The sequence below is a fragment of the Microbacterium sp. 22179 genome (genome assembly GCF_052045715.1).
GTDB lineage: Bacteria > Actinomycetota > Actinomycetes > Actinomycetales > Microbacteriaceae > Microbacterium > Microbacterium galbinum.
Map to the genome: position 1 here is coordinate 504,703 of NZ_JBQEPJ010000001.1, position 55,131 is coordinate 559,833.

The following is a 55,131-nucleotide window of genomic DNA, read 5'->3' on the forward strand; positions in this document are numbered from 1 at the left end:
AGGAAAAATGACAGGTAGACCGAGACACTTTCCAGAGGGCAGTGTCGAAATCAAGACGGAAATCTCCGCCGATGTCTCCGCCGCGATTTCTGCGCTCGCGAAGGCATCCGGCGCGAGCAAGTACGCATTCGTGCGGAGCCTGATCTTCGCTGGACTCCAGCCGTTCGCGATCACCGATCCCGAGCTGGCCGCAAAGCTCCCCGCCACGACCTACACGCGAGGCGCGGCATGAGCACTCGACTGAGCAAGGAGGACATGGCTCGCGCCCACCTGACCCAAGCCGACCTGGACGAGTACGACGCCTACATGGCCGAGCACGAATCCGACCCCACGCAGGACCCAACAGAGAGGAAGACCAACATGGCCGCGAAGTACGCCATCGACGCCCGGTTCAAGCAGCTCGATGAGACGACCGGACTACCCGCCTACCCCAAGAGCACCGCCGCGACGGAGACGCGACTGCGCAGCGTGCAGAAGCAACTCAAGACCACACTGAGCCGGGTCGAAGGCGCCCTCGACCGCGCGCTCGCTCAGTTCGAGGTCGCCATCGAGAACGAAGACCGCAAGCGCTCGACGCAGGAGCGCCTGCGCATCATGACAAGCCGCAACCAGCGCATCAACTGAAGGAGAACGACGACATGACGATCGCAACCCGAGTCACTGGCCCCGAGTCCACCGCGCCCGAGGTCGAGCCGACAAGCCAGCTTCGCGACAACGGCGGCACGCTGATCAATCCCATCGGCCCCGGCACCCTGGACGGCCCGCGCATCGCTGCCCGAGAGGCGCGCTATGGCAACAGCCAGGAAGAGATCGAGGCGGTGATGGCTATCGACCAGGCCGCATTCGATCGCGTCCGTCCGCTGGAGCAGTACATGATCGGTCGCGCTGAGAACTTCATCGACGACGTCATGGGCACCATGCACCCGGTCAGCCACGAGCGCCGACTCGGTCTGATCGACAAGACCGAGGACATCGTCACCAATCTGAACGACCTGGTGACCGAGCTGGAGCGCGGGGCACCGGCGAGCGACCTCGCAGACCGATTCGTGGCGCTCCAGAACCAGGCGTTGCACTTGGCCCTGCCGAAGCTGGTTCGCGCGATGGGTGAGGCGGAGAGCCACCTGCCGAAGATGATCGACCCCTACACCGAGGTACAGCGCCTCATCGCCAAGATGCCCTACAGCAGCTTCCGACCACTTGCCGCATCTCCGCGACGTTAGACGACAGATGGCTCCGCAACACCGAAGCATCGCGGAGCCATCAGCCCAATTGAGAACCCGAAGGAGAACCGGAAGATGAATGCTCTGTCCTCACCCGAAACTCTACCTGAGCAGGCCTTTGCGCCGCAGAAGTCCCCGCTCGACCACTACAACGACATGTTCTGGGAACTCCAGAACGAGCCAGAGCTCGGCGTGACGCCGCACACGCTCATGCTGGAGCTGCCTGCTGTTGCCATCGCCACACTGGAGGTTCGCCAAGACCTCTCTAAGCCGTGTGTACCGACCACACGAGGGCTGGTCACCGAGGCCGCGATGCGCGTCGGAATCTGGCACGCACGTGCCCGGGAGCTGTCGGCGTGGGAGACGGCCCTGAACTTCCAGTATCTGTACTTCCGGGGCACGGGTGATCGCGGAGGCAAGGTGCCGCGTCTCGGCCTCGACCTACTGCGCTGCGTTGACGAGCTGTCGTGCGACACGTTGGAGCTGTGGGTCACCATGCCCCGCGACTGCGACCCGTACCAGTTCGAGGACGTGCGCCTGCGCGACGCCATCGCACGAGTTGCATGCTCAACCAGGGTGTGAGTATGGTCGACACCCCAAGGACTGAGACCTCGATAGGAGACACACCAGACAAGTAATTGCCATTTGGCTTTGCAGATCCGATCAGCTGCATTGCGACAGGGAAGGAACCCGAAACCGTGATCATCCAGAACCGGATGGTCCAGTCGGATTTCTTCTCAAAGTCTCCGGCTGGACCTTCCAAATTCCCGAAGGTCCAGCACAATGAACTCTTCAGTTCCCAGTCCTGAATTCCCGCAACGCTTCAGTAATGTCGTCGCCGCCGCCTATCTCGGAATTACCGAACGCCAGCTCAAGCGCCTTCGCGAAAAGCGCCTGATCTCCTGCGCCTACATCGGCGGACGCTCACCGTCCTACACTCGTGAAGACCTCGATGCCTATGTGGCGTCTGTGACGGTCGAGGCGGTGGTCGACCGTGGCAACTGAGACCCCACCGCTACTCCAGAAGTGGCTCGACCGCCTCGATGGCGTCAAGCACACCGGCGGACTGACCTACAAGGCTCGCTGCCCTGCGCACGACGACGAGAATGCATCGCTGGTCGTCTCGTGGGGCGATAAGGGCAAGGTCATCGCTCACTGCCACACCGAGGTCTGCACCTACAACGACATCGTTGCGAGGCTCGGTCTCACGAAGAACGACCTCGAACCGGCACGCGTGCTGAAGGAGGTCTACGACTACGAGGACGAGGACGGCGTCCTGAAGTATCAGGTGACGCGCTGGGAGCCGAAGGACTTCCGCCAACGACGGCCGGACCCCGACCACAAGGGCAAGTGGTTGTACGACATGAAGGGCGTCGAGCTGTTGCCGTTCAACCTTCCTGCCGTCGCTGAGCTGGTCGAGCACGGCACGGAGGAAGACGACCTCTGGATCGTGGAAGGCGAGAAGGATGTCCTCGCCCTGGAGCAGGCCTATGGAGCCGTCGCCACATGCAATAGCGGCGGTGCTAACAAGTGGACAGACGCTCACTCCGAGTACATCGCGGGATTCAAGGGCAACTACATCATCGTCATCGACAACGACGACAGCCCGAAGAAGCCAGGCCAGAAGCATGCCCTGAGCGTCTACGAATCGCTGCTGCGCGTGGCAGGGATCGAGGCCGAGTTGGTCTATCCCGTCGAGGGTAAAGATGCGGCCGATGTGGTCGGAAAGCACGACCCCGACGATGGTTTCGTTCTGGTCACACCCGAAATGCTCCGAGCCGAGATCGATGATGCCGCGAAGGACGAGCCTGACGCCGCCGCCGAGCGTGACGAGCGGATCGAGGAAGTACTCGAGAACATGCGTATCCAGCGCGAAGCTCGGGCGCGTCTGGCTGCCGAGTTCGCCAAGGCGTCGTTCAGCGGGTTCACGTCGGTGTCGCTCCGTGAAGCTCTCGCCAAGCCGCGCGAGGTCAAGCCGGCCATCGTCCGCGGCTTGCAGATGCAGGGGCACAAGGCCACCCTGACGGCACAGTTCAAGGCGGGCAAGACGACCCTGGCGGGCAACCTCGTCCGCTCCCTGGCTGACAGTGAGCCGTTCCTGGAGCGGTTCGAGGTTGCAGACCTCCCCGGCAACATCGGCATCTTCGACTACGAGCTGACCGAGGACGACGCCTTCGACATGTACGCCGCGCTCGGATTGCGAAATACCGACCGCGTCTTCCTGGAGTCGCTACGCGGCGAAGGCTTCTCCCTCGCCAACGAGTTCCACCGGGAGCAGGCCGTGCGCTGGCTCACGGAGCGCGACATCGTCTACTGGGTCATCGACCCCTTCGGACGTGCGCTGCGTGGCTTCGGCTCGGAGAACGCCAACGACGACGTGCGGGTGTTCCTGGACACCATTGACGAGGTCGTCGAGCGCACCGGCGTCATCGGCACCCTCATGCCCGTGCACACCGGTCGGATGCAGCACGAAGTGGGCGCGGAGCATGGCCGTGGCGCCACGGTGGTGGACGACGACGCGGATGCCCGTTGGCTCCTGACTCGCGACAACAACGGTAGGCGCTTCTTCCGCGCTGAGGGGCGCAACGGCGTCGGTGTGGAAGAGGTCTCGCTGGAGTTCGAAGCCGCCACGTCGCGCCTCAGCACCGGCACAGTCACCCGCGCTCAGAGTAAGGGCGAACGGCTCCTCCCGAGCATCGAGGACTACCTGGTGCTCAACCCCGGCGCGGGCACGAACGACATCCGCAAGGAGGTCGATGGCGGCAACACCCAGATCGATGCCGCGATCAAGTTGGGCATCTCTAAGGGCACCGTCCGCGTCGAGCAGAACGGTCAGAAGCGGGCGCACTTCTACGTCCCTGCTCCCAAGCTCACCATCACGAAAGAAGCGTCGGAATGAGCACTACGCCCACCGCGCCTGACCGCGCCCACACCGCGCCTGGGCTTGGTTACCGATCGACCGCGCCCACGCCTCTTAAGGGCGGGCGCGGTATCGGTTCGGCCGAAACCACTGAGGAAGAGACAGAAGAGAAGGGTTCCAACTCATGACCGATCAGAAGAAGCGCCGTGGTGGTCCGCCTCCGAAGGGACTGGAGGACCGCAAGCACAGCGGCACCCTATGCACAGCAACTCGCCGGGACGGAACGCCCTGCACGAACTTCGCCTTGACCGCGAGTTCGGTCTGTCGCATGCACGGAGGGAGTGCGCCGCAGGTGCGCAGAGCCGCCCAGGTTCGCATCCTCATGGCGAGCGATCTGGCAGCCAGGAAGATGGTCGAGCTGATGTCCAATCCGAAGGTAGATGACCGAGTGAAGCTCGCCGCCGCCAAGGATCTGCTTGACCGAGCCAACCTTGCAGGAACGCAGAACATCGAGGTTGGTGTGACCAAGCGCACGTTTGAGGACTTCATCGGTGACGCGATCATCGACGTGGAAGAAGACGAAGACGGCTACGAGCCATTGCCGGCCATCCCCGATGAGGTGATCGAGGACGCGAATGTGGTGGACGATGAGCCGCCCCTGAACCGCCACGACCGGGCGATGCTCGCAGAAGTCGAGCGCGCGCACTCCCGGCGAGCTCGCCCGGACAACAACATCAACGGCCAGCGGGCGCGGGCAGAAGCTGATCTGATGGTCGACCAGCGTCACGCCGAGCACCTGGAGCGCCAAGCGGAGGTCGACCGGGAGCGTGAAGCTGTCCTGCTCGCGAAGATGAACGGCACCTGGAACCCATCGAGCCGGGGCGAGGCAATGCGAGAAGCCGCCAAACAGGGCAACCGAAAGCGACGAGCGCGTGTCCGTGATGACGGAATGGGCGAGTCGTGACCGAGCTACGACGGGGGAATGCCAGCGGGCGTGGCTCCTGTGGCCGCTCCCGGGAGATATCCCGCTCTGAGGGGTAGCGGTGCGGGATGGGCGGTCCGATCACACCTGTGGCCGTCTACGGTCTGCGCAGATCGCTCATCCCGAGGCCGTTTCTGGGGGCCGTTTGCGAAAGGGTCCCCTTTCAGGTTTAACTTCCTCTCAATCGAACGGATGTTCGAATGGATCGCCAAGGAGAAACGCATGACCACGATGATCGGCTACTTGCGGGTGAGCACCGAGGAGCAGGCAGCATCCGGCCTCGGCTTGGAGGCTCAGCGCGATGCCATTCAGACCTACGCCGACCGCCACGGCTGGAACGTCGAGTGGTACATGGACGAGGGCAAGTCCGCGAAGAACATGGACCGGCCCGAGCTGCAAGCAGCGCTCGCCCGTCTGCACCCGAAGAAGCGCGACGTGGCGGGTTTGGTCGTCGCCAAGCTCGACCGGCTCAGCCGCTCCGTACCCGACTTCGCTGGAGTACTGGAACTGGCCCGCGCTCGCCGTTGGTCCCTCGTCGCCATCGACCTTGGTGTCGATACCTCCACCCCGACCGGCGAACTCATCGCCAACGTCATGATGTCGGTCGCTCAATGGGAGCGCCGGGTCATTGGTGAGCGCACATCTGCCGCTATGCAGGCGGCTGCTCGTCAGGGGAAGCACATGGGCCGCGTTGCCGCTCCTCTGCCCGATGCCACTGCCACCCGGTTGGTAGAGCTGCGGCGCTCAGGCCTGTCTGTAGCGAAGGTCGCCGACGCGCTCAATGCAGAAGGCGTCACAACTGCACTCGGCAGTAAGTGGCACTCCTCCACGGTCACGACCGCGCTGAGGCGCGTTGAGGCCGCTCAGAACCTCACCAAGGAAGCATCTGCGGCACACGCCGCCTGACGAAGGAGTAACACAATGTCCAAGTTCAATCCCAGCTCCGTAGTAACCGTCGGCGCTTTGGAGGTCGGCGACACGATCTTCCTCCGTGAGCGTCGCGTACAGGCGGGTCTGCCGATCCCCACCCACCCGGTCATCGTCACCGAGCTAGTTCCGTTCGCTGACGGCCGCGTGCAGGTCGCCGTACGCAACACCAACGCGGCCTCCAGCGTTCCTGCACGGTTCATTGGCTATTTGCCCGCGTCTCGGGAGTTCCGTCGCGCCGTTGAGGAGCTGGTCTGATGTCTGACACCCTTCGTCTGGAGAGCAACGGTCGGAGCATCGACCTGTACTCCTGGCTGAACAACAAGGTCAAGGGGCACGAGGCGCTCGCTGGCATCGTCGGCTTCGGCCTGCCCGGAGTGACCAACCAGTGGTTCTCCGGAGCCGGGAGCACCTCGACCCATCGAGGCTCGCGCATCAGCCGTCGCGTTATCAACCTGCCCCTGAAGGTCTACGCCAGCAACCGCCAGGAGCTGAACGAGCTGCTCAGCGACCTGTCGATCATCCTCGACCCCTTCGTGCCCCGACCGGACGGCTACCGGGGCGCGGCCCGGCTGTTCTTCGGCATGCCCGACGACTTCGAATGGTACGTGGATGTCGTGCGCTCCGGAGGCGGCGACTGGTCGCGCAAGACCGACAGCGACGATCGCACCTACTTCAAGACGACCCTCCAGCTCGAAGCGGGCGACGCCTTCTGGACGCGCAACGAGCCGGAGCACTTCGACGTCAAGGTCGCAGACCCGGGACCACCCACCGCGCTGCTCCCACGCATCGCCCGGCTGAGAGTGCGCAACACGGACAGCACCGCGCAGGGCATTCGCGAAATGGTCAATAGCGGTGATGCAGCGGCCTATCCGACCTTCACCCTCCACGGTCCCGCTACATTCGTCGGGTTCTATGGGCCGCGCACCTTCGTGCCGCATTCGTCGACCGTCGAAGCGTTCTCCTGGGTGGGCGAGCTTGCCGCTGGCGAGACGCTCACCATCGACATGCGCGAGCACACTGTCGAGGATCAAGCAGGCAACAACCGCTACGAAGGAGTGGAGGTTGCGCCGCACTTCTTCGCGGTGTCACCAGGGCGCAGCACGATGGCAGTGTTCGTGGAAGGCGCTACGCCCGCCACGCTGCTCACCGCGCAGTGGCGCCCAAAGCGATGGGCAGTGGTGTGATCACAACTCACCGTGCATTTCCCGATCGCAAGACGCTCGGTACGCGGTTCAATCTGAAACCCGCAACGGAGTCCGTCGAGGCGCGACGCCTCCAACCCGGCGATGTCGTCGTGCTGGAGGCGGAGAGCCCTGCCGTCGTCTCGAAGGTGGTTCGCCTCGGAAACGCGAGCGTAAAGCTCTGGCTCCGCTACATCTGGCAAGCCGACTTCGACCCGCACTGGCCGGCAGGCACCTTTCCCGCTGCCACGCGCATCGATCGCGCTCGCCGTGGCGAGTACCCCAGGCCGATCCGCTAATCCGCAGTCCCACCAAGGAGAAGAACAGATGGCACATGTCAGGGAAGTGCCCCGCGCAGGCGGCGTCGCGCATGAAGTTCGTTGGAAGGTAAACGGCAAGTTCAAACAGCGCACCTTCACCGCCAAGCGCGAGGCCGAGCGCTTCGCGCTGCGCATCGAGAATGAGCTTGCAGACGGCAGCAGTACCGAAGCGCTCGTTAGGAACGCCAAGACCTTTGCCGAACTCGCCGTGGCAACGCAGGCTGCATCCGCGACGCGCACGAAGACGAAGACCCAACTCGGGGACGATTCGAACTATCGCATCCACATCCTGCCCGTATTCGGTGCACGACGCATCAATACCATCACGAGCATCGAGATTGAGGTGTGGCTGACCGACATGCGCACGAAGATGTCCAAGCGGACGAAGAAGCCGCTCTCGGCCTCGTCCATCCACGGGGCATACATCTCGCTCTCGAAGGTGTTCGCCTATGCCGTGAAGCACCGTCTCATCGCCACGAATCCGTGCGCGGTCGTGGACAAGCCGCGCGTGGCGAAGGAGGAACGTGGGTTCCTCGATTCGTCGCAGGTCAACGCGCTCGCCACCAAGCTCGACGCCTATGCGCCGTATGGGTTGATCGTTCGGTTTGCGGCGTACACCGGCTTGCGCGAGGGCGAACTTGCAGCGCTTCGCATCCGCGACGTGAACCTGCTGCACCGCCGCGTCGAGGTGCGCCGCACTGTGCACCGGGTCAAGGGCGGATGGGAGGTCGGCACGCCCAAGTCCGTGCGCAGCACCCGCGATGTTCCGCTGGGTCGCTCGCTCATCGGAGAGCTGTCCGAGTACCTTTCCCAGCACCCACGCCGGAACGAGCCAGAGGCGCCATTGTGGCCAGGGCGCGTGCCGGGCGGGAACGGCGACGTGCGGACGCTCGACTACGACCGCCAGTTCGACGTGGCGAGCCTTATCCGGTACTACTTCAAGCCTGCACTCGCCGACCTCGGCATCGCTGGCGCGCGCTGGCACGATCTCCGCCACTACTACGCGAGCGTGTGCGCGGCCGCAGGAATCGAGATCCGCAAGGTCAGCCGATGGATGGGGCACGCAAACATCAACACCACAGACTCGATCTACACGCATTTGTTCAACGGCACGCACGACGAAGACATGGACCGCCTCGACGCTGCGGCCAAGGCGGCTACGAACGTCGCTTCACTTCATGCGATTGGCTAGAACGTCGGCAAGTTGACGAGGTTGTTAGTCCACTTGCCGTCCGCGTAGGTGCGAAGGAACGGCTGCCCTTGCTGCGGCTTGACGACACCGACGCTCACGCGGCTTGACCCGCTGCCGACGTAGGCTTTTCCGTTGTCATCCACCCAAGCCACGAGCGTCGGCTTGGCGCTTTCACCCGTGTCGTTACTCTCGATGCCGCGCCACTTGTAACGGACGATCTCGTCTTCGGTCTTCTTAGTGCTCCCGAACCGCACGTGAGTGATCTCGATAGACATGTATCTCCCCAAACTCGTCGCGTCCTTCGCGACGTCTGTCGAGTGTTGCAGAAACGACCGACATTTGGGTCCTTGGCGCGTCCCTTGCGAACGGCGCGACCTGACTGCGAGTGCCGTTCACGGCGTTGGAGTGGGTGAGGGGCTTGGGGTCGGTGCTACTGTGCTGGTCGGAGTCGGGATCACGTTCGTGATGTTGATCTGCGGTGCTGGCTCAGGAACTGCCGCCTTCGCAGGCAAGAAGAAGAGGACTGCGGTCGCGATCACGAGAAGTGCACAAATCCCGCCGTAGAAGAGATTCAGCTTGTGCTTCGAGTGCAGCTTGGCTGGCGCGTTGCCCCATCTGATCGGCTTCCTCTGGCCGCCCGCCCGCTTGACCCAGGGCCAGCGCGGCCAGAGCGGATAGATGGGGCTCGCATCGCCGATCTTTTGCCCGAGCGCGGCCGCGACTCCGAAAGCTTGCATCGAATGCTCTTGAGCCATTCCCTCTTTCACGGCTCCAACTAGGAGCTTGTGGTACCAACCGGCGTCTGTGAACCAGAAAGCGATCCAGATCGCGAGCCCGAGCAGCGGTACAGCAAATGCAGGGCTTACCGGTCTACCCAAGAAGGCGAACGGGTCAGTGTTCGCATAGGCGAATCCTGTCGCACCAAACGTGAAGGTGAGAACGGTCAGAGCCAGGGCGCGGATACGCCACCCGATGTCGTTGAAATGCTGCTGAACGTCGACAGCTTTCTCCCACAGCGCAATGTGAGCTTGCAAACGCGCCTCAACCGAAGCGGTCGTCGGCTCGGGCACGGTCACGGGTGTTGGGGTCGCTTGTGAGTTACTCATGGGAGCGGTCGAAACTCAAAGATGTCGAGAAGCTGCGGCAGACCGTCATCCAAGATGAACGAGGGCGTCCGCTTGTCCTGCTCGGAGCGCTCCTGCGCGATCATCGTGTCTGGCCAGTGCGACACTCGCCGAAGTTGTTCGTACTCCTCCATGTGCTGCACGCGACCGTACTTGGCCCAAACGTCAAGGACGCCGACATCCTGGGCCATTGGGACGTCCTTGTCGAGTCCGTCTCCGACGTAAACGACACTTGACGGCTCCACGCCATATTCCGAGACGATCGTCTCGAGGACCACGGGATTGGGCTTCAGTACACCGGACGGCACATGGTGATGCTCGGTCTTTTGCAGCCCATAGGCGTCCGGACGATATCGGCGCATCTCTTCCGGGACCAAGCCTGCGGGTGCGTCGTGATCGGGCGAGGAGTAGAGCCGGGCGATCACGCCGTCCAGATGGAGATGGCGGATCCTCCAATGGGTCCAGTACTCGAGCGATTCCGTGTAAGCCACGATAGGAGTTCCGGTCGCCCCGATTGAGCGCAGTGTATCCAGGACGCCTGGATAGAGCTCGGTGTGCTCGAGACGCGCCTTGTTTTGCGCGTAGAGCGCGTCGTCAAAAGCTTCTCGGAGCGTGCGATCGCGAGCATACGGCCGCAGAACCTCCAGCTCATCAATGAGCCACGAGTACTCACTAGTGCCGCGGGCTTGGTGAATCGGGCGGATTGCTCGTTCGAGGTCGGGCTTAGGCAGCCCCGTCGCGCGAGACAGGCCGTCGAGAAGTGCGGCAAACGAGTGGTACCAAGCGCGAAACCAATCCCATAGCGTGTTGTCGAGGTCGACAACCAGAAGCTGGGCCGGGATGCGGTCAGACTGAGCCAAGACGAGTCAGCCGTTCACCAAGTCCGCGTACTCGGGCGCGCGTTGGATCGCGCCTCCCTCGTACCCGCGGTGTACCTTGCCGCGCACCTCTTCCACATCGGACTCGTTTCCCCACGCTTCCCAGCCGGGTCGCTTGTGCCGTGCAAACATCTCGAGGTACGGACCGGGCGAGCACGACTCTATGAACTCGTACTGCTCGTCTGGCTTGCGGGAGTGCTCACGCTTGCGGGTCTCGATCATGTTTACCTGACTCCGAGCTGGCGCCAGGGTTCGCATCGAACCTCTCACGCCGAACAGAATGAGCTCGGTGACGTTGCGGAAATAGAAGCCGACGCCGCGCCCGTCCGGACCGCCGTCGATGCGGCGCTTAGCCCAGACGATGTTGCTGACGTAGCGGAAGCCCCACGCCTCCATGACGGCCATCCCGTCGGGGAGGAGCGCGTTCGGCACCCAAAGGTAGAGGTGCGCGTTCTTGGCCAGGGTGTTCTCGACCGGCAGCGCTTTGATGTCCTCCAAGGTCATCGTGTCGTAACGGTCGAGTCGACGGTGCTCGGGCGCAACTTTGCCTGTGCGGTTCGCAAACCGCCACGGCGGATCGGCGAGCACTGTCTTGAACCCGCCTTCGACTTCCGGCAACGGAACGAACGGTGTTGGATCGACGTCAGCACGGAGAGGAGAAGCCATGTCGAGAATCTTACTTCGGCCCAACGACGTCTAGCTTCCGGTGAACGGCGAGCCGTCCCAAGTATTGTGCGATACGCCGACGAGCAGTACCGGGCACGTTCCGGACCCGCCCCTGAGCAGTCGATCCTCCGCGTTCGCCAGGGTCGTGGTCGTGCTCGTCTTGAGGTCGATCGGCAGGTTCGGACTCCGGTGTTCGGACGGCAGGGTCTGCTGGTAGTCGCTCCACAGTTGCTCAGCCAGACCACGAAGATTCGCTCGGTCCTTCGTGATGATGACCGCACCGTCAATCAGAGCGTTCTCATGCCACGAGCGGTACGCCGAAAGGTCGCGGTCGAGGTTGCCATCCTTCGCGTTCCACTCAATGTCAACGATCATCCGCCCCTTGAAGTTGTCGACCCGGTATCCCCTGGCTTTCAACGCCGGGACCTCTTCGATGTTGCGTCCCTCGGTACGCACGCCCTGGGCGTGGAAATCGGTATGGAGGTAGCCCTTGATCTCGAAGTCGATACGAGTCTCTTCCCAGCCGAGCGCCCGGAATCGCCTGTCCAGTGCGGCGGTCAGGTCGCCCTTGTTACCGCCCGCGCGCAACCACTCGTTGGGGTGCAGCTCGAAGTCATCAAGCACCGAAAGGAACTCCGCAAACTCGACCGGAGCTACGGCGTTCAGGATGGCGGCGGCGTTCCCACTCTCTGCCCACTCGTATCGAGAACGAATGGCCGGTGGTACGACCGTCGGATTGTCGTAGCTGTAGGTCATGTACACCTGAGCACCATATCGAACCGGAGGGGTTTCGAAGGGGATCGCTGAAACCGCGCCTTGGAACAGCAAAAGCCCGGTGTCTCGTTTTGTTGCGAGATACCGGGCTTCTTGGGTGGTGCACCCCCTGGGACTTGAACCCAGAACCCACTGATTAAGAGTCAGTTGCTCTGCCGATTGAGCTAGAGGTGCGTGGCCCGGGATGACCCCGACCGAGGAATTACATTACCAGGGGATCGACGCGGTGCGAAATCGAGCCCGCACCCCCGGGAGTGTCGCAGCGATCGAGGTGGCGCGACGCTCCCGGGCGGATGATCAGGCGGCGTCTCCGACGAGGATCGCCTGGGCGTCTTCGGCGGCGGGAACCGCACCGTGCGAGTCGATGTGGGCGAGAGCACGCCGTCCCAGGAAGACCGTGAGAGCGGCGATCAGGACGGATGCCGCGGCGAACAGGTACGGGACCGTCACGTTGAACGAGTGCCACAGCAGTGCGGCGAGGGGAGGGGCCATCGCCCCGCCGAGGAAGCGCACCGCCGAGTAGGACGACGAGGCGACCGAACGGGGAAGGTCGGTGGCCTCCATGACCGCCTCGGTGAGCACGGTGTTCATGATGCCGAGCAGGAGGCCGCCGATGATGATGCACACGACGAGGGCCGCAGGGTTGTCGGCGAGGAAGCCGGCCGCGACGAGATCGACCGCCAGCAGGGGCAGCACGGTCACGATGATGCGCGTCCGCGGCATCCGGCGCATGAGGAGCGGAGCGACCCAGACGCTCGTGATCGCGAGCGCGACGCCCCAGCCGAAGAACGTGAAGCCGATGCCGAGTGCGCCGAAGCCGAGGGGGAAGGGCGAGAAGGCGAGGAGCACGAAGAAGCCGATGTTGTAGAACAGCGCGGCGACGGCGAGGATCGCGAGCGCCGGGCGGCGGAGCGCGGTGAAGGGGGCGGAGAACGGCACCGGAGTGCGCTTCTCGGCGGGGCCGCGCAGCAGCACGAGGACCGCGACGAACGCGATCGCCATGAGGGCGACGACGCCGAAGAAGGGTCCGCGCCAGCTCATCTCGCCGAGAAGCCCGCCCAGGAGGGGGCCGATCGCGATGCCGAGACCCAGTGCCGCCTCGTAGAGGATGATCGCGGCGCTGCTGCCGCCGGACGCCGCGCCGACGATCGTGGCGAGAGCGGTGGAGATGAAGAGCGCGTTACCGAGGCCCCACCCGGCGCGGAAGCCGATGACGGCGTCGACGCTCCCGCTGAGGGCGCAGAGCAGGGCGAACGCGACGATGAGCGCGAGTCCGATGAGGAGAGTCGCCTTCGCGCCGATCCGGCTCGAGATCCAGCTCGTGACGAGCATCGCGAGGCCCGTGACGAGCAGATAGCTCGTGAAGAGGAGTTCGGTCTCGACGGGCGAGGCCTGCAGGGACTCCGCGATCGCCGGGAGGATGGGGTCGACCAGTCCGATACCCATGAACGCGACGACGCAGGCGAAGGCGACGGCCCACACCTGCGCGGGTTGCTTCCAGACGGAGGGGGTGGCGGTCGTGTTCACTGCGAGGAGTCCTTTCGGTCGGTGGGGTCGGTGTGCGCGGCGAGGATCTCGGCCGCACGGGTCAGGGTCGCCCAGTCGGCGTCGTCGAGTGCGTGGAACCGCGGCGCGAGCGTGTCGCGGAACTCATCGCGCCAGGCGGCGAGAGCACGGGCTCCGGCGTCCGTCGCCTCGACGACCACCGCGCGGGAGTCTGCGGGGTCGGGGGAGCGGCGCACCAGTCCGTCGCGCTCGAGCGCGCCGATCAGGCGGGTCATTCCCGGTTGCGTGGTGCGAGCGGCTGCGGCGAGTTCGCCGACTCTCGAGGCGCCCTGTCGGCCGAGCAGGCTGAGCACCCGCCACTGGGCGGCGGGTGCCTCGTTGCCGGCATCCTGCGCGGCGATGCGGCCGAGCGCATACGCCGAGAGCACGATGGAGGGGATCACTTCCGCACGTTGCATACCAATGAGTATATACCCGATGGTATGTAATGGGTGTCAGTGGCGAGCGCCCGCGATCCTCGCCGAGAGTTCGTGGGCGTGAGCGAGCAGCGTGCGGCCGAGGTGCGCGAGGCGATCAGGGCCGAAGCGGAACTCCACGCCCGTCAGGCTCAGAGCCCACTCCGGACGGCCGTGGCGATCGAACACGGCCGCGCCGATGCCCCAGCTGCCCTCCACGATGAGGCCGGGATTGACCGCGAAGCCGCGTTCCTTCGTCTCGGCGAGGCGCGCACGCAGCGGCTTCTGCGCATGTGGGCGGCCCCACGTCGACGCGAGCTCCGGATGTCGACCGAGATACGCATCCACATCGTGGTCGGGAAGGAACGCCAGGATCGCGAGGCCCGCGCTCGCCACGCCGAGGGGGAATCGCACGCCCTCGCTGAGCACGAACGAGCGGATCGGGAAGGCGCCTTCCTCACGGAGGAGGCATACGGTCTCATCAGCTCGTCGTACCGAGAAGAAGGCGCTCTCCTCGGTCTTGACGGCGAGCGACCGCACGATGTCGCGCGCGAGAGCGGTGACGTCGTAGCGCGCGGCTGCGGCGTTGCCCATGAGGTACAGCTCGGGCCCGGGCATCCAGCGGGCGGTCGTGTCGTCCCGATCGACGAGTCCCTCGGCGCGGAGCGCGCTGAGCAAGCGATGCGTCGTCGACCTGGACAGGTCGGCGGCGTGGGCGAGCTCCTGGAGCGCCATCCCATCGGGGCGCCCGCCCGAGACGAGGCGGAGGAGTCCGGCCGCCCGTGCGATGGCCTGCGCTCCCGGTACGCTCGTCGACGCTCGTTCCATAATGTGGACGCTACTCGGCGAAACGTCCACATCGCAAGCATCCGCTGTCGCTCCCACCGTGCGACCGTCAAGCTGGACCCAACGCCCGTTCGAAGGAGTACGCGTGATCGACAAGCACTGGCCCTCTGCCGCGGAAGCGGTCGCCGACATCCCCGACGGAGCGTCCCTCGCCGTCGGCGGGTTCGGCCTCTCCGGGAACCCCATCGCCCTCATCGAAGCTCTGCTCGCCCAGGGGACGACGGACCTGAGCGTCGTCAGCAACAACTGCGGCGTGGACGACTGGGGTCTCGGCATCCTGCTCGGGGCGCACCGCATCCGCAAGATGACGTCGTCGTACGTGGGCGAGAACAAGGAGTTCGAGCGTCAGTTCCTCACTGGTGAACTCGAGCTCGAGCTCACCCCGCAGGGAACCCTCGCTGAGAAGCTGCGTGCCGGCGGGTCGGGGATCGCCGCCTTCTTCACGCAGACGGGCGTCGGCACGCAGGTGGCCGAAGGTGGTCTGCCGCGCAGATACGCTCCCGACGGCACGATCGCCGTCGCCTCGCCCGTCAAGGACGTGCGCACCTTCGGCGAGGGGGACGACGCCCGCGAGTACGTGCTGGAAGAGGCGATCACCACCGACTTCGCCCTCGTGCACGCTGCCGTCGGAGACCGCCACGGCAATCTCGTCTTCACTAAGGCCGCACGCAATTTCAATCCGCTCGCCGCGATGGCGGGCCGTATCTGCATCGCGCAGGTCGAGCGCCTCGTCGAACCGGGCGAGCTCGACCCGGACGGGGTGCACCTGCCCGGCGTGTACGTGCACCGCGTCGTCGAGGTCGGACCCGACATCCCCAAGCGCATCGAGCGACGCACCGTCGCCACGGAAGGAGCCTGACATGGCGCTCACTCGAGACCAGATGGCCGCCCGCGCCGCCGTCGAGCTCGAGGACGGCTCGTACGTGAACCTCGGCATCGGGCTTCCCACCCTCGTCCCGAACTTCGTACCGACGGGCGTCACCGTGGTGCTGCAGTCCGAGAACGGCATTCTCGGCGTCGGCCCGTACCCGACGGAGGATGCCGTCGACCCCGATCTCATCAATGCGGGTAAGGAGACGGTCACCGTGCTCGCGGGTTCGGCGTTCTTCGACTCGGCGACGAGTTTCGGCATGATCCGCGGAGGGAAGATCGACGCCGCTATCCTCGGTGCCATGCAGGTGTCGGCGACAGGAGACCTGGCGAACTGGATGATCCCCGGGAAGATGGTCAAGGGTCCTGGTGGGGCGATGGACCTCGTGCACGGCGCCGCGCGTGTCATCGTGCTCATGGAGCACGTCGCGAAGGACGGATCCGCCAAGATCGTCGATCGGTGCTCCCTGCCGCTCACCGGTCGGGGGGTGGTCGACCGCATCATCACCGACCTCGCCGTGATCGATGTGACCGAGGCCGGCCTCGTGCTCGTCGAGACGGCCCCCGGAGTCACCGCCGACGAGGTCATCGCCGCCACCGAGCCCCCGCTGACACTGTCGCCCGCGCTCGCCGGTCTGAGAGGCTGAAGGACATGCACGACACCGATATCGTCATCGTCTCCGCCGCCCGCACCCCGCAGGGTCGTCTCAAGGGGCAGCTCGCGGCCTTCACGGCCCCGCAGCTGGGCGCCTTCGCGATCCGCGGTGCGCTCGAGCAGGCATCCATCCCCCCGGAGGACATCGACGCCGTCATCGTCGGGCAGGTCCTCTCGGCGGGATCCGGGCAGAACGCCGCGCGTCAGGCGGCCATCGGGGCGGGCATCGGCTGGGACGTGCCCGCGCACACCGTCAACAAGGTGTGCCTCTCGGGCCTCACGGCGATCATCGACGCCGCTCGCATGATCCGCACGGGAGACGCCGAGGTGGTCGTCGCGGCCGGCATGGAGTCGATGACCCGCGCCCCGCACCTGCTCATGGGGTCACGCGACGGATGGGCCTACGGCAGTGTCGAGGTGCTCGATCACATGGCCTACGACGGGCTCACCGACGCCTATGACCGGGAGAGCATGGGAGCGTCCACCGAACGGCACAACGCCCGATACGAACTCACGCGCGAGGCTCAGGACACCGTCGCCGCGCTCTCGCATCAGCGTGCGGCGGCCGCTCAGGCTGCGGGAGTGTTCGACGACGAGATCGTCACGGTCTCGGTGCCTCAGCGCCGCGGGGAACCCCTGCTCGTCACGGCGGACGAGGGAATCCGCCGAGACACGACGGTGGAGTCGCTCGCAGGACTCCGTGCCGCCTTCGCGGAAGGGGGCACCATCACGGCGGGAAACTCCTCGCAGATCTCCGACGGAGCCTCCGCCGTCGTCGTCACGACGCGCGCGCTCGCCGCGGAGAAAGGATGGCCCGTCCTCGTGACGGTCGGCGCGAGCGGCCAGACCGCCGGGCCGGACAACTCCCTGCAGGCGCAGCCGGCGCGCGCGATCGAACGCGCGTGCGAGAAGCAGGGGATCTCGCCGTCCGATCTCGATCTGGTCGAGATCAACGAGGCGTTCGGCGCCGTGGTCGCGCGTTCGCAGGTCGAACTCGGCCTGGATCCCGCGCTCGTCAACATCCACGGGGGAGGGATCGCGATCGGGCATCCGATCGGCGCATCGGGTAATCGCCTCGTCGTGCACCTGGCGCACGAACTGGCGCGTCGCGGCTCCGGCACGGCGGCCGTCGGCCTCTGCGGCGGTGGCGGTCAGGGAGAGGCGCTGATCCTCACCCGGTGACGCGCGGACTCAGGAGGAGCGGCGGCGCGTGCGCTTCTGCGCCGCCGCCTTCTGCGCCTGCTTCTCGTCGCGGTTCGCGCGCTTCGCCTGTGCGGGGGCGAGGGGCGAATCCAGGGCGACCTCGAGACCGCGGTCGAAGCGGCGCGTGTCGCGCACGGCGCCGATCGCGAGGGCGAAGGTGATGGCCCAGCTGATCCAGGCGAGCGCAGCGCGCCAGGTGACGGGGGACTCGCGGGTGCCGCGGAGGAGCGAGACACCGGTGGTGATCGCTCCGAACAGGCCCGTGCTGAACAGATAGCGCATGCCCCTACGCTACCGCCCGACTCCCGGTCGGGGCGGGGGATTGACACGAACGCCGGATGCCGGGCATACAGCCCCTTCCGATCGGCACTCGCTATCATGGGTGTCAGTCGCGGCTCGTCCGCGACCGTAGAACCGTGTATCTACCGGCCGTCGGCACTCCGACGGACAGCGGCGGCACCCGACCACCGCGTCCGCGGGCGCGCGAGAGCCATGACCCAGACACACACCTCCACCGAGCCGAGCCTCTTCCGTCTCGCCGGCTTCCCCTACTTCCTCATCGCCTTCATCGCGAGACTGCCCTTCGCGATGATGGTCGTCGGCGTGCTGACCGTCGTCGTCTCGGCGCGCGGATCGCTGTCGCTCGGCGGGCTCACCTCCGCCGCGGTCGGCCTCGGCACCGCGTGCTTCGGCCCGCTCCTCGGTGCCGCCGCGGATCGCTACGGACAGCGGACCGTGCTGCTGATGCTCGCCATCGCGAACGGCACCATGATGGTCGTGTTCACCCTCGTCGTCTACGGCGACGCGATCGACGGCCTCGTTCTCCTGGCCGCAGCCGGCATCGGAGCGACGGCCCCGCAGGTCTCGCCGCTGTCGCGTGCGCGGCTGGTCACGATGATCAGCGAGCGGATGCCGGAGACCCGCCGGGCCCGCACGGTCTCGGGCACCATGGCCTACGAGTCCGCCGCCGACGAGACGGTGTTCGTCTTCGGACCGTTCATCGTCGGCATCCTCGCGTCGCTGATCGCGCCGTGGGCTCCTCTCGTGGGCGCGGCGGTCCTGACGATCGTCTTCGTCGGTGCGTTCGCCCTCCACCCGAGCGGTCGACACGTCGCCGCCGTGCGCGGGGCCGACGGGGCAGCGCCCTCGGCGGTGTCGGAACTCTTCCGCCCGCAGCTCGTCATCGTCGTGATCGGTATCCTCGGCGTCGGCATGTTCTTCGGCACCATGCTCACCTCGCTGACGTCGTTCATGGCGGACCGGGGCGCCTCCGAACAGGCGGGTCTGCTCTACGGTGTGATGGGCGTCGGCTCGGCCGTTCTGGCGCTCGGCGTCGCGTGGCTTCCGGTCCGCTTCTCGCTCCGCGCCCGGTGGCTGGTGTTCTCGGGCATCCTCTTCGCGGGCTCGCTCCTGCTGGGCGTCGTGGATTCTCCCGCGATGATGATGCTCGCTCTCGGCATCATGGGGGTCGGCATCGGCCCGACGCTCGTGACGCAGTACAGCTTCGGCGCCGCGCGCAGCCCGCTCGGACGCTCGGCGACGGTCATGACGATGCTCGGCTCGGGGATCGTCGTCGGCCAGTCGATCGGTGCGGCCGTCGCCGGTGAGCTCGCCGAGAACGTCGGCACCTCGGCGGCGCTCGTGCTGCCGATCGTCGCGGCCGGGGTTGCGTTCGCAGCGGGTCTCGTCAACTGGGTGCTCAGCCGCACGCATGCGCGGAACGTGGTCGTCGCGGCGTGACACGGTGAACCGGGGCCGCGAACCTCGATAGCCTGGGGGTACCCCCTGGTGTGAGGAGCCATCTTGGCAGCTGCAGAGTTCGTCGTCGTCGCCAACCGTCTTCCCGTCGATCGGGTCGAAGGCCCCGGCGGGGAGGAGACCTGGCGCACGTCGCCCGGCGGACTCGTCGCGGCTCTCGAGCCGATGATGCGCAGCACCCACGGCGCGTGGGTCGGCTGGGTCGGCCAGCCCGACGTCGAGCGCGACCCCTTCGAGGCCGACGGCATCCACCTCATCCCGGTGTCCTTGAGTGCGCAGGAGGTCGCGGAGTACTACGAGGGCTTCGCCAACGACACCATCTGGCCGCTGTACCACGACGTCATCGCGCCCCCGCAGTTCCACCGCGAGTGGTGGGACGCCTATGTCACCGTCAACCGGCGCTTCGCCGAGGCGGCGGCCGCCGCGGTCGCGGAAGACGGCACGGTGTGGGTGCACGACTACCAGCTACAGCTCGTTCCGCAGATGGTGCGTGAGCTCCGCCCGGACGTCACGATCGGGTACTTCCACCACATCCCCTTCCCCGCGCACGGCCTCTACGCGCAGCTGCCCTGGCGCGACCAGGTGCTGCAGGGCCTTCTCGGAGCCGACGTGATCGGGTTCCAGCGCGCGCAGGACGCCACCTACTTCCTCACCGCCGTGCGGCGCCGCCTGCGTTACGAGGTCAAGGGCGCGAACATCGCCGTCCCGCAGGACGACGGCTCGATCCGGACGGCCGTCGCCCGCGCCTTCCCGATCTCGATCGACACCGCTCCCTACCTGGATCTCGCTGCGAACCCCGCCGTCCAGGCCAGAGCCGCGGAGATCCGTGCGAGCCTCGGCAACCCGAAGCGCATCCTGCTGGGCGTCGATCGCCTCGACTACACCAAGGGCATCCGTCACCGGATCAAGGCCTACGGCGAGCTCCTCGCGGAGGGGCGTCTGAGCGTCGACGACGTGACGCTCGTGCAGGTCGCGAGCCCCAGCCGCGAGCGCGTCGACGCCTACGTGCATCTGCGCGACGAGATCGAGCTGGCCGTCGGGCGCATCAACGGCGACAACGACACGATGGGGCACACCGCGATCCGCTATCTGCACCAGGGGTATCCCCGCGAGGAGATGGTCGCCCTGTACCTCGCGGCCGATGTCATGCTCGTCACCGCTCTGCGCGACGGCATGAACCTGGTCGCGAAGGAGTACGTCGCCACGCGCGTCGACAACCGGGGAGTGCTCGTCCTCAGCGAGTTCACGGGCGCCGCCGACGAACTCCGCCAGGCGGTGCGCGTCAACCCGCACGACATCGAGGGCGTCAAGGCAGCGATCATGACCGCGGTCGAGATGACACCGGCCGAACAGGGCAAGCGCATGCGCTCGCTCCGCCGCCGTGTGCTCGAGAACGATGTGGACGCCTGGTCGTCGTCGTTCCTCTCCGCGCTCGACGACGCACGCCGTTGAGCCGCCCCGCATCTTCCCGCCCCCACGACTGGAGACACCTATGACCAGCCCCTGGATCCCCGGAACCCCCTCGCCCGAACTGAGCGCGCTCGCGCGTACCGAGCGTCTCGTCGTCGCTCTCGACTTCGACGGCGTCGCCTCGCCGCTCGTGCCCGATCCCATGGCGGCCCGCGCGCTGCCGGAGACCGTGGAACAGATCCGTCGTCTGACGGCCCTGCCCGACACGATCGTCTCGTTCGTCTCCGGGCGCAGCCTGCACGACCTCCGCATCATCACCGAGCACGAGGATGACTCGCCGGTCGCCCTCGCGGGATCGCACGGTGCGCAGTACTGGTTCCCCGGCGAGGGCGAGGCCGCACCGACCGGCGACGCCACCGAGGAGGGTGCCCGAGAGGAACTCTGGGCGGCCGCTCGTCCGATCATCGACCGCTACGAAGGCGCCGAGTTCGAGCCGAAGACCTTCGGCATGGGCGTGCACACGCGTCGGGCGGATCGGGAGACCGAGGAGAAGCTCTTCGCCGAGATCGACGCGCTCGCCGCCGAGCGGTTCCCGCACTGGCGCCGCCGCGCGGGCCATCGCGTGCTCGAGTTCTCGTCGCGGACGGAGGGCAAGGACGCCGCGATCGGAGTGCTCCGCGAGCGCTTCCACGCCACCGGCATCCTCTTCGCCGGCGACGACGTCACCGATGAAGACGCCATGCGCGTGCTGCAACCGGGCGATCTCGGCGTGCGCGTCGGCCCGGGGGAGAGCGCCGCGGCGCTGCGCGTCGACGGACCCGTCGATGTCGCACGCCTTCTCGGCGCGCTGGCGGACGAGCGGGCCGCCGGGCGGGAATAGACTGCCTGCATGTCTCCGCACGATCCTGCCAGCGCGTCCATCGACATCAAGCCCCGCAGTCGTGTCGTCACCGACGGCATCGAAGCCACGACCTCACGAGGCATGCTGCGTGCCGTCGGCATGGGCGACGAGGACTGGGAGAAGCCCCAGATCGGCATCGCCTCGAGCTGGAACGAGATCACGCCCTGCAACCTGAGTCTCGACCGGCTCGCGCAGGGTGCGAAGGAGGGCGTGCACTCGGGCGGCGGCTACCCGCTGCAGTTCGGCACGATCTCCGTCTCCGACGGCATCTCGATGGGCCACGAGGGCATGCACTTCTCGCTCGTCTCGCGCGAGGTCATCGCCGACTCGGTCGAGACGGTCATCATGGCCGAGCGCCTCGACGGAACCGTGCTGCTCGCGGGCTGCGACAAGTCCATCCCCGGCATGCTCATGGCGAGTGCGCGCCTGGGGCTGTCGAGCGTGTTCCTCTACGCCGGCTCCATCGCGCCGGGATGGGTGAAGCTCTCCGATGGCACCGAGAAGGACATCACGATCATCGACTCCTTCGAGGGCGTCGGCGCCTGTCGCGCGGGTCGCATGACGGAGGAGGACCTGAAGCGCATCGAGTGCGCCTTCGCTCCCGGAGAGGGTGCCTGCGGCGGCATGTACACCGCCAACACGATGGCCTCGGTGGCCGAGGCCCTGGGGCTCAGCCTTCCCGGCTCCGCGGCGCCGCCCTCGGCCGACCGTCGCCGTGACTACTTCGCCCACCGCTCCGGCGAGGCCGTCGTCAACCTGCTGCGCCAGGGGATCACCACGAAGGACATCCTGACGAAGGAGTCGTTCGAGAACGCGATCGCCCTCGCGATGGCGCTCGGCGGTTCGACCAACGTCGTGCTGCACCTGCTGGCGATCGCTCGCGAGGCCGAGATCGACCTGAGCCTGCACGACTTCAACCGCATCGGCAGCAAGACGCCGCACGTCGCCGACATGAAGCCCTTCGGCAAGTACGTGATGAACGACGTCGACCGCCACGGCGGCATCCCCGTGATCATGAAGGCGATGCTCGACGAGGGCCTGATCCACGGCGACGCGCTCACGGTCACCGGCAAGACGGTCGCCGAGAACCTGCGCGACCTCAATCCCGATCCCGTCGACGGCGACGTCATCCACACGTTCGACAACCCCATCCACGCGTCCGGCGGCATCACGATCCTGCACGGCTCGTTCGCCCCGGAGGGAGCGGTCGTGAAGTCCGCAGGCTTCGACGCCGACGTGTTCGAGGGCCCGGCGCGCGTGTTCGAGCGCGAGCGCGGAGCGATGGATGCTCTGGCGAACGGCGAGATCAACGCCGGCGACGTCGTGGTGATCCGCTACGAGGGCCCGAAGGGCGGGCCAGGCATGCGCGAGATGCTCGCGATCACCGCGGCCATCAAGGGCGCGGGACTCGGAAAAGATGTACTACTCTTGACGGACGGACGATTCTCAGGCGGCACAACCGGCCTGTGCATCGGCCACATAGCACCCGAAGCGGTGGACGCAGGTCCTATCGCCTTCGTGCGCGATGGTGATCTGATACGGGTCGATATCGCAGCTCGCTCTCTCGACCTACTCGTCGACGAGGCGGAGCTCGCCTCCCGCCGCTCTGGCTGGGAGCCGCTTCCCCCGCGCTATACCCGTGGCGTTCTTGCCAAGTACTCACGCCTCGTGCGGTCCGCCGCCGAAGGCGCGACGACGGGCTGATCCCGACTCGTTCGGCACGCAGCATCGTCGTCTCCGGCATCCGATGCCCTACAGAACACCAGAAGGAAAGTCATGACTGCTGACTCCGTCTCGGCTGTGCCGAGGCCGCCCGCCCGTCAATCCAACGCCCCCGAGATCACCGGCGCCGAGGCCGTCGTCCGTTCGCTCGAGCTGCTCGGGATCACCGACGTCTTCGGACTTCCCGGCGGCGCGATCCTGCCCGTGTACGACCCGCTCATGGACGCGTCCGACCTGCGTCACATCCTCGTGCGCCACGAGCAGGGTGCCGGCCACGCGGCCGAGGGCTATGCATCCGCCTCCGGCAAGGTGGGCGTCTGCATCGCGACGTCCGGACCCGGAGCCACGAACCTCGTCACCGCGATCGCCGACGCCTACATGGACTCGGTTCCCCTGCTCGCCATCACCGGACAGGTGTTCTCGACGCTGATGGGAACGGATGCCTTCCAGGAGGCCGACATCGTGGGAATCACGATGCCGATCACGAAGCACTCCTTCCTGGTGAAGGACGCCGCCGACATCCCCGGCGCGATCGCCGCCGCATACGAGGTCGCGTCGACCGGCCGTCCCGGTCCCGTGCTGGTGGACATCACGAAGGACGCGCAGCAGGCGATCGCACCGTTCGTCTGGCCGCCCAAGGTCGATCTGCCCGGGTACCGCCCCGTCACCAAGGCGCACGGCAAGCAGATCCAGGCCGCAGCCGCCCTGCTCGCCGAGGCCAAGAAGCCCGTGCTCTACGTCGGCGGCGGCGTGATCCGCGGACGCGCGTCCGCCGAACTGCTCGAACTCGCCGAGTCGACCGGTGCACCCGTCGTGACCACGCTCATGGCCCGCGGTGCATTCCCCGACTCACACCCGCAGCACCTGGGCATGCCGGGCATGCACGGCACGGTCCCGGCCGTGCTCGCGCTGCAGGAGGCCGATCTGCTGATCTCGCTCGGCGCCCGCTTCGACGACCGTGTGACCGGTAAGGCTGCGCTCTTCGCGCCGAACGCGAAAGTCGTGCACGTCGACATCGATCCCGCCGAGATCTCGAAGATCCGCATCGCGGATGTGCCGATCGTCGGCGACGTGCGCGACGTGCTCGTCGACCTCGAGGCCGCCTACCGCGGCGCGATCGGCAGCGCGAAGCCCGACACCGAGGAGTGGTGGTCGTACCTCGACGGACTCCGCAACGAGTTCCCGCTCGGCTACACGCCTCCGACCGACGGCCTGCTCGCGCCTCAGCACGTGATCCAGCGCATCGGCGAGCTGACGGGCCCCGAGGGCATCTACGCGGCAGGCGTCGGACAGCACCAGATGTGGGCGGCGCAGTTCATCAAGTACGAGCGCCCCAACGCCTGGCTCAACTCCGGCGGCGCCGGGACCATGGGGTACTCCGTGCCCGCGGCCATGGGTGCCAAGGTCGCCGAACCCGACCGCGTGGTGTGGGCGATCGACGGCGACGGATGCTTCCAGATGACCAATCAGGAGCTCGCGACCTGCGCGATCAACAACATCCCGATCAAGGTCGCGATCATCAACAACTCCTCGCTGGGCATGGTGCGCCAGTGGCAGACCCTCTTCTACGACGGGCGCCACTCCAACACCGACCTGAACACCGGGCACGGCACGGTCCGCATCCCCGACTTCGTGAAGCTCGCCGAGGCCTACGGATGCCTCGCGATCCGCGTCGAGAAGGAGGACGAGGTCGATGCGGCGATCCAGCTCGCCCTCGAGACGAACGATCGCCCCGTCGTGATCGACTTCGTCGTCAGCGCCGATTCCATGGTGTGGCCGATGGTGCCCCAGGGCGTCAGCAACAGCTACGTCCAGTACGCCCGCGAGCACGCGCCCGCATTCGACGAGGAGGACTGACCATGTCGACCCACGTGCTGAGCCTCCTGGTCGAGGACACCCCCGGCCTCCTCACCCGCGTCGCAGGGCTCTTCGCCCGGCGCGGATTCAACATCCACTCGCTCGCCGTCGGCGTGACCGAGGTGCCCGGCATCTCGCGCATCACCGTCGTCGTCGATGTCGACGAGCTGCCCCTCGAGCAGGTCACCAAGCAGCTCAACAAGCTGATCAACGTGATCAAGATCGTCGAGCTCGACTTCGCCACCTCGGTGCAGCGCGAGCACATGCTCGTGAAGGTGCGCACCGACAACGCCACCCGCTCGAACGTGATCGAGGTCGTGAACCTCTTCCGCGCCTCGGTGGTCGACTACGCCGCCGACGCGCTCGTGATCGAGGTCACGGGCGACAAGGGCAAGGTCGACGCGATGCTCCGCGCGCTCGAGCCCTTCGGCATCAAGGAGATCGCGCAGTCGGGCCTCCTCGCCATCGGCCGCGGCGGCAAGAGCATCACCGAACGCGTCCTGCGCGGCTGACCCAGACCACCCCATCCATCCGCTCCACCGCCGTCCGGCACGGAGCGAGAAGAACCGCCACGAACAAGGAGAAACACACAGTGAGCACCGAGATCTTCTACGACGCCGACGCCGACCTGTCCCTGATCCAGGGCAAGAAGGTCGCCATCGTCGGTTACGGCTCGCAGGGCCACGCCCACGCGCAGAACCTGCGCGACTCGGGTGTCGAGGTCGCGATCGCCCTCAAGGAGGGCTCCAAGTCGGCTCCGAAGGCCGAAGAGGCCGGCTTCGCGGTCAAGACCGTCGCCGACGCCACCGCCTGGGCCGACGTCATCATGATCCTCGCGCCGGACCAGCACCAGCGCACGATCTACAGCGAGTCGATCGCCCCCAACCTGACCGCGGGCAAGACCCTCGCCTTCGCGCACGGCTTCAACATCCGCTTCGGCTACATCGATGCTCCCGAGGGCGTCGACGTGATCCTCGTCGCTCCGAAGGCGCCGGGCCACACCGTCCGTCGCGAGTTCGTCGCCGGTCGCGGCATCCCCGACATCATCGCCGTCGAGCGCGACGCCTCGGGCAAGGCCTGGGACCTCGCACTCTCCTACGCGAAGGCGATCGGCGGTACCCGCGCCGGCGTCATCAAGACGACCTTCACCGAGGAGACCGAGACCGACCTGTTCGGCGAGCAGGCCGTGCTCTGCGGTGGCGTCAGCCACCTCGTGCAGGCCGGTTTCGAGACGCTGACCGAGGCGGGTTACCAGCCGCAGATCGCGTACTTCGAGGTGCTCCACGAGCTCAAGCTCATCGTCGACCTCATGTGGGAGGGCGGCATCGCCAAGCAGCGCTGGTCGATCTCCGACACCGCCGAGTTCGGCGACTACGTCTCGGGCCCGCGCGTCATCGACGAGCGCGTCAAGGAGAGCATGAAGGGCGTGCTCGCCGACATCCAGTCGGGTGCGTTCGCGAAGCGCTTCATCGACGACCAGGACAACGGAGCCGAGGAGTTCCTGGCGCTGCGCGCCAAGGAGGAGCAGCACCCGATCGAGGTCACCGGTAAGGAGCTGCGTTCGCTCTTCGCATGGAAGCAGCAGGACGAGGACTACATCGACGGCAGCGCTGCGCGCTGATCGACCGATAGACGAGAGCGGGCGTCCCGGAAGGGGCGCCCGCTCTTTCGCGTCCGGTGGTGGTCAGGGGCGGGTGAGCTCCTCGAGCACCTCGACGACGTGGCGGTACGGCTGTCCCGTGGCGCGGGTCATCCCGATCTCGCACGTGCGGTTCGCGGAGACGAAGGCGTCGAAGCCGCCCCGATCGGCATCGGCCGCGCGTACCTCCTCCGATTCGACCGCGGTCGCGCTGGCTGTGAGCTCGGGGTGCAGCATGCCTCGATCTCCGGCGAAGGCGCAGCATCCCCAGCCCTCGGGAACGAACACGTCCGTGGCGACGGCCGCGGCGATCTCGGTCAGCGCGCCGGTCGCTCCGAGCGCGGTCGTCGAGCAGGTCGGATGCACCGCCACGCTGTCGAGCTTCGCCTGCACGGTGACGCGGGGGAGCACCTCCCGAGCGATGTAGGTCGTCGCGTCCTCGATGACGAGGCCGGCGTACTCCGGATACTCGGAGACGGACTTCGCGAGCATCGTGTGGAGCCCCTCGGTGCAGGAGGCGGCATCGCACACGACCGGGAGCTCGCCGAATCGGCTCGCCTCCCAGAGGCTCGACAGCACGCGCTTCGTCATGCGGTCGTAGCCGGCGAGGTGCCCCTTCGATTTCCAGGGCGTGCCGCAGCACATTCCGCCGGCATCCTCCGGGATCACCACGGCGATCCCGGCCCGATCGAGAAGCGCGCGGACGGCGTCCCTCGACCCCTCTCCGTGCCCCTCCGCGCCGAACATCGTGCCGATGCACGCCCCGAAGAACACGGCACGGGCGTCGGACGGATTCTGGGCGGACGGGGCCTTCGTACCGCCGCGCGGGAGTCCGCCGTCGTAGAGAGGGACGGTATCGGATCCCAGGATCGCTCGTCCGACCCGGGTCGCGCCGGTCACGATCGGGGCGGGCAGGGCGGCGGCGAAGGTCAGCGCCGTACCGCCGACGCGCGTCACGGCGCCCCAGCCCTTCGCCGCGGCATCCCAGAGGCCGTCCTCGATCTTCGACGCTTCCTCGGCGCGCAGGCGACGGACGAGATCGCCGGTGTTGATGTCGACGGGGCAGGCGACTGCGCACATGCCGTCGACCGCACAGGTTTGCACTCCGTCGTAGTCGTAGTCGGCGCGCAGGTCCTCGAGAAGCGCGGTGTCTCCCTGCTCCTCGGCCCAGGCCATGTCGCGCCGCAGTACGATGCGCTGGCGCGGGGTGAGGGTGATGCTCTTGCTCGGGCACGTCGGCTCGCAGTAGCCGCATTCGACGCACCGGTCGACCTCCTTCTCGACCGTCGGCACGCGCTTGAGGTCGCGGAGGTAGGAGTCCGCGTCGTCGGAGAGCACGACGCCCGGATTGAGGATGCCGGCGGGATCGAAGAGACGCTTGATCGACCACATCATGTCGGTCAGCTCATCGCCGTACTGACGGCGGACGAACGGCGCCATGATGCGCCCCGTCCCGTGCTCCGCCTTCAGCGAGCCGCCCTGGCCGAGCACGAGCTCGACGAGGTCGTCGGTGAAGCGCCGGTAGCGCGCGACGCTGTCGGGATCGTCGAAGCGTTCGTTGAGCAGGAAGTGCACGTTGCCGTCCTTGGCGTGACCGAAGATCACCGAGCCCTCGTAGTCGTGCGCGGCGAACAGCTCGATCAGGCGCTCGCAGGTCACCAGCAGACGGTCGACCGGCACGACGATGTCCTCGAGCAGTGCGGTGGTGCCGGACGGACGTGCTCCGGCGACAGCGGTGTAGAGGCCCTTGCGCACGTGCCACAGCGCCGCGCGCTCCGAGGCGTCGGTGGTCAGCGCCGCCTCGATCGCGAGGGGGAGGTCGGCGAAGTGTGCGAGCGCGGTCGCACTGTCGATCGCCAACTCCTCGGTGCTGCCGGCATGGACCTCGACGAGGAGTGCCGCGTGCTGATCGACATCGATGTCGGCGATCGCGGCGGGCACGTCGCCGAGCCCCTGCGCGACGCGGAGTGAGGCGGCATCGAGGAGCTCGATCGTGGCGAGCCCGAGGTCGCCGAGCCCGGGGAGGGCGGCCATCGCATCGGAGAGCGTGGTGAACACGAGCAGGCCGGTGGCTATCGCGGGACGGATCGGGATGGTGCGGAAGCGCGCCTCGGCGACGAAGGCGAGCGTGCCCTCCGAGCCGATCACGAGGTGCTCGAGGATGCGCACCGGGGTGTCGAAGTCGAGGAGGGCGTTGATGCCGTAGCCCATCGTGTTCTTCATCGAGAACTGGCGGCGCACGAAGGCGACGTTCTCGGGGGAGGAGAGCAACTGTGCGCGGAGGGCGAGGAGCCCCGCGGCGAGGTCGGGATCAGAGGCGCGCAGGCGCTCATCGGCGTCGGGAAGTGCGGTGTCGAGGACGGTGCCGCTCGGCAGGACGAGGAGGAGAGACTCCACCGTCCGGTAGGAGTTCTCGACGATGCCGCAGGCCATGCCGCTGGAGTTGTTGGCGACGACACCTCCGATCGTGCAGGCGATCTCGCTGGCGGGGTCGGGGCCGAGCTTGCGACCGTGGCGCACCAGACGCGTGTTCACCTGGCGCACGGTGGCGCCGGGGCCGACCCGCACCGAGGCGCCGTCGTCCTCGACGCGGATGTCGCGGAATCCGCTGCGCGTGTCGACGAGGATGTCGCCGCTGACGCCCTGTCCCGAGAGGCTCGTGCCCCCGGAACGGAACGTGAGCGTGCGCCCCGCTGCGCGCACGGCCTCGAACACCCGGGCGACTCCCGCGGCGTCGGTGGGGGAGAGAACGGCATCCGGCACGAGCAGGTAATGGGAGGCGTCGTGCGCCCGGGCGAATCGGTCGATCGAGCGGGCGTGCACCTCGGTCGACGGTCCGAGGATCGTCGGATCGAGTGGTTCGGCGAGAGTGATCGACACGGGAGGCTCCTCGGCGCTGATGGAAGATTGTCAGACAAGTGTACCGATGACCACGATCTCGCTAATCTGAGTGGGTGAACAGTCCCACGGATGCCCCGCTCGCGGTCGTCGGCGTCGTCGACGCTGTCACGTCACGGTTGCGGGATCGCATCCTGAGCGGGGATCTCCGCTCAGGCTCGGCGCTCACCGAAGCGTTCGTGTCGGAGGAGTACGCGGTCGCTCGGCCGAGCGCCAAGGCCGCGATCGAACAGCTCGTCGGCGCGGGCCTCCTCGAGCGCACCGCCCACCGCAGTGCCCGTGTCGTGGCGATCGACCCGGAGACCGTGCGCGATGTCTATCGCACCCGGGCGCGACTGGAGAGCGCGGCGTTGCGAGAGCTGGCCGGCACGCGCACGGTACCGGCTGCGGCGATCGCGGCGAACGCCGAGATCCAGGCGATGCCCGCGGGGCCCGATCCGGCCACCGTCGATCCCGATCTGCGCTTCCACACGGCGCTGATCGATGCGCTCGGCAGCGCTCGAACGGGCCGGATGTATCGCAGTGTGCTCGACGAGGCGCGGATGTGCATGGCGCAGGTGCAGGGTCGTCGTCTGCTCGATGCCGGCGTCATCGCCGCCCAGCATGCCGAGATCCTCGACGCCCTGGCCGCCGGCGAAGCCGAGCGGGCCATCGCCGTTCTCGGCATCCACCTCTCGTCGGCGCAGGAGCGTCTCGTCGACGCTCTCGGCGCGGACTGAGTGACGAGCCGGCGATCAGCTCGCCGGGGCCTCTTCGACGACGAGCGGCGGCTCAACGGATTCCGCCCACACCGGTGCGGGCAGCACGGTGTCGACCTGCCCGGCCTGGATCGCGCGGAGAGCCTCGGTGATCTCGTCATCGTTCTCGGGGACCGGGAGACCGCAGGCGCGCAGCTCGGAGCCGAACTGGAGGGTCAGACGGATCTTGCCGGCCTCGACCGCTTCGGCGGTGGTGCCGGTGCGGATCTCACTGCCGGTCTGGATCGCCGACACCTCGTCGCACACGTGATAAACGGCGCCGCCGTCGACCCACACGACCTCGTCCTTGCCCAGCAGCTGGATCACCGCGGACTGATCGGCGGTGTACTGCTCGACGGAGGGCGGGTCGAAGTCGATGCCGATGAACACCGCGATCGCCGCGAGCACGATGCCGACGATGCCCGCCGTCGTCTTCTGGCCCTTGTCCATGTCCTTGTTGAGAAAGACCAGGATGATCAGGGGGAGGAACGCCACGATGGCGATGATCGCGCCGAGCTGATTCTGCACGAAGAAGCGCGCGGTGTCGGATCTCCGCGCGGGATCCAGGCGATTGGCCTTCTTCCAGAGCACCGACCCGGTGATCGAGAGCGCGGCGATGACGACGAGCAGCACGAGCAGCGCGATGAACGCCCACTGCGGGAACTGCGCCGTGACGCCCTGCTCCTCGAGCAGACCGGTGTCGGGGTCGCGGACGAACGTGCCGTCCTCGCCGACGAACACGCGCTGACGGAGCAACCAGAAGATGCCGACGGCCTCACCGACGATCGCGAGGAGCCACAGCGCTCCGGCGATCCAGCGGAAGCGGGTGGCCTTCGCCTTCGCTTCGGGGGTCGGCTTCCAGTTCGCGGGCGGTTCGACACCCTCTGCATTCGTTGTGCGCTGCTCAGCCACGATGGCCCCCTCCTCGGTCGTGACGCCGAGCCTAGTGGACGAGGTGTCCTACGCTGGAGACATGACCTCCGATTCCGATGACGCCCTGAACTGGGACGGAGATGACGACGCGTCGCTCGCGCGTTCGGCTCCGGTGAAGCGCGAGAAGATCGCCGCCGAATCGCCTGCCCCCGTCGTCGCCGATCGCGCGCCCGTTCCGGTGGAGGATGCCGTCTCGACGGTGGATGACGGACCGGAAGAGGAGGACGAGCGTGCACCGCTGAGCACGGCGATGCTGCTCATCACGGGGGTCGTCGGTGGCGTGTACCTCCTGTACTCGATCGGCTGGGTGGTCGGTGGTCTGCGGCTCAAGCCGCTCGCCAACTTCTTCGTCGCCGACGAGATGTTCGTCCCGTGGTTCGTGCTGGCGGTCGCCGCACCCGCGCTGTGGTTCCTGGCCACGTGGGTGCTCACCCGCGGGCGGGCGTCGTGGGTGCGGGCATCCCTTCTCCTGCTCGGTATCGTGCTCCTCGTGCCGTGGCCGTTCGTGACCGTGGGGGTGATCGGAGCATGAGCGCCGAGCAGAGCATCGACAGCGTGCGCACCTCGCCGCGCTGGATCACCGGCTTCGTCCTGGGGCTGGCCGGGCTGTTCTACGCCTACGCGGTGTGGAACGCCGTCGCCCATCTGATCCGGATGGCGCAGGGTGGGCTGACCTCTGGGGGGTGGATCACGCTGTTGTTCGGCGTCGTGTTCCCCGCGATCGTCTTCGTGTTCGCCTCCGCGATCGGACGTCGGCGCAGCGCGGGCGAACTCGCGCTGGCGCTGCTCGCCGGCCTCGGGATCGTGGCGGTGTTCTGGCTCTGCGTGCTGTCGCTGAGCCTCGGACTCATCGCCGCCTGACGGGCGTCACACGGTAAAGCCGAGCGATCCCCTCGGGTACAGTGGAGGAGATCGCGCCCCCGAAGGCGTGCGGCGCATCGGCCCCTATTGTGTTGCCCCGAAGGATCCACTGTGCCGAAGCCCGTAGTGCTCATCGCCGAAGTTCTCTCTCCTGCCACGATCGAGGCCCTGGGCCCGGACTTCGATGTCCGCAATGTCGACGGCACCGATCGCGAGGCGCTGTTCTCGGCGCTGTCGGAGGCGGATGCCGTGCTCGTGCGCTCGGCGACGCAGATCGATGAAGAGGCGCTGACGCACGCGCCGAAGCTGAAGGTCGTCGCTCGTGCCGGCGTCGGACTCGACAACGTCGACATCAAGGCGGCCACCGCGGCCGGCGTCATGGTCGTCAACGCGCCGACCTCCAACATCGTCTCGGCCGCCGAACTCACCGTCGGTCACATCCTCAGCCTCGCGCGCCGCATCCCCGCCGCGCACGCCTCGCTGTCGGGCGGGGCCTGGAAGCGCAGCTCCTTCACCGGAGCGGAGCTCTTCGAGAAGACCGTCGGCATCGTCGGCCTCGGACGCATCGGCGCGCTGGTCGCCGCGCGTCTGGCCGCGTTCGACATGCGCGTCGTCGCCTACGACCCCTACGTCACCTCGGCGCGTGCGCAGCAGCTCGGTGTGCAGCTCCTCTCGCTCGACGAGCTCGTCGCCGAGTCGGACTTCCTCACGATCCACATGCCGAAGACGCCCGAGACCACGGGGATGATCGGCGCGGAGCAGTTCAAGGCCATGAAGCCGACCGCCTTCGTCGTGAACGTCGCGCGTGGGGGACTCATCGACGAGGAGGCTCTGCGCGAGGCGCTCGTCGCGGGCGAGATCGCCGGCGCCGGCCTCGATGTCTTCACGTCCGAGCCTCCGGTCGAGGGCGGGAGCGCCCACGCGCTGCTCGACCTCCCGAACGTCGTCGTCACCCCGCACCTCGGTGCCAGCACCGAGGAGGCGCAGGAGAAGGCCGGTGTCTCGGTCGCCCGCTCGGTGCGCCTCGCCCTCGGTGGCGACCTGGTGCCCGACGCGGTGAACGTCGCCGGTGGTGTCATCGATCCGTACGTGCGCCCCGGCATCTCGCTCGTCGAGAAGCTCGGCCAGATCTTCGCCGCTCTCGCGACGTCGCCGCTCACGAGCCTCGACGTCGAGGTGCACGGCGAGCTGAACGACTACGACGTGAGCGTCCTCAAGCTCGCGGCTCTCAAGGGCGTCTTCACGAACATCGTGAGCGAGACGGTGTCGTACGTCAACGCTCCGCTGCTCGCCGAGCAGCGCGGCATCGCGGTGCGTCTGCTGAAGGACGACGTCAGCGCCGAGTACCGCAACGTCATCACGCTCACCGGTGCCCTCTCCGATGGTTCGCAGCTCTCGGTGTCCGGCACGCTCACCGGCCCGAAGCAGGCCGAGAAGCTGGTCGGCATCAACGACCACGCGCTCGAGCTCCCGATCGAGAAGCACCACGTCGTCATGCTCTACACCGACCGTCCCGGAATCGTCGCGGTCTACGGGCAGAAGTTCGGCGAGGCCGGCATCAACATCGCCGGCATGCAGATCGCCCGCGAGGCCGCCGGTGCCCAGGCGCTCAGCGTTCTCACGCTGGACTCGCCGGTCTCCGACGAACTCCTCGACGACGTGCGCGATGCGATCGACGCCGACCTGTTCCGTCAGATCGAGATCACCGACATCTGATCACGGCGGGGTGTTCGAGGGCGGGGCGCGCGAGCGCCTCGCCCTTCGTCGTCGACGGGACGCCGATCACGGGGCCGTCGTGCGGAGGACGAGCGCGATCAATGCCGAGAGTTCGTCCGGCAGGGGGACGAGATGCTCGGAGCCGTTCACGTCGAGGGAGTTGTTGAAGTAGAGGCCGTCGCTGAGCAGCATGACGAGATCGAGTCCCGCCTGGTCGCGCACGTGCGGACGGATGGTGTCCTCCCAGCGCCTGCGCGAGTCCCGAAGGGCGTCCGCAGCGGCGACCGAGCCGCCCTGGGCGAGCCGTGAAGCGGTGACCAGCGCACGGTCGAGCGCGTCGTCCTCCATAACGGAGGTGCGGATGTAGTACGACACGGGGCCTTCGTCGGCGGCGTTCATGCGTGCGAGGTCGGCGGTCGTCAACTCCTCCAGGCGTTGCAGGAGCCCGGCGACGAGCTCGTCTTTTGATCCGAAATGGTAGAGCAGACCGCCCTTCGAGACGCCGGCGGCCTTGGCTGTCGCCTCGATGGTGGCGGCCCGCTCGCCCTCGGTGAGGACGAGCTCTTCGAAGGCGTCGAGCACACGCTCGCGGGCGAGGGGTGGTCGGGGCATCGGGTCCTCTGCTCAGTCGATCAGGGCGGGTTCTGTTACTATACCAGCCGGACGGTTTAGTAATGCCGCCGCAGAAAGTGAGAGGTGTGACATGACCCGGACCGCGTCGATCCCGACGGCAGGAACGGATGCCCCCCGCGTTGGAGCCCGCGGATGGGCCGCGCTCATCGTGCTGATGCTGCCCGTGCTGCTGGTTTCGGTCGACAATACGGTGCTCAGCTTCGCGCTGCCCGAGATCTCCATCGCGCTCGCGCCCTCCGGTGCCGAGCAGTTGTGGATCATCGACGTCTACCCGCTCGTGCTCGCGGGACTCCTCGTGACGATGGGAACGCTGGGCGACCGGTTCGGCCGCCGCAGGATGCTGTTGATCGGCGCGAGCGGATTCGCCGCGGTGTCGGTGCTCGCCGCCTTCGCCCCGACCGCCGGCCTGCTCATCGCCGCCCGCGCGCTGCTGGGATTCTTCGGCGCGATGCTGATGCCCTCGACCCTCTCCCTGCTGCGGTCGATCTTCGTGAACCGCGATCAGCGTCGGCTCGCGATCGCCGTGTGGGCCTCCGCGTTCTCCGCGGGATCCGCGCTCGGACCGATCGTCGGCGGGTTCCTGCTCGAGCACTTCAGCTGGGGTTCGGTGTTCCTCATCGCCGTCCCGGTGCTCATCCCGCTCCTCATCGCTGCGCCGCTGCTCGTTCCCGAGAGCCGCGACCCGAACCCCGGGCGCATTGATCTGCTCAGCATCGCTCTGTCGATGGCCGCGATGATCCCGGTCGTCTACGCGATCAAGTCGCTCGCGGTCGACGGACCCTCGGTCGTCGCCGGTGCATGGGCGTTGCTCGGGGTCGTGATGGGCGTGCTGTTCGTGCGCCGCCAGCTCCGCGCGGAGATCCCGATGCTCGACATGGCGCTCTTCCGGCGCGGCACGTTCTCGGGCGCGATCCTGGTGAACCTCCTCAGCGTCGTCGCGCTCGTCGGATTCCTGTACTTCGTGTCGCAGCATCTGCAGCTCGTGCTCGGCCTGTCGCCGATGATGGCCGGTCTGGCCCTCGTGCCCGGCATGGCCGTGATGATCGTCGCGGGGCTCGGCGTCGTACCGATCTCGCGACGCGTGGCGCCGCACCTCGTGGTGCCGATGGGTCTCGCGTTCTCGGTGGCGGGGTACCTGATCGTGGCGTTCACCACCCACGAGCACGGAGTCGCTCCGCTCATCATCGCCTTCGTGGTGCTCGGCATCGGCATCGGCGCCGCCGAGACGATTTCCAACGAGCTGATCCTCTCCAGCGCGCCGGCCGAGAAGGCGGGCGCGGCCAGCGCGGTCTCGGAGACCGCGTACGAACTCGGTGCGGTGCTCGGCACCGCGGTGCTGGGCGGCATCATCACCGCGTTCTACCGCGCTGCGATCGTGCTTCCGGCGGGGCTGCCCACCGAGACGGCGGATGCCGCGCGCGAGACGCTCGCCGGTGCCTACACCGCCTCGAACGAGCTCTCGGGCGCGCTGGGCGACGAGCTGTGGCAAGCGGCCGCTGACGCCTTCGGCTCGGGTGTCTTCATCACCTCGCTCATCGGTGCGGGACTCGTCGTGGTCGCGGGCGTCATCGCCGCCGTCACACTGCGCACGCGCACCCCGCGCTGACCAGTACGCTGGGGGAACCGAGCCGTCGACACCGACTCGCGGCTCGGTTCCCGAAGCAAGGAGTGTCATGTCGCGTGTCGTGAAGCTGGCCGTCATCCCGGGTGACGGCATCGGTCCCGAGGTCATCGCCGAAGCCGAGAAGGTGCTCGACGCGGTCACCGCCGAGACGGACGTGACGTTCGACAAGACCCGCTTCTCGCTCGGAGCTGCACGGTTCCTCGAGACCGGAGACACGCTCACCGACGACGACCTCGCCGCGATCTCCGCGCACGACGCGATCCTGCTCGGCGCGGTCGGCGGAACGCCGGGCGACCCGCGGCTCAAGGACGCGAACATCGAGCGAGGCCTCCTGCTCAAGCTCCGCTTCACGCTCGACCACTACGTGAACCTGCGCCCCTCCAAGCTCTTCACGGGCGCCGCGGGACCGCTCGCGAACCCCGGTGACATCGACTTCGTCGTCGTGCGCGAGGGCACCGAAGGTCCCTACGTCGGCAACGGGGGAGCGATCCGTCAGGGCACCCCGCACGAGATCGCCAACGAGACCTCGGTGAACACGGCGTTCGGCGTCGAGCGCGTGGTCCGCTACGCGTTCGAGCTCGCGGAGCGTCGTCGCAAGAAGCTCACGCTCGTGCACAAGACGAACGTGCTCGTGCACGCCGGTGCCATCTGGCAGCGGATCGTGAACGAGGTCGCGGCCGAGCATCCCGATGTCGCGGTCGACTACCTTCACGTCGATGCCGCCACGATCTTTCTCGTGACGGATCCCGCGCGTTTCGACGTCATCGTCACCGACAACCTCTTCGGTGACATCCTCACCGATCTCGCCGGTGCCGTCACCGGCGGAATCGGACTCGCCGCCTCGGGGAACATCAATCCCTCGGGCGCCTTCCCGTCGATGTTCGAGCCGGTGCACGGTTCGGCGCCCGACATCGCGGGGCAGCAGAAGGCCGATCCGACCGCTGCGATCCTCTCGATCGCGCTGCTGCTCGACCACCTCGGCCTCACGGCCGAATCCGCACGCGTCAGCGCGGCGGTCGAGGCGGACATCGCGAGCCGTGACGGCGCGCGCACCACCGCCGAGATCGGCTCCGCGATCGCCGCACGCCTCTGATCCGCAGGCGTAGGCTGGAACCGCGCGAGGACGCGTACACCCCTCAGAACGGAACATCACCATGACGACCATCGACGCACAGGCAGCAGTGGCTCCGCTCGATTTCGCTGTGACCAAGAACCTCGCCGCGGCATCGCCCGCACGGGTCGCCGAAGTGCTGGAGAACCCCGGCTTCGGCGTCGTCTTCACCGACCACATGGTCGACATCTGCTGGTCGCTTAAGGGCGGCTGGCACCGACCGCGGGTGCAGCCCTACGGCCCGATCCCGCTCGACCCCGCGGCATCCGTGCTGCACTACGGTCAGGAGATCTTCGAGGGCATCAAGGCCTATCGCCACGCCGACGGGTCGATCCACACCTTCCGTCCCGACCGCAACGCCGCTCGCCTGCAGGCGAGCGCGCGTCGCCTCGCGCTCCCGGAACTCCCGACCGAGTACTTCATCGAGTCGCTGCGTCAGCTCATCGCCGTCGACGGACGCTGGGTGCCGTCCGGTGCCGATCAGAGCCTCTACCTCCGGCCGTTCATGTTCGCCAAGGAGGCGTTCCTCGGCGTCCGTGCCGCGCAGAAGGTGGCCTACTACGTCATCGCGAGTCCCGCGGGCGCGTACTTCACCGGAGGCGTGAAGCCCGTGCGCATCTGGCTCTCCGAGGAGCACTCCCGCGCGGGTCGCGGTGGTACGGGCAAGGCGAAGACCGGTGGGAACTACGCGTCGAGCCTCCTGCCGCAGGCGCTGGCGAGCTCGAAGGGCTGCGACCAGGTCGTCTTCCTCAACGAGAAGAACGACGTCGAGGAGCTCGGCGGCATGAACGTGGTGTTCGTGTTCAAGGACGGCCGCATCGTCACTCCCGAGTCCGACAGCATCCTCGACGGCATCACGCGCGACTCGCTGCTGCAGCTCGCCGAGGACCGTGGGTACACGGTCGAGCGCCGGGCGATCTCGATCGACGAGTGGCGCGAAGGCGTCGCCTCGGGCGACATCACCGAGGTGTTCGCGTGCGGTACGGCCGCCGTCGTCACCCCGATCGGTGCGCTCGTGGGCGAGGGCTTCGACGAGCCCCAGCCGATCGGCGAGCTCGCTCTGTCGCTGCGCGAAGAGCTCACCGACATCCAGTACGGGCGCCGTGACGACCGCCACGGCTGGCTGCTGCGCCTCGACGCCTGACCGCTCGCCAACCACCCGAGACCCCGTTTTGCCGAACCGGCAAAGCGGGGTCTCGTCGTCCGGGCCGCTGGATAGGCTGGAGTCATGAAGATCGCCCGATTCAGCCATGACGACGCCATCCTCTTCGGGATCGTCGACGAGAAAGACCTCGTCGTCCTCTCGGGCGACCCTCTCTTCGCAGGCTACGAGCCGACCGGTGACCGTGTGCCGATCGCCGACGCCGTCATCCTCGCCCCGGTGATCCCGCGATCGAAGATCGTCTGCGTCGGCAAGAACTACCACGACCACGCCGCCGAGATGGGCGGAGAGGCCCCCGAGGAGCCGCTGCTCTTCCTCAAGCCGAACACCGCCGTGATCGGCCCAGGCGACACGATCGTGCGCCCGGCGATCTCGGAGCAGACCGAGTACGAGGGCGAACTCGCCGTCGTGATCGGCAAGGTTGCGAAGAACGTCTCGGCGCCGGATGCCCTCGACTACGTGCTCGGATACACGATCGGCAACGACGTGACCGCCCGCGACCTGCAGCGCAAGGACGGCCAGTGGGCGCGAGCGAAGGGCTTCGACACCTTCTGCCCGCTCGGCCCGACGATCAACACCGACTTCGACCCGTCCGAGGCGACGATCGAGACGCGCGTCAACGGTGAGGTCCGCCAGAAGGCGCCGCTGACCGACATGATCCATTCGGTCGAGGAGATCATCGCTTACGCGTCGGCCGTCTTCACACTGCTCCCGGGTGATGTCATCCTCACCGGAACGCCCGCGGGCGTGGGCACCTTCGCGGCCGGCGACACGGTCGAGGTCGAGATCACGGGTCTCGGCATCCTGCGCAGCGCCGTGCGCGACGCCGTTCCCGCGGCATGAACGCGCCGGCCCTCACCGCCGCGCAGCAGTCGGCGGTGCAGCGCCGCACGGTTCTCGTCCTCTCCCTCGGGCAGGTTCTCGGAGGGATCGCCTTCGGCGCGACGGTGTCGCTCGGCGCGCTCCTGGCCGCCGACATCTCGGGAGACGACGCACTGTCAGGACTCGCGACGGCGTCGGTCACGCTCGGCGCGGCGCTCTGCGCGATCCCGCTGGCGCGTCTCGCTGCGCGGGTGGGCCGTCGAAGGGCACTGACCCTCGGCAACCTCTTCGCGCTCGTCGGCATCGCGGTCGTCATCCTCGCTGCGTCGCTGCGCGTCTTCCCGCTGCTGCTGGCGGGCATCCTCATGATCGGCGCGGGCAACGCGGGCAACCTGCAGTCGCGCTTCGCCGCGACCGATCTCGCTGTTCCCGCCCATCGAGGCCGCGACCTGTCGATCGTCGTCTGGGCGACGACGATCGGTGGCGTCGCCGGCCCGCTGCTGCTCGGGCCGGGGGAGATCGTCGGCGCCGCGATCGGGATGCCACCGCAGACCGGGTCGTACGTCTTCTCGTTCGTCGCGCAGTCGGCGGCCCTCGTGCTCTACCTCGTCGCGTTGCGCCCGGATCCGCTGCTGGCCGCGCAGCGCATCGCGACCGTCGCGGCGGCGGCCTCGAGCGTCCAGGCCGTCGACCGCCCCGTCGTCGCACGCTACGCGATGTTCGCGATCGCGGGTTCCCACGTCGTGATGGCCTCCGTGATGGCGATGACCCCGATCCATCTCTCTCACATGGCGCACGGCATGCATACGGGGCACGATACGGCGGCTGCCGCGGCCGACGTCTCCCAGCTCGTCGGGATCACGATCGCGCTCCACGTCGCCGGCATGTACGCCCTCTCCCCGGTCTTCGGCATCCTTTCCGACCGCTGGGGGCGGCTGCAGGTCGTGCTGTTCGGGCAGGTGCTGCTCGGCGGGTCGTTGATCTTCGCGATCTTCGCCAACGACCGGGCCTGGGGCGTCATGATCGCCCTCATCCTCCTCGGTCTCGGCTGGAGCGCCGCGACCGTCGCCGGTGCCGCGCTGCTGACCGAGTCGAGTGCACCCGAGCTGCGCACGCGCCGGCAGGGGCGCAGCGACTCGCTGATGAGCCTGTCGGCGGCCGCCGGCGCGGTGCTGGCCGGGGTCATCCTGTCGAACTTCCAGTACGCGGGACTCGGGATCGCGGCGTCCGTCCTGGTGCTGATCATCGTCGCGCTGTCACCTCTCGGCCGCCGCGCACGCTCGTGAAGTCCTGGGCGGGAGTGGGGGAGGCGTACGCGACCTCGTACGCATCGCTCTGCGCGGGCATGGTCGGCACCCTGCTCGACGCCCTCGGGCCGGCTCGGGGACGCTCGCTGCTCGACGTGGGCGCGGGAACCGGAGAGCTGGTCGCCCGCGCGACAGGAGCCGGGTGGACGGCGACCGGTTGCGAGCCCGAGCCGACGATGCGGGAGGTCGCCGGGCGTGCGCATCCCGGACTGGAGTTCGTCGCCGCGGCGCTCCCCGGACTCCCGTTCGCATCAGCGTCGTTCGATGCGGTGACGGCGAACTTCGTGCTCAACCATGTCGTCGATCCGCGAGCATCGGCCCGGGAGATGACCCGGGTGGCGTCGCACGGTGGTCTGCTCGCCGGCACGATCTGGACATCGTCTCCGTCGTGGTTCTGGCTCGAGGTGTGCGAGCGGGCAGGCGTGATGCCTGCCGCTGGCGAGCGGCTTCCGGCGCATAAGGACTTCGAGCGCACCGTCGGCGGCTTCTCCGCGATGCTGACGGATGCCGGTTGGCGGGACACCTCGACGATCGAACAGACATGGACGTGGGAGGCTGCGCCGGAGACCCTGTGGAGCTCGGCGGAGGGCGGCGTCGCCTCGGCGGGCCAGTTCTACCGCAGCCTCGATCGTGAAGAGCGTGCACGCTTCCGATCCGGTTTCGATGAGGCGTGTGCCGTCCACGCGCGCGGCGGGATGGTTCCCCTGCGTCATTCGGCGGCGGTGGCGGTGGGGCGCGCGCTCTAGAATCGAAGGGCTATGGCTACTCCTCACCCCCTCACCACGACCGCCAGCGGTGCCGACGTCCGCGTCCGCTTCTGCCCGTCGCCCACCGGCCTGCCGCACGTCGGCATGGTTCGCACCGCTCTCTACAACTGGGCGTACGCGCGCCACAACGGCGGCAAGCTCGTCTTCCGCATCGAAGACACCGATGCGGCGCGCGACAGCGAGGAGAGCTTCCGGCAGCTCGTCGATGCCCTCACGTGGCTGAAGATCGATTGGGACGAGGGCGTCGAGGTCGGCGGACCGCACGAGCCGTACCGCCAGTCGCAGCGCCACGACATCTACCGGGGCGTCATCGACAAGCTCATCGCCTCGGGTGCCCTCTACGAGAGCTACTCCAACGCCGAGGAGATCGACGCCCGCAACGAGGCCAACGGTCGTGCGAAGCAGCTCGGATACGACAACTACGACCGCACCCTGACCGAGGAGCAGAAGGCCGCCTTCCGCGCCGAGGGCCGCCAGCCCGCTCTGCGTCTGCAGGTGCCGGATGAAGACCTCACGTACGTGGACCTCATCCGCGGAGAGGTCACCTTCCCCGCCGGTTCCTTCCCCGACTTCGTCGTGGTGCGCCCGAACGGCATCCCGCTGTACACCTTCGTGAACCCGGTCGACGACGCGCTCATGGGTATCACGCACGTGCTGCGCGGCGAAGACCTCATGCCCTCGACCGCCCGTCAGCTCGCGCTCTACGCCGCGCTCATCGACGCGGGCGTCACGACGTTCGTGCCGCGCTTCGCCCACATGCCGCTCGTGCTGGGGGAGACGGGCAACAAGAAGCTCTCGAAGCGCGACCCGCAGGCCGACCTGTTCCTGCACCGCGAGCGCGGCTTCATCCACGAAGGTCTCCTCAACTACCTCGCCCTGCTCGGCTGGTCGATCGGTCACGATCGTGACGTGTTCTCGCTCGACGAGTTCATCGCCGCGTTCGACATCGAGAACGTCAACCCGAACCCGGCCCGCTTCGACCAGAAGAAGGCCGAGTCGATCAACGGCGACCACATCCGCATGCTCGACCTGAAGGACTTCGCCGAGCGCACGATCCCGTATCTCGCCGCGGCCGGTCTCTTCGACGAGCCGACCCATGAGCAGCTCGTGCTGGCGTTCCGCGCCGCGCCCCTCGTGCAGGAGCGCGTGCAGTTGCTGGGGGAGGTGCCCGGCATGCTCGGCTTCCTCTTCACCGACGACATCGCCTACGAGGCCGATGCGCTCAAGGGCCTCCCGGCGAACGCCGGCGAGGTGCTCGACGCCTGCGTCGCGGCGCTGGAGCCCGTCACCGAGTTCACTCCGGAGAAGATCCAGGATGCCCTGGCGACGGCGCTCGTCGAGAACCTCGAGCTCAAGCCCCGTGTCGCCTACGGCCCGCCGCGCGTCGCGATCACCGGTCGCCGCGTGTCGCCGCCGCTCTTCGAGTCGATGGAGCTGATCGGCAAGGACGAGACGCTGCGTCGCCTGCGTCTGCTGTCGGAGACGCTGGCGGGCTGAGACGCCCGCCGCACGCTCTGGAGGAGGACCCCGTTCGCGGTGGTCCTCCTCTTCGCGTTCGGGGCACGCGCACGGGAGCGCGACACGCGCGGAGGGAGCCGCTCCATTTGGCGCTTCCCAATCCGTCCGGTAAGCTTGACTCTCGGTGCGAGGCTCCGGTTTCGCCCTTGGGGTATGGTGTAATTGGCAACACGGCGGTTTCTGGTTCCGTTGTTCTTGGTTCGAGTCCAGGTACCCCAGCAAGACGAAGAGGCCCGGAATTCCGCGAGATGCGGAACCCGGGCCTCTTGCTTTGCCCGCGGGGAGCGGGCCCCGGAGGGCCTACTCGCACTCCCCGATGAACTCGAGGTAGCAGACGGCCTCGTGGGTGACGGCGGGCTCGTAGTCGTCGTTCGACACCTCGCGGGTCGCGGTCTCCGCGGTCTTCGTCAGATGCCCGAACGACCCGAGCGACGAGACGTACATGCCCTCCTGATCGAGGCCGCGCATCCGGTCGATCTCGGTGCGGTGCTGCGTGCAGAGCAGAGTCGCCGCACCCGTCAGCTCGACATCTGCGCAGGCGCCGGCGTACTGGGCCTCCATGAGGCCGATGCAGTCGGTCCAGTCCTGGTTGACCGTGCACGGGCTCACACCGTCGTCAGCGACGTTGTAGAGGCCCGTCTCGTACTCCTCGGTGTGGAACGTCTCGGGCTTCTCGGCGACATCGGTCTTGGTCCAGTGGCGCGCGGTCGTGAACGCGATCACGACGACGATGATCGCGGCGATCAGCAGGGCGCCCACGATCGAGAGGGTGACCCACAGGCCGGTGCGCTTCTTCTTGGCGGGGGCTTCCCCTCCCGGCGTTCCGTACGGTGTGGTCGCTGCGTACGGATCCCCGGGCCCGCCGTAGGGCGCGCCCATCGGGCCGTCGTGCGGTGCGGTCGCGGCGAAGGCGGCCGGCGCGGCGAACGCAGCGGGCGCGGCTCCGTATGCGGCGGTCGGGGCATCGGATGCCGGTGCCTGATCGACGGGCGGCGACGGCTCCGCGGACGGAGCGGCGGGCGGGGGAGCCGCGGCGAAGCCGCCGACCGGTGCGCCGGTATACCCGTCAGGCCGAGAAGAAGGTGCGGGCGCGGCCTCGGATGCGGGTGCAGGCGCGGGTGCCGCGGCCTCCGGCGCCGGGGGAGCGGGCTGACTGATCGACTGCCAGTATCCGTACCAGCTCTGGCTGGCCTGGGGATCGGCGACGACCTGCTGGGCCTCGGCATCCGAGAGCTGGATGCCCAACGACTGGCGCGCCTGCGCATTCAGGAGGTACGAACGGAATTCATCGAGTGACAGGCCCATGCTGGCGATGATGGCAGAAACCCGCAGCGCGCGACAATCCGGTTGGGTATTCCTCCCCATGCCCGCCGCACCTAGCAGAGCGCACGCGAACGTGACCAGCCCCTTCTCGGATCGGGTGCCGGCGGGCAGAGTGCTGGCATGGCAGCTCTCGTGCGCGTGATCCCCGGTGAAGACCTCGGCTTCCGAAGGATCCGATCGGGATCCGGCTTCCGCTACGTCGACAAGGGTGGTGACGCCGTACAGGAGGCCGACCGGGAGCGCATCCACGACCTGGTCATCCCTCCGGCGTGGACGGACGTCTGGATCGCCGCAGACCCGCTCGCGCACATCCAGGCCGTCGGCGTCGACGGAGCGGGGCGCAAGCAGTACCTGTACCACCCGCTCTGGCGGGTCAAACGAGACCGCCACAAGTTCGGCCGCGCGCTGGCCCTCGCCGAAGCCCTTCCGCATGCGCGGGGGCGGGTCACGCGAGCATTGCAGCACGAGACCCTCTCCCGCGAGAAGGTGCTGGCCACCGCATTCCGGCTGCTCGATGACGGAGCCCTCCGGATCGGGTCGGAGCGCTACCTCGTGCGTCACGGCAGCCGCGGCCTGACGACGCTGCGCCGCCGTGACGTGCACGTCGAGGGGAACGTCGTGTCGCTCTCGTTCCCGGCGAAGAGCGGGCAGACCGCGGCGATCGAGATCACCGACGACGTGCTCGCGGCCGTGCTCGACGATCTGGCCGCCGGCCCGGACCGGGCGCCGCTCCTCGCGTATCGGCGGGGACGCCGGCGCGTGAAGATCACGCCCGCCGAGGTGAACCGCTACCTCAAGGACGTCACGGGCGACGCGTTCACGGCGAAGGACTTCCGCACCCTCCACGGCACGATCCTCGCGGCCGATGCCCTCGCGCGCATCGGCCCGCTCGACTCGCGTCGGGATCGCGAGCGCGCCGAGCGCCTCGCCGTACAGGCCACGGCCTCCGCGCTCGGCAATACGGTCGCGGTCGCCCGGGGCAGTTACATCGATCCCCGCGTCTTCAAGCTGTACTCCCGGGGGAAGACGCTCGACCTCTCGGTCGCCCCGGAGACCGCGATCCGCCGTCTTCTGAGCGACACGAGGCGGCGTCGCTGATCAGCTCTCGCGAGGATAGGTGTAGAAGCCCTCACCCGTGGCCACGCCGAGCTTGCCCTGGTCGATGTAGCGCTCCTTGATGAGGTCGGCGAATGCCTGCTGCTTCGCGTCGCCCATCCGCGAGATGTTGTAGGCGGTCGTGAGTCCGACGATGTCGTAGATCTCGAAGGGGCCGGCGGGTGCTCCGGTGCCGATGCGCCACGTGGCGTCGATCGCCTCCGGCTCCGCGATGCCGTCGACGAGCAGCTCGCCCGCCGCCTGGAGGAAGGGCACGAGCAGGGAGTTGAGGAGGTAACCGGCCTTCTCCTTCTTGATCTCGATCGGCACCATGCCGATGCGGCGTGCGAACTCGACGACCTCGGCATACACCGCCGGGTCGGTGGAGGGAGTGCCCATCACCTCTGCCGTGTTGTGCGACCAGATCTCGTTGGCGAAGTGCAGGGCGAGGAAACGGTCGGGGCGGCCCGTCGAATCGGCGAGCGCGCTCGGGAGAAGGGTCGACGAGTTGGTCGCGAAGACGGTCGACGACGGCGCGGCCTCCGCCATGCGCCGGTAGATTCCCTGCTTGAGCTCGAGGTTCTCGGGAACGGCCTCGATCACGAGGTCGGCTGCGGCGACGGCGTCTTCCAGAACGGTGGTCAGACGGATCCGCGGGATGGCCGCGTCCGCGCCGCCATCGGCTGCGCCCTCGACCGAATCCGCGACGTACCGCGCGGCCAGTCCGCGGAATCGCTCGCCGGCCCGCTCGAGGGCCGCATCGTCGATGTCGTAAGCGGTGACGTCGAATCCATGGAACGCGGTCTGGAACGCGATCTGCGATCCGAGGACGCCGGTGCCCAGGACGGTGATGTTCTTCATTTCTCTTCCTTCTTCTGCGGCCTCGTGGGCCGATTTCGGGGACGACGCGTCCGGGTCAGGACGCGTCGGCGGTGCGGTCGAACCTTTCGAGATCGTGCGCGAACCGGGCGACCTCCTCGTCGGACCACGGAGCGAGGTGCGCCTCGACGATCCGCTGGAGCGACGTGAGTGCACGGTGGAAGGCATCTGCGCCGTCCTCCGTGAGCTCGAGCGGGCGTCCGCGTCCGGTGTCGTTCGGCGTCTCGCGGACGAGTCCGAGACGGATCAGCGCTGCGAGCTGGCGTGAGACCGTCGATCGGTTGAGGCGGAACATGCGGGCGATATCGGTGGAACGGATGCCGGGCTGCTCGGCGATCGCCATCATGATCGACTGCTCGGTCATCGACAGGGGAGTCTCCTCGTCGCGCGCGTCGGCGAGGCCGCGGCGAGTGATCGCGACGAGAGAGCGGAGCGCGCTCATGCTGTGGTCCTGACGATCCATGTCCATCTCACCCTCCTGTTGCTTGATGCAACGCTACGCCGTTGTGTTGCATTCCGCAACACATTCACGGGATGGCCTGCACCCCGACGGTGCGGATGGGAGGATGGAGGGATGGAAACCGCCAACCTCACCCGTGACGAGACCGCGGCGCGATCCGCCGCGATCACCGCGCACCGGATCCGTGTCGAGCTCGATCTCGCGGGCGCTCCCGAGCGCGCGCGCACAGGATTCCACTCCCGGACCACGCTCGAGTTCGACGCCACGGCGACCGAGACCTGGCTCGACTTCATCGGAGAGTCGGTCGAGCGTGTCGTGATCAACGGCGACGAGGTCGAGGTCGAGTACGACGGCGCCCGCATCGCTCTGCGCGGTCTCGCCGCCACGAACACGGTCGTCGTCGATGCCGTCGGTGCGTACAGCCGTTCGGGTGAGGGTCTGCACCGGTTCCACGATCCCGCCGATGGCGAGACCTACCTGTACACGCAGTACGAACCGGCGGACTCGCGCCGGGTCATGGCCTGCTTCGAGCAGCCCGACATCAAGGCGTCGTACACCTTCGTCGTCGATGCGCCGGCCGGCTGGGAGGTCCTCTCCAACCAGGCCGCCGTGCGCACCGAGGCGGGCGTCGGCATCCAGCGCGTCGAGTTCGCTCCGACGCTGCCGATCTCGAGCTACATCACCTCGGTCGCTGCGGGCCCCTACACCCGTGTCGACGGGGAGTGGCAGGGCGGCGACCAGCGCATCGCGCTCGGGGTGTTCGCCCGCCGATCGCTCGCCCAGTACCTGGAGGCGGAGGAGATCCTCGAGGTCACCCGTCAGGGTCTGGACTTCTTCGCGGAGGCGTTCGCCTATCCGTATCCCTGGGGCAAGTACGACCAGATCTTCGTGCCCGAGTACAACCTCGGGGCGATGGAGAACCCGGGGCTGGTCACCTTCACCGAGGCGTACCTCTCCCGCGGCGCGGCGACCGATGCCCAGCGCGCGGCACGAGCGAACACGATCCTCCACGAGATGGCGCACATGTGGTTCGGCGACCTCGTGACGATGCGCTGGTGGGACGACCTCTGGCTCAAGGAGTCCTTCGCCGACTACATGGGTGCCCACGCCTCGGCCGCCGTGACCCGGTACACCGATGCCTGGGTGACGTTCGCGGCCCGGCGCAAGGCCTGGGCCTACCAGCAGGATCAGCTGCCAACGACGCATCCGATCGTCGCCGACATCACCGATCTCGAGGCCGCCAAGCTCAACTTCGACGGCATCACGTATGCGAAGGGCGCGTCGGTCCTCAAGCAGCTCGTCGCCTTCGTGGGCGAGGACGCGTTCTTCGAAGGAGCCCGCCGCTACTTCGCCGCCCACGCGTTCGGCAATACGACGCTCGACGACCTGCTCGTGCAGCTGAGCGCCGTCTCGGGTCGAGACATGGGCGAGTGGTCCCGGGCGTGGCTGGAGACGACGGGCATGTCGACGCTGTGGCTGGAGGAGACGGACGATGCGGATGCCGCAACCCGTGTGCTCGTGCAGACCGACCCGCGTCCGCACCGCCTGCGCATCGGTCTGTACGCCCGCGAGGGGGAGCGGCTCGTGCGTCGCGAGCAGATCGCCGTCGACGTCAGCGAGGAGCGCACGTCGATCGTCGTCCCCGAGGCGGATCTCGTGCTGCTGAACGACGACGACCTGACCTATGCGAAAGCGCGTCTGGATGAGCGCTCACTCACCGCTGTCGAGGAGTCGCTGTCGGCGATCGATGACCCGCTCGCGCGTGCACTCGTATGGTCGTCGCTGTGGAACGCCACCCGCGACGGCGATCTCGACCCCCGGCGGTATCTCGGCATCGTGCGCGCGCACGCACCGCTCGAATCCAACAGCGGGCTCCTCACCGGCGTCCTCGCGAACGCCGCGTTCGCGATCCGCCACTTCCTCGCGGACGCGCATCGCGACGCGGAGCAGCGGTCGTGGCTCGCGGCGTCGCTCATCGCCGTGTGGGACGCGGATGACGGAAGCGATGCACAGCTGTCGTGGGCGCGCGCCTTCGCCGGGGCATCCGCGTACGACGACCACCATGCCGAGCAGGTGCGGGAACTGCTGGGTGGGCACGTGCCCGACGGCCTCGTCGTCGACCCCGACCTCCGTTGGCAGCTGCTGACCGCGTTGGCGACCACCGGGCACGCCGATGCCGCGGAGATCGCCGCCGAGCTCGAGCGCGACGACACCGGAAGCGGCCGGACGGCCGCGCGTCGCGCGCTTGCCTCCCGTCCGGAAGCCGACGTGCGTGCTGCGGCCTGGGAGGCGGCCTGGAACGACCTCTCGCTCAGCAACGACCACCTCGATGCAGAGATCGGGGGGTTCCGTGCCGGCGGACGCCGTGATCTCATCGCGGGCTTCGATGCGGAGTACTTCCGCCGCATCGGCGACGCGTGGCGGAGCCGCAGCATCGAACTCGCGCGGCGCCTCGTGCTCGGGCTGTTCCCCTCGTCGGACACCACCGACGCGGCCGACGCCTGGTTGGCCGAGAACGCGGAGGCGCCCGCTGCGCTGCGCCGACTCGTGCTCGAGCAGCGCGATCACCTCGCCCGCGAGATCCGCGTGCGGGCGGCGCAGGACTAGGGCGTCCGCGGTTCGAGAGCCATCCCCATCACCGTGCGCACGATCCACGGATGCGCGCGGTCGTCGTCGATGTGGGTCATCCCCAGGTTCTCGGCGACGCCGCGCGAGGCGCGGTTCTCGGGATGGATGATCGCCGTCAGCACGATCGGCGCGTAGCGCTTTCGTGCGAGCTCGACGCACGCGTGCGCGGCCTCGGTGGCGAAGCCCCGTCGCTGCATCTCCCGTCGCACGTGGTACCCGACCTCGAGCACACGCTCGTCGTTCACCGATTGCCAGGTGAGTCCGCAGTCTCCGACGAACTCGCCCTCGTGGGTCTCGATGATCCACAGGCCGTGGCCGTCCTCTGCATAGCGAGTGCGCATCCGTGCGATCCAGTCGGCGCTCTCCGCCCGCGTCTTCGGTGCCGGGTAGTAGGCCATGACCTCGGGGTCGCCGAGCATCGCCGCCATCAGATCGAGATCGTCTTCCGCCATCTCGCGGAAGCGGAGGCGTGCGGTCGGCTCCGGGAGGAGCTGGGGCGCCGCCGGCATCAGATGTCGAGCGACTCGCCGGGCTCGAGCACGAGGAACTCGCCGCCGCCCTGCTGAGTCGCCCACTCCAGACGCTGGCGGTGCATGGTCTTTCCCGCCACCGAGAGTGTCATGTCGTGCGTGCCGAAAGCTCGGCGGGGCTTTACCGCGAGGACGTAGTCGATCGCCTCGCCGATCTTCAGCCACGGGGCACCGAGGGGTGCCGCGAGAGTGCCGACCTCGACGCCCTCCGGCACGGCGTAGGAGTCGCCGGGGTAATACAGCTCGTCGTTCACGAGCACGCCGACGTTCTCGATGACGGGGATCGACGAGTGGATGATCTCGTGCGCTCCGCCGAAGAAGCGCAGAGTGAATCCACCGACCGTGCGCGTCTCGCCCGGGGAGACGACGGTGATCTCGTAGCCCTCGGCCGCGCGGGCGACACCCGCTGGTCCGAAGATCGGAACGCCCGGCGCCATCCGCAGGATGCGGTCGAGATGCTCCGGCGTCCAATGATCGGGGTGCTCGTGGGTGAGCACGACGGCGACGACGTCGCCGAGGTCGTCGAGCGGAGTCGTGAAGGAACCCGGATCGATGAGCAGGGTCTCACCGTTCTGATCGATGCGGAGGCTGGCATGTTCGAACTTGGTCACGCGCATGCGTCGAGTCAACTCCCTCTCCGTGCGCCGTGCAAACCCTTGACTTTCTGCGCGCCACGCCCGGGCGACGCGATGCCGGGGCCTCGATTTGGCGTCGTGAGAAATGCCGTGGCATACTTGAACGGTTGTCGCGCGACGGAAACGAAACGCAGACGGCCCCATCGTATAGCGGCCTAGTACGCCGCCCTCTCACGGCGGTAACGCGGGTTCGAATCCCGCTGGGGTCACACAACAAGAGAAGGCCCCCGGTTCTCCGGGGGCCTTCTTCGTGCGTCGACGTCTGTGCTCAGGTCGTGCGCTTCGCGCCGGTCAGCCACAGCGCGACCGTCGTCGTCACCAGGGCTGCCGCGGCGAGCGGGAAGTCGAGTCCGTACATCGTGATGCCGATCACCGGGGCGACGAACACGAGCACCGCGACGGTCGTCGCTGCCGGGGAGGGGAAGCGCGCGGGTGTCTGCCGCGGAGCCTTCTCGAAGCGAACGAGCCACAGCGATGCCAGCCACACGGTGCCGAGGACGATCGCGAAGAACACCGGACGCGTCCACCACCATGCGGCGCTCCCGGGGGTGGGCATCGGCAGGGGCAGCAGCAACTCGATCCCGATGAGCACGAGGATCACCGGGAAGTGCCAGAGGTAGATCGTCATCAGGCGGGAACCGATCAGGAAGACCGCCCCCTGCGCCGGTCGCGTGCGCATGAGAGCCGTCAGCGGCTGGCGCAGGAGCGTCAGCCCCGCAGCCTGCACGATCGCCAGCAGCGCCATCGGCGCGGTCGGAGGCCACTGGTTCGTGAGCATGCTCGCGGGATATCCCGCGATCACGACGAGCGCCCAGAGCGCGCCGTAGCCGGCCACGAAGATCGCCGCGAGCTGCCACCGACTGTGCCGCGCGAACCAGCCGTCGTACAGGAAGAAGCCCACCTGCTGCGCGAACAGCCAGATGAAGACGATGTTCGGGATGCCGAAGATCTCCTGGCCGAAGCCGTACCCCGTCGGCGGCACGCGATCGATGCCCAGCAGCTCGCCGAGAACCAAGAAGCGGAAGGCGTCGACCGCGAAGCCGGCGAGCAGCAGCACGACGAGTACGCGCGCGCCGAACCGCTCGTGCAGGCGCATCATGAACGGCGCGCACGCCTGAGCGATCAGATACGCGGCGAGGAACCATAGCGGTGAGCCGACGCCGATCGCGATCGAGTCCACGAAAGCGGGATCGAGGTCGATCAGCCGTGTGACGCCCAGGGCGACCGTGAAGAACACGAAGACCGGGAGTGCCGGGCGGGCGAGCCGGGCGAGCCGCACGCGCACGAAACCGTCGGCCGTCTCTCCTCGGGCGGTCGCGGAGCGCCATCCCGCGCGCGCCGCGTATCCGCCGACGACGAAGAACAGCGGCATGATGTTGACGATCCACGTGCCGGCGACGAACCAGGACTGCAGCTCGACGGTCTTCTCGATCACCAGAGATCCGTCCGAGCCTCGGCCGACGCCGGTGAACAGGATGTGCACGAAGACCACGAGGAGCACGCACGCCACGCGTGCGAGGTCGAGCGTGAGGTCTCGTCCGGCGGGGACGGTGCGGGTCGTCGTGTCGGCGGCGGCGCGGGTCATGCCGAAGACTCTAGCGCCGCGAGGCCATCGCCCAGGTGCCCGTGCCGTCACCTGTGCAGAAAGCGCCGAAGGGGCACCCGCAGAGTATGCGGGCGCCCCTTCGGGTTCGAGCGTCGGTCAGGCCTCGACGTCGGATGCCGCAGCCGTCGCAGCGTCTCGTCGCATCCGGCGGGCCCGACGGATGAGCCAGATCGCGAGCACCACCACGCCGGCGATCGCGGCCCAGGGGAGGAGGAAGCCGACGGCGATCACGAGAGCGTTGAGCGAGACGATGAGCCCGTTCCATCCTGCCCACAGCCCGTCACCGAACCCCGCGGGATCGGCGGTCGTCGTCGTGGCGGTCCGGGTCAGCTGCACCTGGAGGCTGGACATCGCGACCTGGTCGTCGAGCGCGGCGAGCTGCTGCTCGTAGGACTCGAGCTGCGCCTGGCGGTCGGTCAGCGCGACCTCGGCCTCGATGAGCTCCGAGACGGATCCCGTCTGCGCCATGAGTTCGGTGAGCCGCTGGACCGAGGCCTTCGTCGCGTCGACACGCGCCCGGAGATCCACGGCGACGTCGGTGACGTCCTGGCGGGAGATCGACGACGACAGCACCTCCCCGGATTCGTCGAGCTCGGCGATGACCGCCGCCAGGTCGGCGGACGGTACGCGGATGCTGATCCACCCGTACCCCGAATCCGCTGGAGCCGGCTCCGACGTGCCGTCGACAGCCAGGGCCTTGCCGACTTCGGTGCTCTCGACGTACCCGCCGCGCTCCTCGGCCAGCGCGCTGATGGCGTCCGCGGCATCCGCGATGTCCTCCACCTCGAGCGTGGCGTTCGCGTTCGCGATGATCTCGCGATCGGCCGTGTCGACTTCTCCGCTCGCGAGCGAACTCGATTCGGCGGCGCTGTCGAGGCTCGCACTGCGATCGCCGGAGACACCCTGCTCGGGCATGGCGACACCCGGGACGGGCGCATCGACGGCGGGGGAGCTGAAGCCATCGGCCGTGCTCGAGGCGCCGCCGGAACCGACGACACCGAGGATCGGGGGCGTCACCAGCACGCCGACCGCGAAGGCCGCGGCGACGCCGACACCGGTCAGCCAGCGACGGCGGCGCGCTCCGGCACGCGCAGGAGCCACCTGCGGGGCCGGGCCGGGAGCGCGCTCCGCGGCGATCTGGGCGAACACGGCGTTCTCGATGCGCGTGACCGCCTCATCCGACAGCTCGGGCAGCTCTTCCGGGGTGGTCTGGTCGTTCATGCGTCTCTCACTTCCTGGACGGCGCCCCGCAACTGGGTGCGCACTCGGGAGAGACGGTTCCGAACGACGGCGTGACTCACACCCAGCTCCTCCGCGGCCGCCTGATAGGCGTACCCCTCGGTGGCGCAGAGGCGGAAGATCTCGCGATCGATCTCGCTGAGGTTTCCCACCTCATCGGCGATCCGAGCCGCGAGCGCCGCCGTGATGACCTGCTCCTCGACGTTCACCGTGTCCGGGAGGGAGTCATCGAGCGCGTCGGAGGTGTGCGCCTGATCCCGCCGCCGTTGCCGCAGACGATTCGCCGCCTGGAAGCGGCAGATCGTCGCGAGCCACGGCAGGATCGACTCGCCCTGGAGGTCGAGTGCGGGGAGCTTGCGCCAGGCGACCAGGAAGGTCTCCTGGGCGATGTCCTCGGCATCCGCGGGGGAGGCGAGGATGCCGTAGGCGATCCAGTACACGGGTCGCACATGTGCGCGGTACAGCTCGCGGAAGGCGCTCTCGTCACCCGACGCGGCCTGCGCCGCCCATCTCTGATCACTCGTCTGCGTAGGCATCCTGATTCCGTTCGGTGTCTCTCACCCGGAGAGTGTCGAGGGATGCCCCATCGTCTCAGAATCCTCCGCGCGCCGATATCGTCGGCGCTCCGATAGCATTGCGTCTGCGAGGGGGAGTATCCCGGATCCGCGCGTAACGTCATCACGAGCACCAAGGCCGCTGCTCCGGGCGCGCGACGCACCGTGTGCGGGGGAGAGACTCTCGATCCTTCTAGACCCTTCGCGAAAGCTGTCGTTCCCCGTGGAAATCCCTCTCTGGTTCGAGATCACCTCGATGATCGTCCTCACGGTCATCCTCATCGGCGATCTCCTGCTCATCCGGCTCCGGCCGCACATCCCCTCCACGAAGGAGTCGACCCTGTGGGTCGTCTTCTACGTGGGACTCGCCCTGCTGTTCGCCCTCCTCCTGGGTAACGTCGGCGGGTGGCAGAACGCCGGCGACTTCATCACCGGGTGGGCGCTGGAGTACAGCCTCTCGGTCGACAACCTCTTCGTCTTCGTGCTGATCATGGCCCAGTTCGCCGTGCCGCGGCGTCTGCAGCAGCAGGTCCTCATGGTGGGCATCATCATCGCGCTGCTCCTGCGCGGTGCCTTCATCCTCGTCGGCGTCACGATCATCGAGAACTTCTCCCCGATCTTCTACATCTTCGGCGCCTTCCTCGTGTGGACGGCGATCCGCCAGGCGATGCCCGAGGGCGACCACGACGGCGAGGTGCAGCGCGAGAACTTCATCGTGCGCCTGCTGCGCCGCCGGATCGACATCAGTGAGACGTACGACGGATCCAAGATCCGCACGACCGTCGACGGCAAGCGCATGTGGACTCCGATGATCATCGTGTTCATCACGATCGGCGTGACCGACCTGATCTTCGCGATCGATTCGATCCCCGCGATCTTCGAGATCACGACGAACGGGTTCCTCGTGTTCTCGGCGAACATCTTCGCGCTCATGGGCCTGCGTCAGCTCTACTTCCTGCTCGGTGACCTGCTCGACCGCCTGCGTTACCTCCATTACGGCATCGCGGTGATCCTCGGGTTCATCGGCATCAAGCTGATCCTGCACGCCCTGCACGTCAACGAGCTGCCGTTCATCAACGGCGGTGAGCACGTGGAATGGGTGCCCGACATCGACAACATGGTCTCGCTCGGAGTCATCCTGGTC

At 67.7% G+C, this 55,131-nt stretch carries 55 protein-coding genes and 3 tRNA genes (1 of these 58 only partly in view); 37 read left to right on the forward strand and 21 right to left on the reverse strand.

All coding sequences use genetic code 11. The features are described 5' to 3' along the window. The first annotated feature begins 7 nt into the window (after positions 1–7). The 11 genes from ACTJKK_RS02380 to ACTJKK_RS02430 all read left to right on the forward strand — a co-directional run bounded on the left by ACTJKK_RS02380 (position 8) and on the right by ACTJKK_RS02430 (position 8,685). Positions 8–232 (forward strand): hypothetical protein, encoded by a 225-nt coding sequence (locus ACTJKK_RS02380; protein ID WP_440746868.1) that lies wholly within the window; start codon positions 8–10, stop codon positions 230–232. Next, a complete protein-coding gene (locus ACTJKK_RS02385; protein WP_440746869.1) occupies positions 229–624 on the forward strand; it encodes a hypothetical protein in 396 nt (131 codons plus the stop codon). The genes ACTJKK_RS02380 and ACTJKK_RS02385 overlap by 4 nt, the downstream gene beginning before the upstream one ends. A gap of 14 nt (positions 625–638) precedes the next feature. Next, positions 639–1,220, forward strand: a complete 582-nt coding sequence (locus ACTJKK_RS02390; RefSeq protein WP_440746870.1) for a hypothetical protein — start codon at positions 639–641, stop codon at positions 1,218–1,220. Between the two features lie 75 nt (positions 1,221–1,295). Next, on the forward strand, positions 1,296–1,802 hold the full coding sequence (locus ACTJKK_RS02395) for a hypothetical protein (RefSeq protein WP_440746871.1): 507 nt from the start codon (positions 1,296–1,298) through the stop codon (positions 1,800–1,802). A gap of 201 nt (positions 1,803–2,003) precedes the next feature. Then, positions 2,004–2,225 (forward strand): hypothetical protein, encoded by a 222-nt coding sequence (locus tag ACTJKK_RS02400; RefSeq protein ID WP_440746872.1) that lies wholly within the window; start codon positions 2,004–2,006, stop codon positions 2,223–2,225. A 229-nt stretch (positions 2,226–2,454) separates the two neighbouring features. Beyond that, positions 2,455–4,119, forward strand: coding sequence for an AAA family ATPase (locus ACTJKK_RS02405; RefSeq protein ID WP_440746873.1), 1,665 nt, complete (start codon positions 2,455–2,457; stop codon positions 4,117–4,119). Between the two features lie 145 nt (positions 4,120–4,264). After that, complete coding sequence (locus ACTJKK_RS02410; RefSeq protein WP_440746874.1) at positions 4,265–5,044, forward strand: HGGxSTG domain-containing protein; 780 nt, start codon at positions 4,265–4,267, stop codon at positions 5,042–5,044. Positions 5,045–5,284: 240 nt separating this feature from the next. Then, entirely contained in the window at positions 5,285–5,968 is a 684-nt protein-coding gene (locus tag ACTJKK_RS02415) for a recombinase family protein (RefSeq protein ID WP_440746875.1), read from the forward strand. Positions 5,969–5,983: 15 nt separating this feature from the next. Next, the gene (locus tag ACTJKK_RS02420; RefSeq protein ID WP_440746876.1) at positions 5,984–6,247 is read left to right on the forward strand and encodes a hypothetical protein; all 264 of its coding nucleotides are present in this window, start codon (positions 5,984–5,986) and stop codon (positions 6,245–6,247) included. Beyond that, the gene (locus ACTJKK_RS02425) at positions 6,247–7,176 is read left to right on the forward strand and encodes a hypothetical protein (RefSeq protein WP_440746877.1); all 930 of its coding nucleotides are present in this window, start codon (positions 6,247–6,249) and stop codon (positions 7,174–7,176) included. The genes ACTJKK_RS02420 and ACTJKK_RS02425 overlap by 1 nt, the downstream gene beginning before the upstream one ends. A gap of 324 nt (positions 7,177–7,500) precedes the next feature. Beyond that, a complete protein-coding gene (locus ACTJKK_RS02430; protein WP_440746878.1) occupies positions 7,501–8,685 on the forward strand; it encodes a tyrosine-type recombinase/integrase in 1,185 nt (394 codons plus the stop codon). Here the strand turns inward: ACTJKK_RS02430 and ACTJKK_RS02435 are convergent. From ACTJKK_RS02435 to ACTJKK_RS02475, 9 genes are all read right to left on the reverse strand, one after another. After that, positions 8,682–8,960 carry a DUF3892 domain-containing protein gene (locus ACTJKK_RS02435; protein ID WP_440746879.1) on the reverse strand — a complete coding sequence of 93 codons (279 nt, stop codon included), beginning with the start codon at positions 8,958–8,960 and terminating at the stop codon, positions 8,682–8,684. The genes ACTJKK_RS02430 and ACTJKK_RS02435 overlap by 4 nt on opposite strands. A gap of 117 nt (positions 8,961–9,077) precedes the next feature. Continuing rightward, positions 9,078–9,761 (reverse strand): hypothetical protein, encoded by a 684-nt coding sequence (locus ACTJKK_RS02440; protein WP_440746880.1) that lies wholly within the window; start codon positions 9,759–9,761, stop codon positions 9,078–9,080. Between the two features lie 26 nt (positions 9,762–9,787). Further along, a complete protein-coding gene (locus ACTJKK_RS02445) occupies positions 9,788–10,669 on the reverse strand; it encodes an HAD family hydrolase (protein ID WP_440746881.1) in 882 nt (293 codons plus the stop codon). Between the two features lie 6 nt (positions 10,670–10,675). Then, positions 10,676–11,353 (reverse strand): MT-A70 family methyltransferase, encoded by a 678-nt coding sequence (locus ACTJKK_RS02450; protein WP_440746882.1) that lies wholly within the window; start codon positions 11,351–11,353, stop codon positions 10,676–10,678. A 30-nt stretch (positions 11,354–11,383) separates the two neighbouring features. Next, positions 11,384–12,109 (reverse strand): BglII/BstYI family type II restriction endonuclease, encoded by a 726-nt coding sequence (locus ACTJKK_RS02455; protein ID WP_440747199.1) that lies wholly within the window; start codon positions 12,107–12,109, stop codon positions 11,384–11,386. A gap of 116 nt (positions 12,110–12,225) precedes the next feature. Continuing rightward, a tRNA-Lys gene (locus ACTJKK_RS02460) sits at positions 12,226–12,301 on the reverse strand. Positions 12,302–12,424: 123 nt separating this feature from the next. Then, positions 12,425–13,654: an MFS transporter gene (locus ACTJKK_RS02465; RefSeq protein WP_440746883.1), complete on the reverse strand. Its 1,230-nt coding sequence runs from the start codon at positions 13,652–13,654 to the stop codon at positions 12,425–12,427. Further along, positions 13,651–14,091, reverse strand: coding sequence for a MarR family winged helix-turn-helix transcriptional regulator (locus ACTJKK_RS02470; RefSeq protein WP_247622678.1), 441 nt, complete (start codon positions 14,089–14,091; stop codon positions 13,651–13,653). The genes ACTJKK_RS02465 and ACTJKK_RS02470 overlap by 4 nt, the downstream gene beginning before the upstream one ends. Positions 14,092–14,127: 36 nt before the next feature. After that, positions 14,128–14,916, reverse strand: a complete 789-nt coding sequence (locus ACTJKK_RS02475; RefSeq protein ID WP_440746884.1) for an IclR family transcriptional regulator — start codon at positions 14,914–14,916, stop codon at positions 14,128–14,130. A gap of 103 nt (positions 14,917–15,019) precedes the next feature. On the opposite strand from ACTJKK_RS02475, the gene ACTJKK_RS02480 reads away from it, so the two are divergent. From ACTJKK_RS02480 to ACTJKK_RS02490, 3 genes are read left to right on the forward strand one after another with little or no spacing between them, the layout of a single operon-like run. Further along, a complete protein-coding gene (locus ACTJKK_RS02480; RefSeq protein WP_440746885.1) occupies positions 15,020–15,793 on the forward strand; it encodes a CoA transferase subunit A in 774 nt (257 codons plus the stop codon). Between the two features lies 1 nt (position 15,794). Continuing rightward, entirely contained in the window at positions 15,795–16,451 is a 657-nt protein-coding gene (locus tag ACTJKK_RS02485; RefSeq protein ID WP_247622675.1) for a 3-oxoacid CoA-transferase subunit B, read from the forward strand. A gap of 5 nt (positions 16,452–16,456) precedes the next feature. Then, complete coding sequence (locus tag ACTJKK_RS02490) at positions 16,457–17,641, forward strand: acetyl-CoA C-acetyltransferase (protein ID WP_440746886.1); 1,185 nt, start codon at positions 16,457–16,459, stop codon at positions 17,639–17,641. A gap of 9 nt (positions 17,642–17,650) precedes the next feature. On the opposite strand, the gene ACTJKK_RS02495 is transcribed toward ACTJKK_RS02490, so the two are convergent. Further along, positions 17,651–17,944, reverse strand: a complete 294-nt coding sequence (locus tag ACTJKK_RS02495; RefSeq protein ID WP_247622673.1) for a hypothetical protein — start codon at positions 17,942–17,944, stop codon at positions 17,651–17,653. 210 nt (positions 17,945–18,154) lie between these two features. On the opposite strand from ACTJKK_RS02495, the gene ACTJKK_RS02500 reads away from it, so the two are divergent. The 7 genes from ACTJKK_RS02500 (at position 18,155) to ilvC (ending at position 26,931) form a co-directional block, all read left to right on the forward strand. Then, complete coding sequence (locus ACTJKK_RS02500; protein WP_440746887.1) at positions 18,155–19,402, forward strand: MFS transporter; 1,248 nt, start codon at positions 18,155–18,157, stop codon at positions 19,400–19,402. 63 nt (positions 19,403–19,465) lie between these two features. Then, positions 19,466–20,872, forward strand: coding sequence for an alpha,alpha-trehalose-phosphate synthase (UDP-forming) (locus tag ACTJKK_RS02505; RefSeq protein WP_440746888.1), 1,407 nt, complete (start codon positions 19,466–19,468; stop codon positions 20,870–20,872). A 40-nt stretch (positions 20,873–20,912) separates the two neighbouring features. Next, the gene (gene otsB, locus ACTJKK_RS02510) at positions 20,913–21,710 is read left to right on the forward strand and encodes a trehalose-phosphatase (RefSeq protein ID WP_404596511.1); all 798 of its coding nucleotides are present in this window, start codon (positions 20,913–20,915) and stop codon (positions 21,708–21,710) included. Between the two features lie 9 nt (positions 21,711–21,719). Beyond that, a complete protein-coding gene (gene ilvD / locus ACTJKK_RS02515) occupies positions 21,720–23,435 on the forward strand; it encodes a dihydroxy-acid dehydratase (RefSeq protein ID WP_247622669.1) in 1,716 nt (571 codons plus the stop codon). 72 nt (positions 23,436–23,507) lie between these two features. Next, on the forward strand, positions 23,508–25,310 hold the full coding sequence (locus ACTJKK_RS02520; protein WP_247622668.1) for an acetolactate synthase large subunit: 1,803 nt from the start codon (positions 23,508–23,510) through the stop codon (positions 25,308–25,310). 2 nt (positions 25,311–25,312) lie between these two features. After that, entirely contained in the window at positions 25,313–25,822 is a 510-nt protein-coding gene (gene ilvN / locus ACTJKK_RS02525; RefSeq protein WP_247622667.1) for an acetolactate synthase small subunit, read from the forward strand. A gap of 80 nt (positions 25,823–25,902) precedes the next feature. Then, positions 25,903–26,931 carry a ketol-acid reductoisomerase gene (gene ilvC, locus ACTJKK_RS02530; protein ID WP_247622666.1) on the forward strand — a complete coding sequence of 343 codons (1,029 nt, stop codon included), beginning with the start codon at positions 25,903–25,905 and terminating at the stop codon, positions 26,929–26,931. 63 nt (positions 26,932–26,994) lie between these two features. Here the strand turns inward: ilvC and ACTJKK_RS02535 are convergent, their stop codons facing one another. After that, complete coding sequence (locus tag ACTJKK_RS02535; protein WP_440746889.1) at positions 26,995–29,829, reverse strand: FAD-binding and (Fe-S)-binding domain-containing protein; 2,835 nt, start codon at positions 29,827–29,829, stop codon at positions 26,995–26,997. Positions 29,830–29,903: 74 nt separating this feature from the next. On the opposite strand from ACTJKK_RS02535, the gene ACTJKK_RS02540 reads away from it, so the two are divergent. Continuing rightward, positions 29,904–30,566: a GntR family transcriptional regulator gene (locus ACTJKK_RS02540; RefSeq protein WP_440746890.1), complete on the forward strand. Its 663-nt coding sequence runs from the start codon at positions 29,904–29,906 to the stop codon at positions 30,564–30,566. 15 nt (positions 30,567–30,581) lie between these two features. Here ACTJKK_RS02540 and ACTJKK_RS02545 read toward each other — a convergent pair whose 3' ends face one another. Further along, positions 30,582–31,496, reverse strand: a complete 915-nt coding sequence (locus tag ACTJKK_RS02545; protein ID WP_440746891.1) for a hypothetical protein — start codon at positions 31,494–31,496, stop codon at positions 30,582–30,584. A gap of 61 nt (positions 31,497–31,557) precedes the next feature. On the opposite strand from ACTJKK_RS02545, the gene ACTJKK_RS02550 reads away from it, so the two are divergent. The 3 genes from ACTJKK_RS02550 (at position 31,558) to serA (ending at position 34,094) form a co-directional block, all read left to right on the forward strand. Further along, entirely contained in the window at positions 31,558–32,049 is a 492-nt protein-coding gene (locus ACTJKK_RS02550; RefSeq protein ID WP_440746892.1) for a hypothetical protein, read from the forward strand. Beyond that, the gene (locus tag ACTJKK_RS02555) at positions 32,046–32,378 is read left to right on the forward strand and encodes a hypothetical protein (protein WP_440746893.1); all 333 of its coding nucleotides are present in this window, start codon (positions 32,046–32,048) and stop codon (positions 32,376–32,378) included. Before ACTJKK_RS02550 ends, ACTJKK_RS02555 begins: the two co-directional genes overlap by 4 nt. Before the next feature lie 111 nt (positions 32,379–32,489). Then, a complete protein-coding gene (gene serA / locus ACTJKK_RS02560; protein WP_440746894.1) occupies positions 32,490–34,094 on the forward strand; it encodes a phosphoglycerate dehydrogenase in 1,605 nt (534 codons plus the stop codon). A 66-nt stretch (positions 34,095–34,160) separates the two neighbouring features. Here serA and ACTJKK_RS02565 read toward each other — a convergent pair whose 3' ends face one another. Then, complete coding sequence (locus ACTJKK_RS02565; protein ID WP_440746895.1) at positions 34,161–34,706, reverse strand: TetR/AcrR family transcriptional regulator; 546 nt, start codon at positions 34,704–34,706, stop codon at positions 34,161–34,163. A gap of 91 nt (positions 34,707–34,797) precedes the next feature. Here ACTJKK_RS02565 and ACTJKK_RS02570 point away from each other — a divergent pair, with 91 nt between their 5' ends. The 8 genes from ACTJKK_RS02570 to ACTJKK_RS02605 all read left to right on the forward strand — a co-directional run bounded on the left by ACTJKK_RS02570 (position 34,798) and on the right by ACTJKK_RS02605 (position 43,257). After that, positions 34,798–36,333 carry an MFS transporter gene (locus ACTJKK_RS02570; protein ID WP_440746896.1) on the forward strand — a complete coding sequence of 512 codons (1,536 nt, stop codon included), beginning with the start codon at positions 34,798–34,800 and terminating at the stop codon, positions 36,331–36,333. Between the two features lie 67 nt (positions 36,334–36,400). Beyond that, the gene (locus ACTJKK_RS02575; RefSeq protein WP_440746897.1) at positions 36,401–37,444 is read left to right on the forward strand and encodes a 3-isopropylmalate dehydrogenase; all 1,044 of its coding nucleotides are present in this window, start codon (positions 36,401–36,403) and stop codon (positions 37,442–37,444) included. A 61-nt stretch (positions 37,445–37,505) separates the two neighbouring features. Then, the gene (locus ACTJKK_RS02580; RefSeq protein WP_247622656.1) at positions 37,506–38,606 is read left to right on the forward strand and encodes a branched-chain amino acid aminotransferase; all 1,101 of its coding nucleotides are present in this window, start codon (positions 37,506–37,508) and stop codon (positions 38,604–38,606) included. An 84-nt stretch (positions 38,607–38,690) separates the two neighbouring features. Continuing rightward, complete coding sequence (locus ACTJKK_RS02585; RefSeq protein WP_440746898.1) at positions 38,691–39,467, forward strand: fumarylacetoacetate hydrolase family protein; 777 nt, start codon at positions 38,691–38,693, stop codon at positions 39,465–39,467. Continuing rightward, a complete protein-coding gene (locus ACTJKK_RS02590) occupies positions 39,464–40,732 on the forward strand; it encodes an MFS transporter (RefSeq protein WP_440746899.1) in 1,269 nt (422 codons plus the stop codon). Before ACTJKK_RS02585 ends, ACTJKK_RS02590 begins: the two co-directional genes overlap by 4 nt. Beyond that, positions 40,729–41,499 carry a class I SAM-dependent methyltransferase gene (locus tag ACTJKK_RS02595; RefSeq protein ID WP_440746900.1) on the forward strand — a complete coding sequence of 257 codons (771 nt, stop codon included), beginning with the start codon at positions 40,729–40,731 and terminating at the stop codon, positions 41,497–41,499. Before ACTJKK_RS02590 ends, ACTJKK_RS02595 begins: the two co-directional genes overlap by 4 nt. Before the next feature lie 12 nt (positions 41,500–41,511). Further along, complete coding sequence (gene gltX / locus ACTJKK_RS02600) at positions 41,512–43,017, forward strand: glutamate--tRNA ligase (RefSeq protein ID WP_440746901.1); 1,506 nt, start codon at positions 41,512–41,514, stop codon at positions 43,015–43,017. A 168-nt stretch (positions 43,018–43,185) separates the two neighbouring features. Beyond that, positions 43,186–43,257: transfer RNA gene (locus ACTJKK_RS02605), tRNA-Gln, on the forward strand. A gap of 81 nt (positions 43,258–43,338) precedes the next feature. Here the strand turns inward: ACTJKK_RS02605 and ACTJKK_RS02610 are convergent. Then, positions 43,339–44,343, reverse strand: a complete 1,005-nt coding sequence (locus ACTJKK_RS02610) for a hypothetical protein (protein ID WP_440746902.1) — start codon at positions 44,341–44,343, stop codon at positions 43,339–43,341. Positions 44,344–44,481: 138 nt separating this feature from the next. Between ACTJKK_RS02610 and ACTJKK_RS02615 the strand changes: the two genes are divergently transcribed. Then, positions 44,482–45,459 (forward strand): DNA topoisomerase IB, encoded by a 978-nt coding sequence (locus ACTJKK_RS02615; protein ID WP_440746903.1) that lies wholly within the window; start codon positions 44,482–44,484, stop codon positions 45,457–45,459. Here ACTJKK_RS02615 and ACTJKK_RS02620 read toward each other — a convergent pair whose 3' ends face one another. Both ACTJKK_RS02620 and ACTJKK_RS02625 read right to left on the reverse strand, forming a co-directional pair. After that, positions 45,460–46,317 (reverse strand): 3-hydroxyacyl-CoA dehydrogenase, encoded by an 858-nt coding sequence (locus tag ACTJKK_RS02620; RefSeq protein WP_440746904.1) that lies wholly within the window; start codon positions 46,315–46,317, stop codon positions 45,460–45,462. It lies immediately after the preceding gene. A 55-nt stretch (positions 46,318–46,372) separates the two neighbouring features. Next, complete coding sequence (locus ACTJKK_RS02625; RefSeq protein ID WP_440746905.1) at positions 46,373–46,777, reverse strand: MarR family winged helix-turn-helix transcriptional regulator; 405 nt, start codon at positions 46,775–46,777, stop codon at positions 46,373–46,375. Between the two features lie 132 nt (positions 46,778–46,909). Here ACTJKK_RS02625 and pepN point away from each other — a divergent pair, with 132 nt between their 5' ends. Continuing rightward, positions 46,910–49,402, forward strand: coding sequence for an aminopeptidase N (gene pepN / locus ACTJKK_RS02630; protein ID WP_440746906.1), 2,493 nt, complete (start codon positions 46,910–46,912; stop codon positions 49,400–49,402). On the opposite strand, the gene ACTJKK_RS02635 is transcribed toward pepN, so the two are convergent. Then, the gene (locus ACTJKK_RS02635) at positions 49,399–49,932 is read right to left on the reverse strand and encodes a GNAT family N-acetyltransferase (RefSeq protein WP_440746907.1); all 534 of its coding nucleotides are present in this window, start codon (positions 49,930–49,932) and stop codon (positions 49,399–49,401) included. The two genes, pepN and ACTJKK_RS02635, sit on opposite strands and share 4 nt — an antisense overlap. Continuing rightward, a complete protein-coding gene (locus tag ACTJKK_RS02640; protein ID WP_440746908.1) occupies positions 49,932–50,570 on the reverse strand; it encodes an MBL fold metallo-hydrolase in 639 nt (212 codons plus the stop codon). The genes ACTJKK_RS02635 and ACTJKK_RS02640 overlap by 1 nt, the downstream gene beginning before the upstream one ends. Positions 50,571–50,724: 154 nt before the next feature. Here ACTJKK_RS02640 and ACTJKK_RS02645 point away from each other — a divergent pair. Further along, positions 50,725–50,797: transfer RNA gene (locus ACTJKK_RS02645), tRNA-Glu, on the forward strand. A 59-nt stretch (positions 50,798–50,856) separates the two neighbouring features. Here the strand turns inward: ACTJKK_RS02645 and ACTJKK_RS02650 are convergent. From ACTJKK_RS02650 to ACTJKK_RS02660, 3 genes are all read right to left on the reverse strand, one after another. Continuing rightward, a complete protein-coding gene (locus ACTJKK_RS02650) occupies positions 50,857–52,173 on the reverse strand; it encodes an acyltransferase family protein (RefSeq protein WP_440746909.1) in 1,317 nt (438 codons plus the stop codon). 117 nt (positions 52,174–52,290) lie between these two features. Beyond that, positions 52,291–53,415: a DUF4349 domain-containing protein gene (locus tag ACTJKK_RS02655; protein ID WP_440746910.1), complete on the reverse strand. Its 1,125-nt coding sequence runs from the start codon at positions 53,413–53,415 to the stop codon at positions 52,291–52,293. After that, positions 53,412–53,969: an RNA polymerase sigma factor gene (locus ACTJKK_RS02660; RefSeq protein ID WP_247622642.1), complete on the reverse strand. Its 558-nt coding sequence runs from the start codon at positions 53,967–53,969 to the stop codon at positions 53,412–53,414. The genes ACTJKK_RS02655 and ACTJKK_RS02660 overlap by 4 nt, the downstream gene beginning before the upstream one ends. A 241-nt stretch (positions 53,970–54,210) precedes the next feature. Here ACTJKK_RS02660 and ACTJKK_RS02665 point away from each other — a divergent pair, with 241 nt between their 5' ends. Continuing rightward, positions 54,211–55,131, forward strand: the 5' portion of a protein-coding gene (locus ACTJKK_RS02665) for a TerC/Alx family metal homeostasis membrane protein (protein ID WP_247622641.1). 84 nt of this gene lie beyond the right edge of the window; the window shows 921 of its 1,005 coding nt (coding positions 1–921); it begins with the start codon at positions 54,211–54,213; its stop codon lies beyond the right edge, outside the window.

What these genes read in the sequence shown, in the direction of transcription:
- ACTJKK_RS02380 (WP_440746868.1), top strand. Translation starts at nt 8, where the DNA reads ATGACAGGTAGACCGAGACACTTTCCAGAGGGCAGTGTCGAAATCAAG.
- ACTJKK_RS02385 (WP_440746869.1), top strand. Translation starts at nt 229, where the DNA reads ATGAGCACTCGACTGAGCAAGGAGGACATGGCTCGCGCCCACCTGACC.
- ACTJKK_RS02390 (WP_440746870.1), top strand. Translation starts at nt 639, where the DNA reads ATGACGATCGCAACCCGAGTCACTGGCCCCGAGTCCACCGCGCCCGAG.
- ACTJKK_RS02395 (WP_440746871.1), top strand. Translation starts at nt 1,296, where the DNA reads ATGAATGCTCTGTCCTCACCCGAAACTCTACCTGAGCAGGCCTTTGCG.
- ACTJKK_RS02400 (WP_440746872.1), top strand. Translation starts at nt 2,004, where the DNA reads ATGAACTCTTCAGTTCCCAGTCCTGAATTCCCGCAACGCTTCAGTAAT.
- ACTJKK_RS02410 (WP_440746874.1), top strand. Translation starts at nt 4,265, where the DNA reads ATGACCGATCAGAAGAAGCGCCGTGGTGGTCCGCCTCCGAAGGGACTG.
- ACTJKK_RS02415 (WP_440746875.1), top strand. Translation starts at nt 5,285, where the DNA reads ATGACCACGATGATCGGCTACTTGCGGGTGAGCACCGAGGAGCAGGCA.
- ACTJKK_RS02420 (WP_440746876.1), top strand. Translation starts at nt 5,984, where the DNA reads ATGTCCAAGTTCAATCCCAGCTCCGTAGTAACCGTCGGCGCTTTGGAG.
- ACTJKK_RS02425 (WP_440746877.1), top strand. Translation starts at nt 6,247, where the DNA reads ATGTCTGACACCCTTCGTCTGGAGAGCAACGGTCGGAGCATCGACCTG.
- ACTJKK_RS02430 (WP_440746878.1), top strand. Translation starts at nt 7,501, where the DNA reads ATGGCACATGTCAGGGAAGTGCCCCGCGCAGGCGGCGTCGCGCATGAA.
- ACTJKK_RS02435 (WP_440746879.1), bottom strand. Translation starts at nt 8,960, where the DNA reads ATGTCTATCGAGATCACTCACGTGCGGTTCGGGAGCACTAAGAAGACC.
- ACTJKK_RS02450 (WP_440746882.1), bottom strand. Translation starts at nt 11,353, where the DNA reads ATGGCTTCTCCTCTCCGTGCTGACGTCGATCCAACACCGTTCGTTCCG.
- ACTJKK_RS02455 (WP_440747199.1), bottom strand. Translation starts at nt 12,109, where the DNA reads ATGACCTACAGCTACGACAATCCGACGGTCGTACCACCGGCCATTCGT.
- ACTJKK_RS02470 (WP_247622678.1), bottom strand. Translation starts at nt 14,091, where the DNA reads ATGCAACGTGCGGAAGTGATCCCCTCCATCGTGCTCTCGGCGTATGCG.
- ACTJKK_RS02475 (WP_440746884.1), bottom strand. Translation starts at nt 14,916, where the DNA reads ATGGAACGAGCGTCGACGAGCGTACCGGGAGCGCAGGCCATCGCACGG.
- ACTJKK_RS02485 (WP_247622675.1), top strand. Translation starts at nt 15,795, where the DNA reads ATGGCGCTCACTCGAGACCAGATGGCCGCCCGCGCCGCCGTCGAGCTC.
- ACTJKK_RS02490 (WP_440746886.1), top strand. Translation starts at nt 16,457, where the DNA reads ATGCACGACACCGATATCGTCATCGTCTCCGCCGCCCGCACCCCGCAG.
- ACTJKK_RS02495 (WP_247622673.1), bottom strand. Translation starts at nt 17,944, where the DNA reads ATGCGCTATCTGTTCAGCACGGGCCTGTTCGGAGCGATCACCACCGGT.
- ACTJKK_RS02500 (WP_440746887.1), top strand. Translation starts at nt 18,155, where the DNA reads ATGACCCAGACACACACCTCCACCGAGCCGAGCCTCTTCCGTCTCGCC.
- otsB (WP_404596511.1), top strand. Translation starts at nt 20,913, where the DNA reads ATGACCAGCCCCTGGATCCCCGGAACCCCCTCGCCCGAACTGAGCGCG.
- ilvD (WP_247622669.1), top strand. Translation starts at nt 21,720, where the DNA reads ATGTCTCCGCACGATCCTGCCAGCGCGTCCATCGACATCAAGCCCCGC.
- ACTJKK_RS02520 (WP_247622668.1), top strand. Translation starts at nt 23,508, where the DNA reads ATGACTGCTGACTCCGTCTCGGCTGTGCCGAGGCCGCCCGCCCGTCAA.
- ilvN (WP_247622667.1), top strand. Translation starts at nt 25,313, where the DNA reads ATGTCGACCCACGTGCTGAGCCTCCTGGTCGAGGACACCCCCGGCCTC.
- ACTJKK_RS02550 (WP_440746892.1), top strand. Translation starts at nt 31,558, where the DNA reads ATGACCTCCGATTCCGATGACGCCCTGAACTGGGACGGAGATGACGAC.
- ACTJKK_RS02555 (WP_440746893.1), top strand. Translation starts at nt 32,046, where the DNA reads ATGAGCGCCGAGCAGAGCATCGACAGCGTGCGCACCTCGCCGCGCTGG.
- ACTJKK_RS02565 (WP_440746895.1), bottom strand. Translation starts at nt 34,706, where the DNA reads ATGCCCCGACCACCCCTCGCCCGCGAGCGTGTGCTCGACGCCTTCGAA.
- ACTJKK_RS02570 (WP_440746896.1), top strand. Translation starts at nt 34,798, where the DNA reads ATGACCCGGACCGCGTCGATCCCGACGGCAGGAACGGATGCCCCCCGC.
- ACTJKK_RS02575 (WP_440746897.1), top strand. Translation starts at nt 36,401, where the DNA reads ATGTCGCGTGTCGTGAAGCTGGCCGTCATCCCGGGTGACGGCATCGGT.
- ACTJKK_RS02580 (WP_247622656.1), top strand. Translation starts at nt 37,506, where the DNA reads ATGACGACCATCGACGCACAGGCAGCAGTGGCTCCGCTCGATTTCGCT.
- ACTJKK_RS02585 (WP_440746898.1), top strand. Translation starts at nt 38,691, where the DNA reads ATGAAGATCGCCCGATTCAGCCATGACGACGCCATCCTCTTCGGGATC.
- ACTJKK_RS02590 (WP_440746899.1), top strand. Translation starts at nt 39,464, where the DNA reads ATGAACGCGCCGGCCCTCACCGCCGCGCAGCAGTCGGCGGTGCAGCGC.
- gltX (WP_440746901.1), top strand. Translation starts at nt 41,512, where the DNA reads ATGGCTACTCCTCACCCCCTCACCACGACCGCCAGCGGTGCCGACGTC.
- ACTJKK_RS02610 (WP_440746902.1), bottom strand. Translation starts at nt 44,343, where the DNA reads ATGGGCCTGTCACTCGATGAATTCCGTTCGTACCTCCTGAATGCGCAG.
- ACTJKK_RS02615 (WP_440746903.1), top strand. Translation starts at nt 44,482, where the DNA reads ATGGCAGCTCTCGTGCGCGTGATCCCCGGTGAAGACCTCGGCTTCCGA.
- ACTJKK_RS02620 (WP_440746904.1), bottom strand. Translation starts at nt 46,317, where the DNA reads ATGAAGAACATCACCGTCCTGGGCACCGGCGTCCTCGGATCGCAGATC.
- ACTJKK_RS02625 (WP_440746905.1), bottom strand. Translation starts at nt 46,777, where the DNA reads ATGAGCGCGCTCCGCTCTCTCGTCGCGATCACTCGCCGCGGCCTCGCC.
- pepN (WP_440746906.1), top strand. Translation starts at nt 46,910, where the DNA reads ATGGAAACCGCCAACCTCACCCGTGACGAGACCGCGGCGCGATCCGCC.
- ACTJKK_RS02635 (WP_440746907.1), bottom strand. Translation starts at nt 49,932, where the DNA reads ATGCCGGCGGCGCCCCAGCTCCTCCCGGAGCCGACCGCACGCCTCCGC.
- ACTJKK_RS02640 (WP_440746908.1), bottom strand. Translation starts at nt 50,570, where the DNA reads ATGCGCGTGACCAAGTTCGAACATGCCAGCCTCCGCATCGATCAGAAC.
- ACTJKK_RS02650 (WP_440746909.1), bottom strand. Translation starts at nt 52,173, where the DNA reads ATGACCCGCGCCGCCGCCGACACGACGACCCGCACCGTCCCCGCCGGA.
- ACTJKK_RS02655 (WP_440746910.1), bottom strand. Translation starts at nt 53,415, where the DNA reads ATGAACGACCAGACCACCCCGGAAGAGCTGCCCGAGCTGTCGGATGAG.
- ACTJKK_RS02660 (WP_247622642.1), bottom strand. Translation starts at nt 53,969, where the DNA reads ATGCCTACGCAGACGAGTGATCAGAGATGGGCGGCGCAGGCCGCGTCG.